This is a genomic window from Rhodospirillales bacterium, assembly GCA_016710335.1.
GTDB lineage: Bacteria > Pseudomonadota > Alphaproteobacteria > Rhodospirillales > Defluviicoccaceae > JADJXQ01.
The window spans coordinates 1-57671 of record JADJXQ010000007.1; the positions used below are offsets into that span (position 1 = coordinate 1).

Annotated in this window: 48 protein-coding genes, 1 pseudogene, 1 CRISPR repeat array and 1 riboswitch (1 of these 51 running past the window's edge); of the genes and pseudogenes, 26 read left to right on the forward strand and 23 right to left on the reverse strand. The window is 66.2% G+C overall.

Annotated features, from left to right (window positions below; genetic code table 11):
- Nucleotides 1–314 precede the first annotated feature (314 nt).
- Both IPM60_11475 and IPM60_11480 read left to right on the forward strand, forming a co-directional pair.
- Complete coding sequence (locus IPM60_11475; protein MBK8908488.1) at nt 315–1799, forward strand: M23 family metallopeptidase; 1485 nt, start codon at nt 315–317, stop codon at nt 1797–1799.
- 105 nt (nt 1800–1904) lie between these two features.
- On the forward strand, nt 1905–2615 hold the full coding sequence (locus IPM60_11480; protein ID MBK8908489.1) for a rhomboid family intramembrane serine protease: 711 nt from the start codon (nt 1905–1907) through the stop codon (nt 2613–2615).
- Between the two features lie 65 nt (nt 2616–2680).
- On the opposite strand, the gene clpB is transcribed toward IPM60_11480, so the two are convergent.
- Entirely contained in the window at nt 2681–5269 is a 2589-nt protein-coding gene (gene clpB / locus IPM60_11485) for an ATP-dependent chaperone ClpB (GenBank protein ID MBK8908490.1), read from the reverse strand.
- A 246-nt stretch (nt 5270–5515) separates the two neighbouring features.
- On the opposite strand from clpB, the gene IPM60_11490 reads away from it, so the two are divergent.
- Both IPM60_11490 and IPM60_11495 read left to right on the forward strand, forming a co-directional pair.
- A complete protein-coding gene (locus tag IPM60_11490; GenBank protein ID MBK8908491.1) occupies nt 5516–7354 on the forward strand; it encodes a copper resistance system multicopper oxidase in 1839 nt (612 codons plus the stop codon).
- Nucleotides 7351–8085 carry a copper resistance protein B gene (locus tag IPM60_11495; GenBank protein ID MBK8908492.1) on the forward strand — a complete coding sequence of 245 codons (735 nt, stop codon included), beginning with the start codon at nt 7351–7353 and terminating at the stop codon, nt 8083–8085. Before IPM60_11490 ends, IPM60_11495 begins: the two co-directional genes overlap by 4 nt.
- 14 nt (nt 8086–8099) lie before the next feature.
- Here IPM60_11495 and IPM60_11500 read toward each other — a convergent pair whose 3' ends face one another.
- Nucleotides 8100–8780 (reverse strand): hypothetical protein, encoded by a 681-nt coding sequence (locus IPM60_11500; protein MBK8908493.1) that lies wholly within the window; start codon nt 8778–8780, stop codon nt 8100–8102.
- 215 nt (nt 8781–8995) lie between these two features.
- On the opposite strand from IPM60_11500, the gene IPM60_11505 reads away from it, so the two are divergent.
- On the forward strand, nt 8996–9976 hold the full coding sequence (locus IPM60_11505) for an SDR family NAD(P)-dependent oxidoreductase (GenBank protein MBK8908494.1): 981 nt from the start codon (nt 8996–8998) through the stop codon (nt 9974–9976).
- Nucleotides 9977–9987: 11 nt separating this feature from the next.
- Here IPM60_11505 and IPM60_11510 read toward each other — a convergent pair whose 3' ends face one another.
- The 4 genes from IPM60_11510 to IPM60_11525 all read right to left on the reverse strand — a co-directional run bounded on the left by IPM60_11510 (nt 9988) and on the right by IPM60_11525 (nt 11668).
- Nucleotides 9988–10239: a hypothetical protein gene (locus IPM60_11510; protein MBK8908495.1), complete on the reverse strand. Its 252-nt coding sequence runs from the start codon at nt 10237–10239 to the stop codon at nt 9988–9990.
- 40 nt (nt 10240–10279) lie between these two features.
- Nucleotides 10280–10477 carry a Flp family type IVb pilin gene (locus tag IPM60_11515; protein MBK8908496.1) on the reverse strand — a complete coding sequence of 66 codons (198 nt, stop codon included), beginning with the start codon at nt 10475–10477 and terminating at the stop codon, nt 10280–10282.
- Between the two features lie 168 nt (nt 10478–10645).
- Nucleotides 10646–11017, reverse strand: coding sequence for a DUF2237 domain-containing protein (locus tag IPM60_11520; protein MBK8908497.1), 372 nt, complete (start codon nt 11015–11017; stop codon nt 10646–10648).
- Between the two features lie 66 nt (nt 11018–11083).
- Nucleotides 11084–11668: a 2-oxoacid:acceptor oxidoreductase family protein gene (locus IPM60_11525; protein MBK8908498.1), complete on the reverse strand. Its 585-nt coding sequence runs from the start codon at nt 11666–11668 to the stop codon at nt 11084–11086.
- 197 nt (nt 11669–11865) lie between these two features.
- Between IPM60_11525 and IPM60_11530 the strand changes: the two genes are divergently transcribed.
- The 7 genes from IPM60_11530 (at nt 11866) to IPM60_11560 (ending at nt 17787) form a co-directional block, all read left to right on the forward strand.
- Nucleotides 11866–12369: a hemerythrin domain-containing protein gene (locus IPM60_11530; protein ID MBK8908499.1), complete on the forward strand. Its 504-nt coding sequence runs from the start codon at nt 11866–11868 to the stop codon at nt 12367–12369.
- 193 nt (nt 12370–12562) lie between these two features.
- Nucleotides 12563–14029, forward strand: coding sequence for a cyclic nucleotide-binding domain-containing protein (locus tag IPM60_11535; protein MBK8908500.1), 1467 nt, complete (start codon nt 12563–12565; stop codon nt 14027–14029).
- 136 nt (nt 14030–14165) lie between these two features.
- Nucleotides 14166–14954, forward strand: a complete 789-nt coding sequence (locus IPM60_11540) for a DUF2249 domain-containing protein (GenBank protein ID MBK8908501.1) — start codon at nt 14166–14168, stop codon at nt 14952–14954.
- 3 nt (nt 14955–14957) lie between these two features.
- Nucleotides 14958–16334 carry a hypothetical protein gene (locus IPM60_11545; protein ID MBK8908502.1) on the forward strand — a complete coding sequence of 459 codons (1377 nt, stop codon included), beginning with the start codon at nt 14958–14960 and terminating at the stop codon, nt 16332–16334.
- A 4-nt stretch (nt 16335–16338) separates the two neighbouring features.
- On the forward strand, nt 16339–16761 hold the full coding sequence (locus IPM60_11550) for a hemerythrin domain-containing protein (protein ID MBK8908503.1): 423 nt from the start codon (nt 16339–16341) through the stop codon (nt 16759–16761).
- Between the two features lie 183 nt (nt 16762–16944).
- Nucleotides 16945–17346 carry a hemerythrin family protein gene (locus tag IPM60_11555; protein MBK8908504.1) on the forward strand — a complete coding sequence of 134 codons (402 nt, stop codon included), beginning with the start codon at nt 16945–16947 and terminating at the stop codon, nt 17344–17346.
- Between the two features lie 30 nt (nt 17347–17376).
- Entirely contained in the window at nt 17377–17787 is a 411-nt protein-coding gene (locus IPM60_11560) for a hemerythrin family protein (GenBank protein ID MBK8908505.1), read from the forward strand.
- Here IPM60_11560 and IPM60_11565 read toward each other — a convergent pair.
- Nucleotides 17751–18935: an NnrS family protein gene (locus IPM60_11565; protein ID MBK8908506.1), complete on the reverse strand. Its 1185-nt coding sequence runs from the start codon at nt 18933–18935 to the stop codon at nt 17751–17753. The two genes, IPM60_11560 and IPM60_11565, sit on opposite strands and share 37 nt — an antisense overlap.
- 152 nt (nt 18936–19087) lie before the next feature.
- On the opposite strand from IPM60_11565, the gene IPM60_11570 reads away from it, so the two are divergent.
- The 9 genes from IPM60_11570 (at nt 19088) to IPM60_11610 (ending at nt 31954) form a co-directional block, all read left to right on the forward strand.
- Entirely contained in the window at nt 19088–21382 is a 2295-nt protein-coding gene (locus IPM60_11570) for a CRISPR-associated endonuclease Cas3'' (GenBank protein ID MBK8908507.1), read from the forward strand.
- 215 nt (nt 21383–21597) lie between these two features.
- Nucleotides 21598–22263 (forward strand): type I-C CRISPR-associated protein Cas5, encoded by a 666-nt coding sequence (gene cas5c / locus IPM60_11575; GenBank protein MBK8908508.1) that lies wholly within the window; start codon nt 21598–21600, stop codon nt 22261–22263.
- The gene (gene cas8c, locus IPM60_11580; protein MBK8908509.1) at nt 22260–24062 is read left to right on the forward strand and encodes a type I-C CRISPR-associated protein Cas8c/Csd1; all 1803 of its coding nucleotides are present in this window, start codon (nt 22260–22262) and stop codon (nt 24060–24062) included. Before cas5c ends, cas8c begins: the two co-directional genes overlap by 4 nt.
- 3 nt (nt 24063–24065) lie before the next feature.
- The gene (gene cas7c, locus IPM60_11585; protein ID MBK8908510.1) at nt 24066–24980 is read left to right on the forward strand and encodes a type I-C CRISPR-associated protein Cas7/Csd2; all 915 of its coding nucleotides are present in this window, start codon (nt 24066–24068) and stop codon (nt 24978–24980) included.
- Nucleotides 24981–24990: 10 nt separating this feature from the next.
- Nucleotides 24991–25677 (forward strand): CRISPR-associated protein Cas4, encoded by a 687-nt coding sequence (cas4, locus tag IPM60_11590; protein ID MBK8908511.1) that lies wholly within the window; start codon nt 24991–24993, stop codon nt 25675–25677.
- A gap of 17 nt (nt 25678–25694) precedes the next feature.
- Complete coding sequence (cas1c, locus tag IPM60_11595) at nt 25695–26735, forward strand: type I-C CRISPR-associated endonuclease Cas1 (protein ID MBK8908512.1); 1041 nt, start codon at nt 25695–25697, stop codon at nt 26733–26735.
- 11 nt (nt 26736–26746) lie between these two features.
- Nucleotides 26747–27037 (forward strand): CRISPR-associated endonuclease Cas2, encoded by a 291-nt coding sequence (cas2, locus tag IPM60_11600; GenBank protein MBK8908513.1) that lies wholly within the window; start codon nt 26747–26749, stop codon nt 27035–27037.
- Nucleotides 27038–27266: 229 nt separating this feature from the next.
- Nucleotides 27267–30209: a CRISPR direct-repeat array (repeat unit 32 nt; unit sequence GTCGCCCCCTTCACGGGGGCGCGGATTGAAAC).
- 263 nt (nt 30210–30472) lie between these two features.
- On the forward strand, nt 30473–31459 hold the full coding sequence (locus IPM60_11605) for a hypothetical protein (protein MBK8908514.1): 987 nt from the start codon (nt 30473–30475) through the stop codon (nt 31457–31459).
- A gap of 72 nt (nt 31460–31531) precedes the next feature.
- Complete coding sequence (locus IPM60_11610; GenBank protein MBK8908515.1) at nt 31532–31954, forward strand: PAS domain-containing protein; 423 nt, start codon at nt 31532–31534, stop codon at nt 31952–31954.
- A gap of 69 nt (nt 31955–32023) precedes the next feature.
- On the opposite strand, the gene IPM60_11615 is transcribed toward IPM60_11610, so the two are convergent.
- Nucleotides 32024–33025, reverse strand: coding sequence for a 2-hydroxyacid dehydrogenase (locus tag IPM60_11615; protein ID MBK8908516.1), 1002 nt, complete (start codon nt 33023–33025; stop codon nt 32024–32026).
- A gap of 244 nt (nt 33026–33269) precedes the next feature.
- On the opposite strand from IPM60_11615, the gene IPM60_11620 reads away from it, so the two are divergent.
- Together IPM60_11620 and IPM60_11625 are read left to right on the forward strand one after the other, a co-directional pair.
- Nucleotides 33270–33554 carry a hypothetical protein gene (locus tag IPM60_11620; GenBank protein ID MBK8908517.1) on the forward strand — a complete coding sequence of 95 codons (285 nt, stop codon included), beginning with the start codon at nt 33270–33272 and terminating at the stop codon, nt 33552–33554.
- A gap of 133 nt (nt 33555–33687) precedes the next feature.
- On the forward strand, nt 33688–35268 hold the full coding sequence (locus tag IPM60_11625) for a cryptochrome/photolyase family protein (protein ID MBK8908518.1): 1581 nt from the start codon (nt 33688–33690) through the stop codon (nt 35266–35268).
- Here IPM60_11625 and IPM60_11630 read toward each other — a convergent pair.
- The 8 genes from IPM60_11630 to IPM60_11665 form a co-directional block, all read right to left on the reverse strand.
- Complete coding sequence (locus IPM60_11630; GenBank protein ID MBK8908519.1) at nt 35262–35642, reverse strand: hypothetical protein; 381 nt, start codon at nt 35640–35642, stop codon at nt 35262–35264. The two genes, IPM60_11625 and IPM60_11630, sit on opposite strands and share 7 nt — an antisense overlap.
- Before the next feature lie 34 nt (nt 35643–35676).
- A complete protein-coding gene (locus IPM60_11635; protein MBK8908520.1) occupies nt 35677–36627 on the reverse strand; it encodes a TonB family protein in 951 nt (316 codons plus the stop codon).
- A gap of 58 nt (nt 36628–36685) precedes the next feature.
- The gene (locus tag IPM60_11640) at nt 36686–37489 is read right to left on the reverse strand and encodes an ABC transporter ATP-binding protein (GenBank protein ID MBK8908521.1); all 804 of its coding nucleotides are present in this window, start codon (nt 37487–37489) and stop codon (nt 36686–36688) included.
- Entirely contained in the window at nt 37486–38511 is a 1026-nt protein-coding gene (locus IPM60_11645; protein MBK8908522.1) for an iron ABC transporter permease, read from the reverse strand. Before IPM60_11645 ends, IPM60_11640 begins: the two co-directional genes overlap by 4 nt.
- Complete coding sequence (locus IPM60_11650) at nt 38508–39461, reverse strand: ABC transporter substrate-binding protein (GenBank protein MBK8908523.1); 954 nt, start codon at nt 39459–39461, stop codon at nt 38508–38510. The genes IPM60_11645 and IPM60_11650 overlap by 4 nt, the downstream gene beginning before the upstream one ends.
- A 65-nt stretch (nt 39462–39526) precedes the next feature.
- Entirely contained in the window at nt 39527–41593 is a 2067-nt protein-coding gene (locus IPM60_11655) for a TonB-dependent receptor (GenBank protein MBK8908524.1), read from the reverse strand.
- 288 nt (nt 41594–41881) lie between these two features.
- Nucleotides 41882–42087: riboswitch (cobalamin riboswitch) on the reverse strand.
- A 461-nt stretch (nt 42088–42548) separates the two neighbouring features.
- Nucleotides 42549–43013 (reverse strand): hypothetical protein, encoded by a 465-nt coding sequence (locus tag IPM60_11660; GenBank protein ID MBK8908525.1) that lies wholly within the window; start codon nt 43011–43013, stop codon nt 42549–42551.
- A 454-nt stretch (nt 43014–43467) separates the two neighbouring features.
- Nucleotides 43468–44007: a transposase gene (locus IPM60_11665; protein ID MBK8908526.1), complete on the reverse strand. Its 540-nt coding sequence runs from the start codon at nt 44005–44007 to the stop codon at nt 43468–43470.
- 344 nt (nt 44008–44351) lie between these two features.
- Here IPM60_11665 and IPM60_11670 point away from each other — a divergent pair, with 344 nt between their 5' ends.
- On the forward strand, nt 44352–44975 hold the full coding sequence (locus tag IPM60_11670; GenBank protein MBK8908527.1) for a hypothetical protein: 624 nt from the start codon (nt 44352–44354) through the stop codon (nt 44973–44975).
- A 632-nt stretch (nt 44976–45607) separates the two neighbouring features.
- Here the strand turns inward: IPM60_11670 and IPM60_11675 are convergent.
- From IPM60_11675 to coxB, 6 genes and pseudogenes are all read right to left on the reverse strand, one after another.
- Nucleotides 45608–47257: pseudogene (locus IPM60_11675) on the reverse strand (IS1634 family transposase).
- Between the two features lie 256 nt (nt 47258–47513).
- Nucleotides 47514–48725: a c-type cytochrome gene (locus tag IPM60_11680; protein ID MBK8908528.1), complete on the reverse strand. Its 1212-nt coding sequence runs from the start codon at nt 48723–48725 to the stop codon at nt 47514–47516.
- Complete coding sequence (locus IPM60_11685) at nt 48722–49381, reverse strand: cytochrome c oxidase assembly protein (protein ID MBK8908529.1); 660 nt, start codon at nt 49379–49381, stop codon at nt 48722–48724. Before IPM60_11685 ends, IPM60_11680 begins: the two co-directional genes overlap by 4 nt.
- 26 nt (nt 49382–49407) lie before the next feature.
- Nucleotides 49408–49794: a hypothetical protein gene (locus IPM60_11690; GenBank protein ID MBK8908530.1), complete on the reverse strand. Its 387-nt coding sequence runs from the start codon at nt 49792–49794 to the stop codon at nt 49408–49410.
- Between the two features lie 26 nt (nt 49795–49820).
- Nucleotides 49821–52358, reverse strand: a complete 2538-nt coding sequence (gene ctaD / locus IPM60_11695; protein ID MBK8908531.1) for a cytochrome c oxidase subunit I — start codon at nt 52356–52358, stop codon at nt 49821–49823.
- 2 nt (nt 52359–52360) lie between these two features.
- On the reverse strand, nt 52361–53428 hold the full coding sequence (coxB, locus tag IPM60_11700) for a cytochrome c oxidase subunit II (protein ID MBK8908532.1): 1068 nt from the start codon (nt 53426–53428) through the stop codon (nt 52361–52363).
- A 135-nt stretch (nt 53429–53563) separates the two neighbouring features.
- On the opposite strand from coxB, the gene IPM60_11705 reads away from it, so the two are divergent.
- Both IPM60_11705 and IPM60_11710 read left to right on the forward strand, forming a co-directional pair.
- Entirely contained in the window at nt 53564–56821 is a 3258-nt protein-coding gene (locus IPM60_11705) for a PAS domain S-box protein (protein MBK8908533.1), read from the forward strand.
- A gap of 224 nt (nt 56822–57045) precedes the next feature.
- Nucleotides 57046–57249, forward strand: coding sequence for a hypothetical protein (locus tag IPM60_11710; protein ID MBK8908534.1), 204 nt, complete (start codon nt 57046–57048; stop codon nt 57247–57249).
- Between the two features lie 4 nt (nt 57250–57253).
- On the opposite strand, the gene hcrB is transcribed toward IPM60_11710, so the two are convergent.
- A protein-coding gene (gene hcrB / locus IPM60_11715; protein MBK8908535.1) for a 4-hydroxybenzoyl-CoA reductase subunit beta crosses the window boundary here: on the reverse strand, nt 57254–57671 show its 3' portion. The gene runs 575 nt beyond the window's last position; the window shows 418 of its 993 coding nt (coding positions 576–993); the start codon falls outside the window, past its right edge — the gene reads right to left on this strand; it ends in the stop codon at nt 57254–57256.

Genomic DNA, 57671 nt, shown 5'->3' on the forward strand with positions numbered 1-57671 from the left:
TTCAAAACGCGTATCAGCCGAGTCGCGCGCCGTCAAACACTCGGTCTTAATAAAATCTTGGTGAAGTATCCCTATGGTCGACGAAAGCATTGATCGTAGTAGGCATAGTAGCCCGTACGGGGTACTTAAAGTTCTTGGAAGCACAGGTTGCGATGGAAGGAGGAGATTCCCGCCTGAGACGGTTGACATCGGAGAGCGGCCCCGGCATCACCCTCAGGTCTTTCTGCACCATGATCGCCGTGAGGAGTGGGATCCTGACTGACGTCTCAAAGCTCCGCCCGGGGCGCTGTTTCCCCTTCTGGAAGCGCGCAGCCGTGGGCGCCTTCGCGACCGGTACCGTTCTCTGCGCATCGGCGTCGACTGCCGTCAATTCCGTCCATTCGACGCCCGCATGGCCGTCCGTATCTCAACCGCCTATCGCCGCCGCGCTCTCCCTCCCGGGCGCTGACGGTGACGCCAACCCGGCGGACGTCCCGGAGGGTGCGTCGCCCGCCGATCTCGATGCCGAGCAACGTTCCGAGCCGTTCGGCGAAGATGGCGTGGATGAGAATGAAATGTACGACGCACCGGCCGCCGGGGAGCCGGAAGCGCAACGCGTTCACCGGCTCAGCCGCGGCGATACGTTGACGGGCGTCCTGGAGGACCTGGGCGTCGGTCGCGATGATGCGCAGGCCGCGATCGCCGCGCTCCGCGGCCTCTTCGATCCGCGCCGCATTCGGGTCGGCCAGAACATTACCATCGATCTCGAACCCATGGCCGCGGGCGAGCCGGCGCGCCTGTCCGGATTGCGGTTGGCGAGCCGCTTTCCCGCCGAGGTCGGGGTGCGGCGCGTGCACGATGGCGGCTTCGTCGCCTTTACGGACATGGTCCCGGTGTCTCGATCCGGCTATGGGGCGGCGGCGACAATTCGCTCCAGCCTCTTCGCGGCGGGCCAGCAAGTCGGGATCCCGACGTCGGTGCTTGCCGAGGTCCTCAAGATGTACGCCTGGGATGTAGATTTTCAGCGGGACGTCCAGCGCGGCGACCGGATCGAGGTGCTGTTCGAGCAACTGACATCCGAGGACGGTACGCGCGTCGGCGCCGGCCGCGTCGTGGCCGCGGCACTGACGGTGAAGGGTGAGCGCAAGGTCCTGTATCGCTTCACCACTGACGATGGCGTCGTCGACGTTTATGATGCCGATGGACGTAGCGCCCGCAAGGCCCTGATGCGGACCCCGGTCGACGGAGCGCGTTTGTCGTCCGGCTATGGCATGCGCCGGCACCCGATCCTCGGATACAACCGCATGCACCGCGGCATCGATTTTGCCGCGCCGACCGGCACGCCGATCTTCGCCGCCGGCGATGGCCGCATCACCGAAATCGGCCGCAAGGGCAGCTACGGCAAGTACATCCGCATCAAACACAACGCCGGCTACGCCACCGCCTACGCCCACATGAATGGTTTCGCGCGCGGTCTCAGCCGTGGCTCCCGGGTCAAGCAGGGCGACGTTATCGGTTATGTCGGCAGCACCGGGCGCAGCACCGGTCCGCACCTGCATTACGAGGTGTCGCTGAACGGCCGGCAGATCGACCCGGCCACTCTGAAGCGACTGCCCGGCCGCGCGTTGACGGGCCGCGCCCGCGAGCGGTTCCAAGCGCTGGTCGCCGACAGCGAACGCCACCTCGCCTCCCTCGTGCCGGGCGCCGGCGCGGTAGCGCTCGAAAGCACCGACAGCGATTTGCGCGCGGCGGCCCGACCTCCTGCGTCGATGCCGCCCGCTCCGACCCCGCGTCCGAAGTCGCTGCTGGCAGGGCTGTAGGCCGCAGCGCGCCGTCTGCTTCGAACGCCGAGCGCCGACCCGAGCCGGGTCGGCCTGAGCGGCGCGTGTTGCGGCTGCGGACTCCGCCGCGTAGGCTGGGGCGTCATGTTCCCGTTCCGCACAACGGTTTCCGCCAACGCTTCGCCGGTCGTGACGATGAGTCTGATCGTCGTCAACATCGGCGTCTATTTTCTGCAACTCGGACTGGCGCCGCGCGCGGCGCGCGAGTTCATCATGAGCTACGCGTTGATCCCCGCGGTGTACGGTCATCCCGCCGTGGCGCGCGCCTACGGCCTCGACCCGACCAACTTTCTCCCGGTCATCTCCAACACCTTCATGCACGGCGATGCCCTGCACCTCATCGTCAACATGTGGACCTTGTGGCTGTTCGGTCTGCCGGTGGAGGATCGCCTCGGCCCCTGGCGCTTCCTCTTGTTCTACCTCGTCTGCGGTGTCGCCGGCAGCGTCGCCCACCTCGCCTTCAACCTCGATTCAGCCGTGCCGGTGCTGGGCGCCTCCGGCGCGATCGCCGGACTGCTCGGCGGCTTCGCGCTGATGCACCCGCGCGCCAAGGTCGCCGTCATCCAGCCGATCTTCTTCGTCTTTCCGCTCGTGTTCCACCTGCCGGCGCTGGTCTTTACCGGCATCTGGTTCGCGTTTCAGATCCTCGGCGGCTGGACGACGTTCGGCGGCGGCGCGGCCGGCGGCGGCATCGCCTGGTGGGCGCACATCGGCGGCTTCGTCGCCGGCCTGGCGATCGCCTTGTGGCTCACCCGCCCACCCCGCCACCGCGGCCCCTGGTCGCGGACACGGTAACCATCCCGCCTTTCGCCATGCTCAGCATGGGCAAGCGCGCCGAACCATCAGCGCGAATATCCTCCCTATGCCGCCTCCGCCCGGACACCGTTGATGACCAGGCCGCCGTCGCCGGCCGACACGTGGGCGGTCTCCCCCTCCGCCAGGCGCCCTTCCAGGATCAGGCTGGCCAGCGGGTTCTGAAGGTGGCGCTGGATCACCCGCTTCAGGGGCCGGGCGCCGTAAACCGGATCGTAGCCCTGCCGCGCCAGCCACGCGACCGCCGCCGGATCGAGGTCGAGCGTGATCTTGCGGTCGGCGAGCAGCGACTTCAGGCGCTGCAACTGGATCTCGACGATGGTATCCAAATGCTCCGGGAACAGCCGGTGGAACAGGATGATTTCGTCGAGCCGGTTCAGGAACTCCGGGCGGAAAGCGCCACGAACCAAGGCCATTACCTGATCGCGCACCTCCTCCGAGTCGTGCCCCTCGGCCTGGTGGGCGAGAATGTCGCCACCGAGGTTCGAGGTGAGCACGATCATGGTGTTGCGGAAATCGACCGTGCGTCCCTGCCCGTCCGTCAGCCGCCCGTCGTCGAGCACCTGCAGCAAGACGTTGAAGACATCCGAGTGCGCCTTTTCCACTTCGTCGAACAGAATGACCTGGTACGGCCGGCGGCGCACCGCCTCGGTCAGGGCACCACCCTCGTCGTAGCCGACGTAACCGGGCGGCGCGCCGATCAGGCGGGCGACCGAGTGCTTCTCCATGTACTCCGACATGTCGACACGGACCATCGCCGTCTCGTCGTCGAACAGGAACTCCGCCAGCGCCTTGCACAACTCCGTCTTGCCGACGCCGGTGGGACCGAGAAACAGGAACGAGCCGATCGGCCGGTTGATGTCCTGCAGGCCTGCCCGCGACCGGCGCACGGCCTGGGCGACCGCAGTCAGCGCCTCGTCCTGGCCGACCACGCGCTTGCGGAGATTGTTCTCCATCTGCAGCAGCTTCTCCCTCTCGCCCTCCAGCATCTTGTCGATCGGGATACCGGTCCAGCGGGACACCACCGACGCGACGTGCTCGGCGGTCACCGCTTCTTCGAGCATGCGGTGCTGCTCGACCTCTTCGGCGGCCTTGATCTTCGCTTCCAGTCCGGGAATGACGGAGTACTGGAGCTGCCCCGCCTTCTCGTACTGGCCGTCCCGCAGGCACTTCTGCACCTCGAAGCGCGCCTGCTCCAACTCCTCCTTGAGCTTGGTGGCGCCGGCCATGGCTTCCTTTTCGGCGCGCCATTGGGCGGTCAGCTCGTTGGATCGCGACTCCAGCTCGGCCAGTTCCTTCTCCAGCTTCTCGAGGCGGTCGTGGGACGCCCGGTCGGTCTCCTTCTTCAAGGCTTCGCGCTCGATCTTGAGCTGGATGATTCGGCGGTCGAGTTCGTCAATCTCTTCGGGCTTGGAATCCACTTCCATGCGCAGGCGAGACGCCGCTTCGTCCATCAAGTCGATGGCCTTGTCGGGAAGGAATCGATCCGCAATGTAGCGGTTGCTCAAGGTCGCAGCGGCAACGGTGGCGGCATCGGTGATGCGCACCCCGTGGTGCAACTCGTACTTTTCCTTGAGACCGCGGAGGATCGAGATAGTGTCCTCGACCGTCGGTTGCGACACGAACACCGGCTGGAAGCGCCGCGCCAGCGCCGCGTCCTTCTCGACATGCTTGCGGTATTCGTTCAAGGTGGTCGCGCCGATGCAGTGCAACTGGCCACGGGCGAGCGCCGGTTTCAGCAGGTTCGATGCGTCCATCGCCCCCTCGGCGGCGCCGGCGCCGACGATGGTGTGCATCTCGTCGATAAACAGGACGATATCGCCCTCCTGGGCCGACACCTCCGACAGCACCGCCTTGAGCCGTTCCTCGAACTCGCCGCGGAACTTGGCGCCGGCGACCAGGGCGCCGAGGTCGAGGACCATCAGACGCTTGTCCTTCAGCGTTTCCGGCACGTCGCCCTTGACGATGCGCTGTGCGAGCCCCTCGACGATGGCGGTCTTGCCGACGCCGGCTTCGCCGATCAGGACGGGATTGTTCTTGGTGCGCCGCGACAGGACCTGAATGGTCCTGCGGATCTCCTCGTCCCGGCCGATGACCGGGTCGAGCTTGCCGTCGGCGGCTGCGGCAGTCAGATCGCGAGCGTATTTCTTGAGGGCGTCGTAGGTGTCTTCGGCAGTGGCGCTGGTCGCCGAGCGCCCCTTGCGCAGCTCTTCGATGGCGCGATTCAGGTTCTGCGGGGTCAGACCGGCTTCGGCCAGCACCTTGGCCGCCGGCGTCCCTGCCGCCAACGCCAGCGCCAGCAGCAGCCGCTCGGCGGTGACGAAGCTGTCGCCGGCCTTTTCGGCGATCTGCTCCGCCTGATCGAACAGACGCGCGCCTTCCGGCGCCAGATAGACCTGACCGGAGCCGCCGGAAACCTGCGGCAGCTTGCCGAGTTCCAACTCCGTCCCCTTCAGCGCCCGCGCCGGGTCGCCGCCGGCGGCGCGGATCAGGTTCGCGGCCAAGCCTTCCTTGTCATCCAGCAGCACCTTGAGAAGGTGCAGCGGCGTCAACTGCTGATGATTGCTGCGCAGCGCCAGGGTCTGCGCCGACTGCAGAAACCCCTTGCAGCGCTCGGTATATTTCTCGAGATTCATGGTGACACCTCTCCGATCCGACAGGATCCGGCGTCCCTTGGCGCGGCAACGCAAGACCCCTAAGTTTCTGCGGTTACTCGAGTTTTAGATATGTTCCGGCGTGGCCGGTCTGCAAGCGATGCCGGTGGGGCGGCCAAGGGCCAAACGGTTGCGTCAGCCGGAACCAATTCTGTCCGCCTCGAGATCATTGGCGCCAAGCGCTCGAGAATAAAGCGGACATGACGATACGAAAGGGCGGCGACTGACATGATTACGAGAAGACGCATGCTGAAGACGGCGTCGACCGCCGGCCTGCTGCTGGCGGCTCAAGGGTTGCTTCCGGCCTGGGCGCGCAATGTGGCCGGCGCCGTGCCGGCCTCCGGTCCCCGCACCGGTCCGCATGAATTCGACCTCACCATCGCCGAGACGCCGATCACGATCGACGGTCGTACCGGCTCCGCCATCACTCTCAACGGCGGCGTTCCCGGGCCCCTCATGCGCTTCAAGGAGGGCGAGACGGTGACCATCCGCGTGCACAACCGCCTTCCGGAGGATACCTCGATCCACTGGCACGGGATTCTGCTGCCATTCCAAATGGACGGCGTGCCGGGAGTGTCCTTTCCCGGAATCCGCGCCAACAGCACGTTCACCTATGAGTATCCCGTCAAGCAGTACGGCACCTACTGGTACCACAGCCACACCAGGCTTCAGGAACAGCTCGGCCACTACGGACCGATGATTATCGATCCGGCAAATCCCGACCCGTTCGCGTACGACCGCGAGCACGTCATCGTGCTTTCCGACTGGATGTTCGAGGACCCCTACCGGGTGTTCGCCCAGCTCAAGAAGATGAGTCACTACTACAACTTCCAGAAACGCACTGTTGGCGACTTTTTCGAGGACATCGCCACTGCGGGTCTTGGCGCGACGCTCAAGGACCGCGATGCGTGGGGCCGGATGCGGATGGACCCCACCGACATCGCCGACATCACCGGCGCCGTCTACACCTATCTGATCAACGGCCACGGCCCCGAGACGAACTGGACCGGCCTGTTCACGCCCGGCGAAAGCGTGCGGCTCCGAGTCATCAACGCCTCCACCATGAGCTATTTCAACGTGCGCCTTCCAGGGCTGCCGATGACGGTGGTGCAGGCGGACGGCCAGAACGTCGAGCCGGTCGAGATCGACGAGTTCCAGATCGCCGTGGCCGAGACCTATGACGTGATCGTCCGCCCTGAGTCCGATCGCGCCTACACGCTGTTCGCCGAGTCCCTCAACCGCAGCGGCTACGCGCGCGGCACCCTCGCCCCGCGCGAGGGCATGGCGGCGCCGATCCCGCCGCTGCGCCCGCGGCCGCTGCGCACCATGGTCGACATGGGGATGGACATGAAGGACATGGACATGGGCGGCATGCAGATGAAGGACACCGCCCCGCCAGGGATGGCGGGCGGCGGTCATGCAATGCCCGAAGGCGGCCGGATGGACCACGCCGGACACTCGTCCATGGGCGGCCACGGGGCTGAGCATGGCGGGCGGGTCGGCAGCATGATGGAGGAGGCGGGGCCCATCGTCGCCCGCCACGGCCCCGACACCCACGGCCCCGGCAACACCACAATCGCTCACGTCGAGCGCAATCGGCTCGCTGAGCCCGGCACCGGCCTCGAAGACGTCGGTCACCGGGTCCTCGTCTACACCGATCTCAGGTCCGTCACGCCGTTCAACCAGCGGCCGGCGGAGCGGGAAATCGAGATCCACCTCACCGGCAACATGGACCGTTTCATGTGGTCGTTCGACGGCAAGAAGTTCAGCGAGGTCAAGGCGCCGATCCCGTTCCGCCACGGCGAGCGGCTGCGCCTCATCATGGTGAACGACACCATGATGGAGCACCCGATCCACCTGCACGGCATGTTCATGGAACTGGAGAACGACCACGGGCAATACATCCCGCGCAAGCACACCGTCAACGTCAAGGCCGGCGAGCGCATGTCGCTCTTGATCACCGCCGATGCGCCCGGCCGCTGGGCGTTCCACTGCCACCTGCTCTACCATATGGAAATGGGGATGTTCCGGGTGGTCGAGGTGTCGCCGCACGAGGGCCGGGCATGATGATCTTGCGACGATGCGGCATGCTCGTCTCGGGTGCCTTGCTCATAACGGCGGCGGCGGGACAGGCGAGCGCTCAGCAGACGCCGGACGGCGCGCCTGCCGGTTGGCCGGAGCCCGTCATGGACTCGCAGATCTTCACATTCTTCATGGCGGAGCGAAACGAGTACCAGATCGACGACGACAACCAGTTCTACGTCTGGGACGCGCAGGGCTGGATCGGCGGCGACTACAACAAGCTGTGGCTGAGGACCGAGGGCGAATACGTCCTCGACCAGGGCAAGCTCGAGGCCGCCGATCTGGAGGTGCTCTACAGCCGCACCATCACGCCGTTCTGGGACGCCCAGATCGGCGTCCGCTCCACCTTCGAACCAGCCCAGGCGTGGGACGGGGTGGTCGGCGTTCAGGGCTTGGCGCCCTATTTCTTCGAGGTCGAGGCCACCGCCTACGTCAACGATGAGGCCCTGCAGTTCACCCTCGAAGGCGCCTACGACCTGCTCGTTACGCAAAGGCTCATCGCCGAGCCGCGTGTCGAGGTCAACCTCTCCACCCACGACATCGAGCGCCGGGATGTGGTTAGCGGCTTCTCCGAACTCGAGGCCGGGGTGCGGCTCCGCTACGAGATCATCCGCGAGGTCGCGCCCTACGTCGGGTTCGAATACGTGCGGGACGAGGCAGCCGAGGACGACAAGGACAGCCTCCGCTTCGTCACCGGCCTCCGCCTCTGGTTCTAGTGCTCAGGCGGACGCTAAGGCTTGCTCTTCGCGGCGCGTCTGCGGTCGGCGCGCACGGCGGCGAGCGACACGATGTTGTTCGCCGGGGTGATGGCCAACGAGCGCGACGGTGCCTCGACGGAGCATGTGCCGACCGGCCCGCGCGTCGTGGAAGATCCCGACTCGCCGAGGCGGCGGTCCGACAACCGCCGACGCTCGTCGCTCCTGCGGCGATCCAGTGACGTTCCTTCGATCCAGCGCAACAGGCCGCTGACTTCGGCGGCCGGGCGGCGGCGGTCGGCGACACAGCGCCGATCGCTTCCGCAGCGGTTGTCCGGGATCGGCGGTTGCGGAGCGGCGGCGCTGGGCCGGCGCATGCTCGGCGTCCGGATTGGGCGCTTGGGGGGGCCGAACACCTGACGTAACCTCTCCGTGCTCGATCGCATGCGGTCGGCGTTGGCGAGCGAGGTCGCCATGGCGCCGTCGATGTCGGCGAGGGCCTTTTGCAAACGGCCAATATCGCGGCGCAACGACTCCGAGTGCGCCTGAAGCCGGGCGGTCACGTCCGCGAGCGCTGCCGCCGTATTGTCGCGCCTGCCGTCGGTGCCGTTGTCCACGTTGGTTTTACCGAGGTTGCCATTGCCGCCGGTGATGGTCCCGGCGTTGTTGCTGCCCTGCGGGGGGCCTTCGCTGACGCCCCCATTGTCCATTGCCACTGCCTGCGCCCCTTGTTATGACCTCGGCTTCTTATTGAATTGATCATATCGTGAAGCCACGGCGCTGGCGAGAAGAAAGTTACTGCAGGTTGTAGTTTTCGCGGAGGTTCCCCCACAGGTCCGATTCCCGGGCAGGAGCGGTTTGGCGCGTCATGGTCCGACCGAGCCGCCGACGACCGGGACTGAGACGAACTGAATCAAGGAGATGGAGCGCCATGACGGTGTTGATCACGGGAGTGGCCGGGTTCATCGGCTCCCAGACGGCGGCGGCGCTTCTCGACAGGGGGGAGACGGTGGTCGGCATCGACAACATGAACGACTACTACGAGGTGACCCTCAAGGAAGCGCGCCTTGCCCGGCTCGAAGACCGCGTCGGCTTCACGTTCGCCAAGATCGACATCGCCGACCGCGACGCCGTCCATGCGGTGGTGGCGCGGCATCCCGACATTACCCGGGTCGTGCATCTGGCGGCGCAGGCCGGGGTACGCTACTCGCTGGTCAATCCCTACGCCTATCTCCGCTCCAACATCGACGGCCACGTGGTGCTTCTGGAAGCCTGCCGCACGCTCCCCCGGCTGGAGCACTTCGTCTACGCGTCGTCCTCGTCGGTCTACGGCGCCAACACCGATCTGCCATTCTCCATCGACGACCAGGTCGACAGGCCGGTGTCGCTCTACGGAGCGACGAAGAAGGCGATGGAGGGTATCAGCCATGCCTATGCCCATGTCTACGGGTTGCCGCTGACCGGCTTGCGCTTTTTTACGGTGTACGGGCCGTGGGGCCGGCCCGACATGTCGGCGTTCATCTTCACCCGCGCGATTCTGGCGGGCGAGCCCATTCCGGTGTTCAATCACGGCGACATGCACCGGGACTTCACCTACGTCGACGACATCGTCGCCGGCATCGTGGCCTGCCTCGACCGGCCGCCGCCGGCCGCCGACGGCGCGGCGCCGAACCGGATCTACAATCTCGGCAACCATCGCTCCGAGTCGCTTATGGATTTCATTCGCACCATCGAGGCGGCGTTGGGGATCAAGGCGACCCTGGATCTCCTGCCGATGCAAGTGGGCGACGTCAAGGAGACGTTCGCCGACATCGAGGCGTCGCGCCGCGACCTCGGTTTCGAGCCCCGGACCAGCATCGCCGACGGCATTCCCCGCTTCATCGCCTGGTACAAAGACTACTACCGGGTATAGCGCATCGCTGTTCAGGTTCGCTGGTTGCCCGGCCGCAGCGGCGGCGGAGCACCGGCGCCGATTCCGGCAGCGCCCGAGGCAGCGGCCAAGGGCTCCGACGGCCGGTTCTTGTCGGGCCGGTCCTTGTCGGGCCGGTTCTTGTCGGCATTGGAGAACACGAAGCGGCCGAACAGGACGCAGCCTTTCATTCCCGGGTCGCACGGCCGCCCTTCGACGCGCCGGCAGCGGCCATCGACCTCGTGCGGACATCCCCAACCGCTCATCGCGAACTCCAGGACTTGCGCAGCAACGGCGCGTTTTCTGTCAGAGCACCCTGACGACGCCGGATACCGCCCGGTCGATCGCCACGATTACACTGCCGAACAGCGCCTCCAGCGATGATCCGTACGCCTGGAGACCGCCGAAAGCCGCGACGCCGACGAGGGACGCGATGAGCCCGTATTCGATGGCAGGTCCGCCCCCTTCGTCCGCCAACAGCTTGCCCAGCACCGCAACAACCATGTCCCGTCTCCTTATTGTCCGTCGGACCCTGTCCCGATCCGGGCCCCGCGCCGGATCGAAAACTGCATCTTATAGATGCATTTTAGGAGACTTTGCACCTTCTTGTCCACCCCCAATACGGTCCCACGACGGTGTGCCGGAGGCGAGGACACCGCTCGGGAGGGGCCGCTACTGCAGGTCGAGGGCGTAGGCCTTGAGATCGGCGAACCGGACGATCTCCAGCGACGCCTCATGGGTGGCGGCGAGCACCACTCGCGGCGCCATACCGGCGTCGAACGCCTCCTGCCAGCGCGCCGCGCACAGGCACCAGCGGTCCCCCGGCTTCAGGCCCGGAAAGGCGGACCCCGGCGCCGGCGTCGACAGGTCGTTGCCGCGGGACTTGCTGAACGCGAGGAAGTCCGCTGTCACCTCTACGCACACGACGTGCAGTCCCAGGTCCTGCGGTCCGGTGTCGCAGCAACCATTGCGGAAAAAACCGGTCATCGGCGTCGTGCTGCACGGCTGCAACGGCTCTCCGAGCACGTTGCGGCTGTCGATCATCGGGATGCGTGTCGTCTGGTCCATGGCGGCCTTACCTGCTCGAGTGTCAGTGGCAAAAGGGTAGCATTATGAGGCTTCTGCGGCGGAACGTTCGAAGCCTGTGGCAAGTTGGAATCCCGCTGCCAGTGCCTCCGTGTTGAGATCAAGAAACTTCGGCGGAGTTTCATCCCGCAGCACCGCCTCCAGGGACGTCTGCCCGCAGAGCCCGCTGACCGCCGCGAGGCAGCCGAGCGCTACCATGTTGGCGACCCGATCCGAACCCAGGGCCCGCGCCGTCTCCGCGAACGGCAGCATACGGACGACGCCGGCGCCCGAGGGGCCCGCCCTGACCCGCGTCTTGTCGCACAGCACCAGGGAGCAGGGCGCGAGCGCGAAGTCGGAGGCGCCGGCGGCGACGTCGTCGAGGATGACCAGGTAGTCGATGCGGGTGACCAGCGGATAGCCGACATCGCCGACGCCAACCACGAGATCGGAGCGGCTGATGCCGCCGCGGGAGGTGGGCTCGTAGCTCTGCGACTGCGCGATGCACCTGCCCGCGCGCACCAGCGCCTCGGCGAGGACGCTCGCCGAGAGCTGCAACCCCTGGCCGCCGGATCCGCTCAACCGGATCTCCACGGTCCCGTGGACGTCGTTCCCGCTGATTCCGCTCATCACACTTGTTCCGCTCGCTGCTCCCGCAGGACTAAGGCATAATCCGGTCATTCGCCACGTCAAATATGATGGCTCGAGGATGCGCCGCCGCCATGTCCGATTGACGATCGTCATGGACCCGACGGCGGCGCGGCCGACACATGGGCCTCGAGGCGCAGTGACAACCTTCGGCAGCGGGATGCGACGATATGCAGCAGATGAGCGGGTCCGAGGTCGGCCGGATGCTCCATGAAGAGCATGAAGCGACCCTGTCGGTTCTGAACGAGTTGGAGGGCATCATCCTCGACCGCGCCCCCGACCAGCCGATGGACGTCGAGGACCCTGACGATCGCGGCCATCTCGAGCGTCTCATCCATGTGATCGATCGCGACGTCAATCGTCACTTCTCGTTCGAGGAGGAAGTGCTGTTCCCCATCCTGCGGCAACGGGGCGCAGGGGACATGGTGGACCTCCTCACCCACGAGCATCAGGCGATCCGGCCGCTGGCCGGAGGGCTCGACATCATCGTCCGCGACGCCCTCGACGCCGGGTTCGATGCCGCCTCGTGGGGCGAGTTCCGCGATCAGGTCATGGAATTGATGGAACGGGAATCGTTCCACATTCAGAAGGAAGAGATGGGACTGATCCGCGCCCTCAACGTCCTCGTCGACGCCGAGACGGATCAGGAGCTCGCCGCCCGCTACAAGGACTATACGCCTTAAAGGCCCACCGGTTCATCTCCGAAAGCTCAGCAGCACGGCTTTTCACCGCCAAGCGCGCTGCCGCCGGCGCCGACGGTCTATGGTTCGGCGCCGATCCCGCGTAATATGCCGGCAGCCGGACTGCCTCGCATTTGCAGCAAGAGGCAGGCCATCGCCGTGCACGGCAGGAACGCGCTGAGACAAGAGGACGCCGGTGAACAAAGAGGTCATGGCCGAGGTGTGGCGCTGCCCGCTGTGCACGGGTCTGCCCCCCGAGTGCCTTGCGAAGCTTGATGGTCATGTCACCACCAGCCGCCACGTCTCCGGCGATCTTCTGTTCAGCAAGGAGATGCCGGCGGACCGCCTGATCATCGTGCTGGAAGGCCACGTCATCCTCTACCTGGACGATGCCGGCTCCCGCAATCGCATCGCCCGCATCGTCGCCGCAGGAGAAACCTGCGGCGAGGCGGCCATCTGCGGCCTCGGCACCTATGGGGTCACAGCCGAAGTGCTGGGGCCGACGCGGATCGCGGCAGTTTCGGGGGCGGCTCTCTGCGACGTCCTGGCCGAGCGCTTCGATCTGATGCTTCGGCTCTTGACCGTGCTCTCCGTGCAGCTTCGCGCTCTCATCCGCGAGATCGCCGATCTGAAGATGAAAAGCGCGGCGCAGCGGCTGGGGCTCTACCTGCTCGGGCTGACGGATGTGCAGCGCGGCCCCGCCCGCGTCCAGTTGCCGTACATGAAGCGGCTGATGGCCGAGGCGTTGGGCATGCAGCCGGAGACCCTGTCGCGCGCGTTCACCAAGCTGCAGGCGGTGGGCGTGCGAACGGACAGCGACGACAACGCCTGTGCCATCGATGATGTCGCGGCGCTCCGCCATTTCTGCAAGGACGCAAGCGTGGAGGCGGAGGATGCCCGCGCCGGCGGTCCGCCGAATCTGCCCCATGGCGCAGGCCGCGCGGGGGTGCGGGCGTCGGGACATGGCGATCCCCCTTCCCGCACCCACCTCAACGACGCCGACTTCGACGTCGTTCGTCATGCGCCGCTGTTTGCCGGCCTCGCCGCCGACGAGTTGGCCGACCTCGTCGACGGCGCCGGTATTCATGTGTCGGCTAAGCGCCAGCACATTTTCTCGGCCGGCGATCCGGCCGACGCGTTTTTTGTTGTCCTGGAAGGCGCGGTGAAGCTGTTCGTGCTGAGCCCGGAGGGCTGCGAGACCATCATCGAGGTCGTCCGCGCCGGGGCCACGTTCGCGGAGGCGGCGATCTTCGCCTCCGCCGGCTACCCGGTTCACGCCGAGGCTTTCGAGGATACCCGTCTGCTTCGGATCCATCGCCACGACTTCCTCGCCAAGCTCCGGCGGAACCCGTCGCTGGCGCTGCAGATGTTCGTCTCGCTCGGGCAATGGCAACTCCTCTTGATGGGCGAGATGTGGCAATTGAAGGCGCAGACGCCGGCGCAGCGCCTCGCGTGGACCTTGCTCAAGCTGACCACGGCCTGCTCAGGCCCGGCGACCATCACGCTTCGCGATCCCAAGAGCGTGGTCGCGGCGAGGATCGGCATCACCCCGGAAAGCCTGTCCCGCGCCCTCACCCGCCTCGCCAACCTCGGCGTCGAGACGCGTGGCAACGAGATCACCATCGCCAGTATCGAGGACCTGCGGCGGTTTGCGGGACTGTGAACGCAGCGCTTGACGACGATCAAAGACCCTTGACGGCGTGCGTGTTAGCGATTTCCCTGCAGTCATGTGCTCGGACGCGGCTGCGGGCATCGGCGGCGTGAACGTTGAAAGAGTCGCGGAGTCTGAAGGACGGACCATGGACGTCACTGCCGACACCCGCGTCGCCGACGCCGTCGCCGCCGATCCTGACCTGATCGCCCGCCTGATCGCCCTCAGTCCCCTGTTCGCGCGCCTCAACGACCCGGAGGCGCTCCGGACCCTCGCGTCGCAGGTGACGCTGCGGGAGGCCGCGAGCATGGCGGGAGTGCCGTTGTCCGACTTGTTGACGGCGGCCAACGCGCAGTCGCCGGCAGCCTGCCAGGCGGCGTATCGGGATGCCCCGGATGAGGAGCGGCCGAATTGGATGACGGCGTTCGCGGCCCGTCCCTCGCGGACGCTCGATGTGCGTCCGCTGATCCGTGACGGCCGCGAGCCGTTCACCACCCTGATGACCGCCGCCACAGCGATGGCGGACGACGAGGGGCTCGTCGTCGAGGCGCCGTTCAATCCGCTGCCGCTCCGCGGCATGCTGGGGCGCAAGGGCTTCTCGTCGTATGCCGAGCGCCTCGCCCCGGACCACTGGCGGGTCTACTGCATCCGCGGCGCCGCGGCGCCACCCGTCCCGTCGCCGATCCGCTCGGACTTCGGGGCGCCGATCTGGCGGGAGGACGACGGCGTGCACATCGACGTCCGCGCGCTCGAAGCGCCGGCACCGATGGTGGCCATCCTCGCGCTCGCTGACGGCAGCGACCATGGCGGCCGCATCACCGTGCACCACCGCCGTGACCCCCTTTATCTCTATCCCGAACTGGCGGAGCGCGGATGGTCGTGGCAGCGCGTCGATGGCGAGCCGAGGGAGTTCCGCCTGGTGCTGTTGAAGGACTGATCGATGTTCGGCGGTGTCGACCTCAGCGGCGCCGGACAGCGCCTGCTCCCGGAGCACATCCCGCTCCGCTTCTTCGGATCGGCCGTCGTGTTTCACATCCTCGCCTGGCTCGCACTGCTGGTGGTCGCGCCCGAAGTTCCCGGTTATGTCGGCGGTCCCGGCCCGGTGCTCGCCGCCGTCCACACCCTCACCCTCGGCGTGCTGCTCATGACCGCGTTCGGCGCATCGTTTCAGATGCTGCCGGTGGCGCTCGGCTGCGACGCCCCGCCGGCGCTGGCCTGCAACGCGGCTTACTGGCTGCTCCTCGCCGGCGCTGCGATGTTGATCGGCGGCTTTGCCCTCTATGACACGCTGCTGATCAGGATCGGCGCCGCCACCGCCGCTCTCGCCGTCGCCGTCCACGTCGGGGCGATGATGCGCCTCGTGCGCGGCGGCGGCGAACTGCGCGCCGTGGTGCCCTACGTCCGGGTCGCGCTTGCAGCGATGGCGGCGGCCGCAGCCCTCGCGCTCGCCCTCCAGTTCGAACAGGTGTCCGAACTGTTGCCCCCCGGAGGCCCCACTCACGGGGATATCGCCGCCGCCCACATGATCCTCGCGGCTTACGGCTTCATGGGGATGTTGGCGCTCGGCCTCAGCCAGGTGGTGGTGCCGCTGTTCGCGGTGGCGCTGGTGCCCTACGAGCGGTGGGCGGTGCTGTCATTGCGGCTGGGTTCGGCGGCGCTCGTGCTGGGGGCCTCCGGCTGCCTGCTCGCCAGCGACCTGATGATCGCCGCCGGGGCGGTCTTCGGCTTGGGCGCCGCCGGCGTGCACGTGCGCATGATGACCGACCTGCTCGCCAAGCGCTTGCGCAAACGGTTGAGCCCGGAGTTCGTCCTGATCCGCGCGTCGTGGCTGATCATGCCGGTGCCGCTGGCCATCGGCGTCGGACTCGTGGCGGGCGTGCTCCCCGACACCGCCCCCGCCTTGTTCGGGTTCGCGCTGCTTTATGGCTGGCTGCTGACGCTGCTCGTCGGCGTGCTCCAGCGCATCATGCCTTTGCTGGCGTCGATGCACACCGGGCGCCCCGGCCGCGCCCCCGCCGTCCCTACGCGCCTCACCGCCGAAAAGCCACTGCTAGTGCACCGCTGGTGCCACCTGGCGGCGCTTGCCATCGTCTTCGTCGGCATCGGCATTGACCAGGCGCCCCTCGTACGCGTCGGCGCCGGCGTCGGCGCGATCGGGGCGATCGCCTTCGCGGTGTTCGTGGTCATCGTGTTCCGCCGCATGAAGGCCCACATGCAGGACGCCGCCGAAGCGTCCGCTACGCCGAAGCAGGGCAAGGCAAGCGCGGGCCAGGGCAAGACCATGACGGCCGCGCCTCCCGCGGCTCGGAGGGAGTGACACCATGGCGCAAGAGAGCCCGACCGGCGAGATCCTGCACCGGGACCATCTCCGCGCCCTGGAGACCATGAACACGTTGGAACAACGGATCATGGGGCCGGGCAAGGCACGACCGCTTTCCGTTGACGACGCCGACGATCAGGCATTGCTGGCAACGATACTCGCCATGCTCGATGAGGACGTCGAGCGCCATTTCGCCTTCGAGGAGCAGGTGCTGTTCCCGGAACTGGACAAAAGACATGTCGGCGAGGTCACCCGGGCGCTCATCCAGGAGCACGACGCGGTGCGCTCCTGGCCGCCGCGCTTCGCGACATTGCCGAGCAGGCGCGGCGCGAAACCCTCGATGCGAAGGCATGGGGCGCGTTCCGCTACGCCGCCATGGATCTCATTCCCAGCGTCCTGTTCCACATCCAGAAAGAAGAGATGACGGTGATCCGGCAACTCCGCGTACTGCTGCCCGTCGAGATCGACCAGGATCTGGCACAGCGGCACGCCGGGTTCCACACTTGACGATGGTCAAGGCGAGACTCGCGACGGACCCCTATTCTTCTCTCGTCTTGCACCGTGTCCTGCCTGCCGCCGGTGTCCGAGCCCGGAAGGGGACCCGCCGATGACGACTCCACTGCTGCTCTGGACGGATAAGCATCGTATCGGCATCGACCCCCTGGACTACGAGCACCAGACCCTGTTCCGCGTGATCAGCGAACTCGTGGATGAACTCGACCGCCATGAGGATCACGACAGGATCGATGCGGCGCTGGGCGAGATCCACGCCCGCATGTCGGCCCACTTCGCTTTGGAAGAAAAGTTCATGCGGGACAACAAGTATGCCGACTATGCGGCGCACAAGGCCGAGCACGATGAATTCCTCGACCGCTTCACCGACGAAATGGTGCGCATCCAGAACGACCCGGACGTGCTCGACAGCGCCGCGCTCCGCGGCGATCTCGGCCGGTGGATCGAGGGCCACGTCCTGACTTTGGACACTAGGATGAGCGCCGCGACCCGCTGAACCGGTTCGGGCGACGAGACGACATCCATCATGGCATTGATCATCTGGGACCAGGCTTACAGCGTCGGCATCAAGGCCCTCGACGCCGATCACATCGTCATCGCCAGCCTGATCAACCACGTGGACGACGCCAAGCAAGCGGCCACCGACGAAGCCACCGTCGGCAGCATCCTCTCCGCTCTGATTGCGTACGCGGGCACTCACTTCCGCCGCGAGGAGCGGATGATGATCGACGCCGGCTACGCGGATGTGGAGCGTCACCGGGAGGAGCACCGTCTCCTGGAGGAGCAACTCGTCGAACTTCACGAAGCGTACGCGCGCACGCCGGACCCGAACCTCAGCCAGGAGATCATGGAGCTCCTCCGGTTCTGGCTGGTCGAGCACATCCTCAAGGTCGACAGACGCTACGTCCCGTCGCTCCGCGCCGCCGGCTTGCGCTGACGCCCAACGCCGTCCGCTGCGGCGGCGGGCGTCATGGTCACGATAAGCAGGGCGACGATTGCCATGCCCGCACCCCAGGCCGCCGCCGACGTCAGGATCGCACCCTCCCGCACCTCCGGCACGGCGGCCAGCAGCCGCAAAGGGACGGCGAGGCTGATCAGACCGAGCGCGAGGCACGCGGCGGGGGACAGCCGCACCGGCCGGCGGTGGCGCTGCAGGGTCGTGCGCACCATCATCGTCGCCGTCAGCGTGCCGAGGGCGCCGATCGTCAACACGTGGAGGGCGTCGGCCATGGCGAGCCACAAGCCGGCGGCGGCCGCGGCCTTGGCCACCAAGCCCACCGCAAGCCAGGCGTATCCGGCCTGAAGCGCCAGAACATCCGCCGCAGCGGTCATTCGCCACGGCCGCCAGCGCCGGAGGCGCACTCCAACGACGATCGCCGCGAGGAGGCCGGACAGCGCCGACGCCGGCCACAACACCGGCCACAGATCGCTAACGATGACGACGACCAGGGCGATGACCCCGAGGCGTTCCTGGCGGGCGGTGGCGAGGCCGTGCAGGTGGAGGCCCTGGCGCTGCAGGACGCCGGAGGTCGCCGCGGCGATGATCCGCCCGCCCATCGCGAACATGAGCAGATCGAGCAGATTGATCCCGAACAGCAGTCCCCGCCAGTCGGCGTCGGCGACGATGCCGAGAGCGCCGAGTTGAAACGTTGCTTCGGCGAGCGTGAATGCCGCGATCAGCGGCGCGAACACGAGGTTGTCGCCGCTCCGCGCCGCCTTGGCGAAGCGGCGCCCCGCCATCAGGAACAGCGCCGCAGGAAACGCCAGCGCCACGACGGCGCCGAGGACGGTGCCGTCGCCACCCAGCAGCGGCGCAATCCGCCCGGCGATCCAGACGGCATATACGCAAGCGCCTGCCGCGACGGAGCATCGGGTGATGAGAAACCCGGCAACCACCGCCAGCCCATAGCCGAACACCATCTCGTGGCCGTGCCACCAAGGGGGCAGCGGCGCCGACGCCAAGCCGGCATAGGCGAGCGCCCACACTGGCACCGCGAGCGCGGCGAACCCCGCCGCCGAAGCGAACAGCGGCCGGTGCGGCGACGACCATGGTGCCGTCGGAACCATGACAGTGACAGACCGCACTTCCGCCCGGTCCCGCCATGACGATCGTCAACCCCCCGCCGCGCCGGCAGGAATCGAGTGACCGAAAGCAAGTTCACGTGACCAGCGCCCTTAACGGCGCGTCACTGCTCGGCGCAATGGGTATACCGTGCCCGTGAAAGGAGAACTTCCGCATGATCGCTGTGCGTGCAACACAGAACTTTTACGCGCATTCGCATCCCGACCTGCAAATGGCCGAATGGCATCGACTGAAAGATCACCTCGAAGGCGTCGGATCCCTCTCGGGCACCTTTGCGACCAAGCTGTCAGCCGAAGCCTTCGGGCGCACCGCGGGGTTGCTGCACGATGTCGGCAAATATTCGGACGCATTTCAAGCTCGCCTTCGTGGCGACGTTCGTCGTGTCGATCATTCCACTGCCGGCGCTCAGATCGCGACACGGTCCTACGGGACCCTCGGCCGCATCATTGCGTCCGCCATCGCCGGCCATCATGCCGGGCTCGCCAACGGGACGGGCACCGGTGAGCGTACGCCGCTTGAAGAGAGACTGAGCACAGCGGTAGCCGACCTAGCTCCGGCGTGGCGAACGGAGATTACACTTGTCGAACAGTTGCAGCCGCCAAAGTTGAAGGGTCATCCAGGTGATCGAGACAGGACCGCGTTCGGCTTGTCGTTTTTCACCCGCATGGTGTTCTCTTGTCTGGTCGATGCCGATTATCTGGACACGGAAGCGTTCTTCAGCCGCGCAGAGGGCGGCCGCAAGGCCCGCGGCGTGTGGCCGGACCTCGGCGAACTCCGCCAGTCGCTGAACCGCACGCTTCGTGAAATCACAGCCGCTGCCGCTCCATCGGACGTCAACACGCTGCGAGCGGCAATCCTGACCGCTGCGCGCGATGCCGCCGCCTGCTCACCGGGGCTGTTTTCGCTGGCGGTGCCCACAGGTGGCGGCAAGACGCTCGCGTCGCTCGCCTTCGCCTTGGATCATGCCAACCTGCACGGGCTCGACCGTGTGATCTATGTGGCGCCGTTCACCAGCGTCATCGAGCAAAACGCCGAGGTATTTCGCCGAGCGCTAAATCCCCATGGCGACGCGGTCATCGAGCACCACAGCGCCTTCCGCGACGATGCGGTGTTGGCGGCGCTGCGGGAGCGAGGCGGCGAGAAGGGTCCGGAGGCCCGTGACAAGCTCAGGCTTGCGATGGAGAACTGGGATGCGCCGATCGTCACGACCACTGCCGTCCAGTTCTTCGAGAGCCTGTTCGCTGCGACTCCGGCCAAGTGCCGGAAGCTGCACAACATCGCGCGGAGCGTGGTCATCCTTGACGAAGCTCAGACGCTGCCCCTGCGGCTGCTCCGCCCTTGCGTCGCCGCGCTCGATGAACTTGCGCGCAACTACCGCGCCACCATCGTGCTTTGCACCGCCACGCAACCCGCATTGGAAGAAACCGACGATCCGGAGAGAAGCTTCCGCGGCGGGTTTCGCGGCGTAAGAGAAATCGCGCCCGAACCCCCGCGCCTCTATCGGATGCTCAAGCGGGTCACCGTCTCGCACATCGGAGACGCCGACGATGAACGACTGACGACGGAGTTGGCGCAGCGGGACCGCGTCCTTTGCATCGTCAACAGCCGGGCGCATGCGCGATCCCTCTACCAGGCGATCAGTGACCACCCCGGCTCCTTGCATCTCTCGACATCTATGTGCGCAGCGCACCGGGCGGAGGCATTGAAGACGATCAGGACCGCCCTGAAGCAGGGTGAACCCTGCCGCGTCGTCGCCACATCCCTGATTGAAGCCGGCGTCGACGTAGATTTCCCATGCGTCTTCCGCGCCGAAGCCGGGCTCGATGCCATCGCGCAGGCGGCCGGGCGCTGCAACCGCGAAGGTTTCCAGCGGCCCGAGCAAGCTCCGGTCTTCGTCTTTAAGGCTGTGGGTTGGGCCACACCGCACGAACTCGACCAGTTCGCTACCGCCACGCGTAGCGTACTGCGCGTCCACGGCGCTGATCCGATTTCGCTTGACGCAATCGAAGCCTACTTTCGTGAGCTTTACTGGTTCAAGGAGAGCGGCCGGCACGACGGGCTGGACAAGAATAACATCATCGGCCGTCTCGCTGCGGGCGCCCGCGACGCGTTGTTCCCGTTCGAGGACATCGCCCGCGACTTCCGCATGATCGAGAGCAACATGCAACCGATCATCGTGCCGCACGACCAAAATGCGCGAAATTTGATCTCTCGTCTGCCGTTCGCCACGCGTGTCGGCAGCATCATGCGCAAGCTTCAGCCTTACGTGGTACCAGTGCCGCAGCGTGCATTCGAGGCGTTGCGCGCGGCCGCTGCGGTACGACCGGTTGGCGACGACCCTCTCGGCGAGCAGTTCTGTGTATTGCACAATCAGAGCCTTTACCGCGATGACATCGGCCTGATGTGGGACGACCCCGACTTTCACGATGCCGAGGGTCTGATTATCTAGCGACGCCTCATCATTCCAGCTTGCCGGAATCTACCTGGTATGGGTAACATTGCAGCCATGCACAAAGCCAAGTTGTACGGACGGCGCTCCATTATCCCGATCGCAAATGCGAGTTCGGACGTCGGGTCGGAGCTTGGTTGCGTCACGGATGTTCTTGCAGCCGATGTGATGGACGCGCCTGCCTCCCCGTCGAGTTACCGTAGGATCAGCGACCGATGACATACGGAGTGCGGCTCAAAGTCTGGGGTGACTACGCCTGCTTTACCCGCCCGGAGATGAAGGTCGAGCGCGTTTCTTACGACGTGATGACGCCTTCGGCGGCCAGAGGCATCCTCGAGGCCATTCATTGGAAGCCCGCGATCCGCTGGGTCATCGACCGGATCCACGTCCTGAAGCCGATCCGCTTTCAATCGATCCGGCGCAACGAGGTCGGCAACAAGATCCCCTCCGGCAACGTCTCCAAGGCCATGAAGGCCGCTTCGCTCGACGGCCTGCGTTTGCTCGTCGATGAAAACCGCCAGCAGCGCGCGGCGACGGTTCTTCGCGACGTCGCCTACATCGTCGACGCCCATTTTGAACTGACCGGCACCACCGGGTCCGACGACTCCGAAGGCAAGCACCTCGACATCTTCAACCGGCGCGCCGCGAGGGGACAGTGCTTCCATCGGCCTTGCCTTGGTGTCCGCGAGTTCCCGGCAGACTTTGCGCCGGCGAACGGCTCAGCGCCAGTTCCGCCGGCGCTGGCCGGTGAACGGGATCTCGGCTGGATGCTGCACGACATCGATTTCGCCAACGGCATGACCCCTCGTTTCTTCAGGGCGGTGATGCGCGACGGCGTCATCGACGTGCCGGAGTTCGACGCCACGGAGGTCAAGTCGTGATCCTTCAGGCGCTCGCCGGCTACTACGACCGCCTGGCCGCCCGCACCGAACCGCCGGTTCCGCGCTACGGCTACAGCGACGAAAAGATTTCGTTCGCCTTAGTGATCGCCCCCGACGGAACCCTTGTCGACGTCATGGACCTTCGCGACCCGTGCGGGCGCAAGTTGCAACCGCGCGTTCTCTCCGTACCCCGGGCGATCAAGCGTACGTCGGGAATCGCCTCGAATTTCCTCTGGGACAAGACGGCGTATGTCCTCGGGTCGGCGCGTGACAAGAAAGAGAAGTCGACGCTTTGCGAAGCACCGAAGGAGCATCTGGCGTTCAAGAGCTTGCATGAGACGATGCTTGCAGGTACAGGCGACGAAGGGCTTCTAGCGTTGCTGGCCTTCCTCGCCGGATGGTCGCCGTCGAACTTCCAAACGCTACGTGACGGCGATGACATGCTCGACGCCAACATCGCCTTTCGTCTGGATGGAGAGCGCAGATTCCTTCACGACCGGCTGGCAGCGCAGTCGCTATGGGCCGCGCGTCTAGCCGCCGAGGTCGGCGAAAGCGGCCTCTGTCTAGTAACCGGACGGCCGGCATCGGTCGAGCGTCTTCACCCGGCGATCAAAGGCGTGAATGGCGCACAATCATCGGGCGCTTCCTTGGTGTCCTTCAACCTCGACGCGTTCACGTCGTTCGACAAGCAGCAGGGAGCTAACGCTCCTGTCTCAAAGCGAGCTGCTTTCGCATATGCGACCGTGCTCAACCACCTCCTTCGTCGCGATGCCCACCATTCGCAGCGATTGCAGATCGGAGATGCGAGCACCGTGTTCTGGGCCGAGGCCAGCGGCACGGATGGGGACGAAGTGGCGATGGCATCGGAGGATCTTTTCGCGATGCTGACCGAACCGCCGACCGACGCCGAAGAGGCGGCCAAGATCCGGCCGATCCTCGAAAAGATCGAAAAGGGACGGCCGCTCGAGGAGATCGACCCGAACCTGCACCGCGACACCCGCTTCTTCGTGCTCGGCCTTGCCCCCAACGCGGCGCGCCTCTCCATCCGTTTTTGGCACGTGAACACGCTCGGCAGCCTCGCCGACCGCTTCCGCGAGCACTGGTTGGATCTGCTCATCGAACCGCGGCCGCAGCAGATGGCGCCGTCGGTGTGGCGGCTGCTCGTCGAGACCGCCGCTCAGCGCAAGTCAGACAACATTCCGCCGCTTCTGGGCGGCGAGGTGATGCGCGCAATCCTGACCGGCGGCCGGTATCCCCGCACGCTGTTGACGTACGTCGTCATGCGCTGCCGCGCCGACCGGGACCTCAATGGCATGCGTGCAGCGATGCTCAAAGCCTGCCTGGCACGCGATCATCGAATGGGCATTGAAAAGGAGGGCGTCTCCGTGAGCCTCGATCGTTCCGAAATCAACCCCGGCTATCGCATGGGCCGGCTGTTCGCCGTATTGGAGAGTGTCCAGCGTGCCGCACTCGGGCACGTCAACGCGACGATCCGGGACCGCTATTACGGCGCCGCCTCGGCGACACCCGCTTCCGTCTTTCCCATGTTACTCCGCACCGCCGGACATCACCTGTCGAACCTGCGCAAGACGGAAAAAGCGGGGCTCGCCGGTTGGTTCGAGAAGGAGATCGGCGAGATCCTGGAGGACGTGGAAACGACGCTCCCCCGCAACCTGCGGCTTTCCGATCAAGGCCGCTTCGCCATCGGCTATTACCATCAGCGCTATGCGAAGAGGGACGATGCACCGGCGGAGATGGCCGCTGCCCTCGACACCGACATCCCCGCCGACGAGGACTGAACGATGCCAGCCATCCAGAACCGCTACGATTTTGTCTACCTGTTCGACGTCAGCAACGGCAATCCCAACGGCGATCCGGACGCCGGCAACCTTCCGCGCCTCGACCCGGAGACCAACGAGGGCCTCGTCACCGACGTTTGTCTGAAACGGAAGATCCGCAACTTCGTCGAAATTGCGAAGACGGGAGAAAGCGGTTTCGGCATCTACGTGCAGGAAGGCGCCATCCTCAACGAAATGCATCGCAAGGCCTACCTCAGGGTGCGCGACGGCGACGCGGAGACCGAAAAGGCGAAGAAGCTCTCGCCCAGGACCGACGAAGAAGCGAGACGTGTTCGCCAGTTCATGTGCGACAATTTCTTCGACGTGCGAACGTTCGGCGCCGTCATGTCGACGGGCATCAACTGCGGTCAGGTCAGAGGGCCCGTACAATTCGCCTTCGCGCGTTCGGTCGAACCGATACTTCCGCTGGAGATCTCGATCACGCGGATGGCGGCGACCAACGAGAAAGAAAAGAAGCAGCGTGAAGACTCCTCCGACGATGAACGCCGGGACAACCGCACCATGGGCCGCAAGCACATCGTACCTTACGGCCTCTACCGCGCGCACGGCTTCATCTCGGCGAAGCTGGCGGAAAAGACCGGGTTCTCCGACGACGACCTGGAATTGCTCTGGGACGCCCTCAGGATGATGTTCGAGCACGACCACTCGGCGGCCCGCGGCGAGATGGCCGCCCGCCGGCTGGTGGTGTTCAAGCATGATGGCTCCCTCGGCAACGCCCCCGCTCACGCGCTATTCGATCGCGTCACGGTCGCGCGTATCAATGGCAGCGACCAACCTGCACGGCGTTTCGGCGATTACCGGATCAGCGTCGAGTCCGCTGCCGTTCCCGCCGGCGTCGAGGTCATGGAGATGCTGTAAGGCGACTGCCATGACGTCGGCTGCCGCCACATCGGGCGCCTTCACGTCGAGCACCACGACGTCGACCGTCGCTGAGGATGACCTGATCCCCCTGTCGGCTTTGCAGCACTATCTGTTCTGCCCGCGCCAATGCGCGCTCATTCACGTGGAGCAGCAGTGGGAGGAGAACCTCTATACGGCAGAGGGGCGGATCCTGCACCGGAAGACCGAGGTCCAGGACGCCTTATCGCGCGGCGATGACCGGATCGTTCACGGCATGGCCATCCGGTCGTTCGCGCTCGGCGTCGCCGGGATCGCCGACGTGGTCGAGTTGCGGCGCGCCGGCGGCGCACTGCAGCCGTTTCCCGTCGAGTACAAGCGCGGCCGACCCAAGGTTCACCGCGCCGACGAGGTCCAACTCTGTGCCCAGGCGCTCTGCCTAGAAGAAATGTTCGAGGTCCGCATCGCGGAAGGCGCCCTGTTCTACGGCAAGACCCGGCGTCGCAAGACGGTCCCGCTTGACGAAGATCTGCGCACCCTCACCCGGCAGGTCGCGGCCGCGACGCGCGCCATGATCGCATCCGGCAGGACGCCGCCGCCAATCTACGACAAGAAGCGCTGCGACACGTGCTCGATGCTCGGGATCTGCAGGCCGCAGCGGCTGTCGCGGCATTCGTCAGTCGGCGCTTGGCTCGCGCGCCACGTCGACAAGGCCTGATACGGGTATAGCCGCCGATGCGCCGGCTGCTGAACACGCTCTATGTCACCACTCAGGGGGCGTGGGTCAGCAAGGACGGCGCCAATGTGGTCGTCTCGGTCGACGGCAGCGAGCGCGGCCGGGTTCCGGTTCACACCCTCGGCAGCATCGTCTGCTTTGGCCGCGTCTCAATGAGCGCGCCGCTCATGGGCGCCTGCGCGGAGACCGGCGTCTGCATCGCCTATCTGTCGGAGAGCGGGCGCTTCCTCGCAAGAGTTGAAGGACCGGTTTCCGGCAACGTTCTGCTGCGACGCGAGCAATACCGCCGCACCGACGACTCCGACGCGACCGCGGCCATCGTCCGCTCGATCGTCGTCGGCAAGACCCTCAACCACCGGACGGTGTTGCGGCGGGTGCTCCGCGATCACGGCGAGTCGCTGGACCCTTCGAATTGCGAGGCAGTCGTCGCCGCTGCCGAGCGCTTGAAGGATATCGCTCGAAGGGCTCTCAGGCCCCAACCCGCCGATAGTCTCCGCGGCCTGGAAGGCGAGGCGGGTCTGGTCTATTTCGGCGTTTTCAATCACCTGATCCGCCAGGACAAGGACAGCTTCCGCTTTGTTCGGCGCTCGCGACGGCCGCCGCTCGATCCCGTCAACGCCGTGTTGTCGTTCCTTTACACCCTGGTGGTTCACGACTGCCGCGGCGCTTTGGAAGGAGTCGGCCTCGATCCCGCTGTGGGTTTCCTGCACCGCGATCGGCCGGGCCGGCCGAGCCTGGCTCTGGACCTGATGGAGGAGTTTCGCGCCCCTCTCGCCGACCGGCTGGCGCTGTCGTTGATCAATCGCCGGCAACTGACGGCGCGCGAGTTTCGCAGCGAGCAGAACGGCGCGACGCTGCTGACGGACGACGGACGCAAGGCCGTGCTCGTCGCCTACCAGGAGCGCAAGCGGGACGAGATCACCCACCCGTTCCTGGAAGAGAAGATGGCCATGGGCCTGTTGTTCCACGTGCAGGCGCTGCTCTTGGCGCGCCACTTGCGGCGGGATCTGGATGAGTATCCGCCCTTCCTCTGGCGGTAGAGGGTGCTCCGATGATGGTCCTGGTGAGCTATGACGTCAGCACCGAAAGCGCCGGCGGCAAGCGCCGCCTGCGCCGCGTTGCCCGAGCCTGCCTCGACAGCGGCCAGCGGGTCCAGTACTCGGTCTTCGAATGCGAGGTTGATCCCGCGCAGTGGGCGGCGCTCAAGGACCGCCTTGTCAGGGAGATCGACGCAGACCACGACAGCCTGCGATTCTACTACCTGGGCGCCAACTGGCGGCGGCGGGTTGAGCACGTCGGCGCCAAACCCGTCCTCGATCTGGACGGCCCGCTGGTATTCTGACGGACGTTCGGACAGGCGTGGGAGGCGAGGCTGCATTGGGAATGCTGCCTTGCGCGAACCACAAGCGTCTCGGGTCCACCCGGCAGGTTCGCGCGGGCGGGAAAGCGGTTGGAATCCTTGGTCCCGTGTCGCTACGACGGCGGGGATGGAGACGGCCGCGGCGCGTGGCTCGACGGTTCGCGCAGACACCGCTATTTCTCGTTCTTGAACATCGTGTAACGTTGGCGGCGTCGCCCCCTTCACGGGGGCGCGGATTGAAATAAGGACCAGCACATAGCGCCTCGATCCTGTCGCCCCCTTCACGGGGGCGCGGATTGAAACTGCGCACTGCCCGTTGTCGGGCTGTCCAAGCGAAAGTCGCCCCCTTCACGGGGGCGCGGATTGAAACGCTGCGTCGACGGCAAGTGGAGACCTGCCGCGCAGGTCGCCCCCTTCACGGGGGCGCGGATTGAAACGGTTGCTTTGCGCAACAGCGACTTCGCGACGGCTGTCGCCCCCTTCACGGGGGCGCGGATTGAAACGCCGGCCGCGAAGGCTACACATACGCCACCCGGAGTCGCCCCCTTCACGGGGGCGCGGATTGAAACATTGAGACGACGGCCATGGGTGACGCCGGATCAGTCGTCGCCCCCTTCACGGGGGCGCGGATTGAAACAGGTCGTGGTTGAGCGGCGGACCATCCCCATCCTCGTCGCCCCCTTCACGGGGGCGCGGATTGAAACACCGCCTGGACCAGCACCGCGGCCCACAGGGCACGTCGCCCCCTTCACGGGGGCGCGGATTGAAACAAGGGTTTCCGGGCAACGGCTCTGACGAACCTGATGTCGCCCCCTTCACGGGGGCGCGGATTGAAACACTATGTCAATCCGTTGTCCATCGTTGGCAGCAGCGTCGCCCCCTTCACGGGGGCGCGGATTGAAACTTGCTGGCAGCGGACATGCGGGCGCGCACCTCCGGTCGCCCCCTTCACGGGGGCGCGGATTGAAACGCCATGCCGGGGGCGGCGAGGCGGTGCCGGGCCACGTCGCCCCCTTCACGGGGGCGCGGATTGAAACGTGCACCTAGCACCAGTTCGGGGCCAACGACTTCCAGTCGCCCCCTTCACGGGGGCGCGGATTGAAACACCGTGGAAGGGGGCTATTCGTTGTCGTCGAGGGTCGCCCCCTTCACGGGGGCGCGGATTGAAACGCGCGGCCGTCCCGCATCACCTGGTCGCGGAGGTCGCCCCCTTCACGGGGGCGCGGATTGAAACTTGCGAGTCGTTAGCGGCGGCCGGCAGCGCCGGTGGTCGCCCCCTTCACGGGGGCGCGGATTGAAACCGCGACGCTATCGACGCGCTGATCGCCAAGGCCCAGTCGCCCCCTTCACGGGGGCGCGGATTGAAACCAGACGTGCGAGCGGGTCGCCATCTAGTAGTCCGCGTCGCCCCCTTCACGGGGGCGCGGATTGAAACGCGACGGCGAGAACGGGCTGGACGCGGTGCGCACGTCGCCCCCTTCACGGGGGCGCGGATTGAAACCGTCGTCGGGGGCATCCGCCGCTCAGGGTCCGTGGGGTCGCCCCCTTCACGGGGGCGCGGATTGAAACCAATCGTGCAACGCCATGAGGGCCCGCCTCGACGGGGTCGCCCCCTTCACGGGGGCGCGGATTGACACCCTTCAGGCGGACGAAGTCGCCGCCGCCGGCCGTGTCGCCCCCTTCACGGGGGCGCGGATTGAAACAGCGCGTCGCGCAGCTTGCGGTCGACCAGGCCCTCGTCGCCCCCTTCACGGGGGCGCGGATTGAAACTGCGGCTGCTGCTGCTGCGCGAGCATGCGCGCGAGTCGCCCCCTTCACGGGGGCGCGGATTGAAACCTGTCACGTGTCGCTCCGATGTCGTGGAGCGGCGGGTCGCCCCCTTCACGGGGGCGCGGATTGAAACTACATCTCCGCGAGATGGCTGCCGTCTCAGGCACAGTCAAGTCGCCCCCTTCACGGGGGCGCGGATTGAAACAGCGCCATGGGCGCACATCGATAGGCGGGCCGTCGCCCCCTTCACGGGGGCGCGGATTGAAACCTGGACGACCGCCGGGTGATGGACATGGTCGGCGGGTCGCCCCCTTCACGGGGGCGCGGATTGAAACCGGAACCGGCCCGACCACGGCTGATCCGGTGCGGGTCGCCCCCTTCACGGGGGCGCGGATTGAAACGTAACGTCAGAACTCCCATGGTCTCGCCACGTCAAGTCGCCCCCTTCACGGGGGCGCGGATTGAAACCATCCCCTCCGCGCGCCCCACCCAGTACGCTACGTCGCCCCCTTCACGGGGGCGCGGATTGAAAACCGTCACGGCGGAAACAACCGGGGAACGCTGGTCGCCCCCTTCACGGGGGCGCGGATTGAAACCATGCGCAAAGGCTCCGTCGCCGTCGGGCGCAAGGTCGCCCCCTTCACGGGGGCGCGGATTGAAACGCTGATGACAGGCTCGTGTGCTGCCAACAGACTGGTCGCCCCCTTCACGGGGGCGCGGATTGAAACGTCCGCAACAAGGACGGCAGCTGGGCATGCTGAAGTCGCCCCCTTCACGGGGGCGCGGATTGAAACCTGGCGCCGATGCCGATCGCCTCGGATCTGGTCGCCCCCCTTCACGGGGGCGCGGATTGAAACTTGGTCCAGGATACCGTGATTGAGCCCCTATCTGAAGGTCGCCCCTTCACGGGGGCGCGGATTGAAACACCTTCCGGCCAGTGGATCAGGGACGGGTGTCGCCCCCTTCACGGGGGCGCGGATTGAAACTTGGGAACAGGCCCGTCCGGGCCGTGGATGGCGAGTCGCCCCCTTCACGGGGGCGCGGATTGAAACGTCTGCAAGCTGATCGAACCGGCTCATGACACGACGTCGCCCCCTTCACGGGGGCGCGGATTGAAACGCCTTGTCGGCCATGGGGCTACGACGACCCGTCGTGTCGCCCCCTTCACGGGGGCGCGGATTGAAACACCTCAGACGGCACAAACGGCCGATGGGAGCGGGGTCGGCCCCTTCACGGGGGCGCGGATTGAAACTGGATCCTGATCGTCCGCGCCTCGTTGCCGGCGAGTCGCCCCCTTCACGGGGGCGCGGATTGAAACCCCGTGGAGCGCATAGATCTGCGCGCACCGGATGGTCGCCCCCTTCACGGGGGCGCGAATTAAACGAGGCTCTACAGCGGTCCTTCAACGGCCCCCAAACGTCTCCTCCTTCATGAAGGCGCGATGCTCGCTCGGCGACTTCATATTCTCGCACACGACCCGAGGCTTGCGACGCAACACCCGACAGACTGCTCTCAGGCGCGGGGCTTTCAGATGCCGCGTCGGGAACAGGGGCGTGGTGAAAGCGTTGCTAAACCGTCGCAGCGGCTTTGTCGTCGCGCCTCGGCCCCCGCCGCGATCAAGGCATACAGGCTCTGGAGAAGATCAGCGTGTTGTGGACGTCAAGCGCGAAACTTGCCTTCGAGCGGCCGCTTTTCCGGCGAGGCGTCCTCGCCGCCGTGGCGGTCATCCTGTTGATCATGGCGCTTCCAGCGCAGGCCCGCGAGCCGGACGACGTGCAGGCCCTTCGCGCTTTGGCGCTGGACCTGGTCAACGAGGAGCGGCGCCAGCGCAACCTGCCGCCATTCGAAGCGGAGCAGGACCTTGACGAGGCGGCGCAGCATCACGCCGCGGACATGCTGAAGCGCAACTATTATGCGCACGAGTCGCCCGAGGGCGAGACGGTGATGGATCGCTACATTGCCGCCGGGGGCGGGCGCTGGCAGTTGGTGGAGGAGAACATCGCCTACTGCGAACGCTGCACGCCGCCGGTGACGACCGACGACGTTGAGCGGTTGCACCAGGGCTGGATGAAGAGCCGGCCCCATCGCATGAACATCCTCGATCCGGGCGTCGATAGCTTCGGCTTCGGCATCGCCATCGGGGATGGCGGGCTTTACGCAGTGCAGACCTTCGCCGGCCCCGGCGCCCCGCGCGGCAGCGGCGGCGATTCGGAATTGCAGCCGTTGACGGCCGAGCAGGCACAGGCGAACCTGCTGCGCCTGATCAATCAGGCTCGCCAGGATCAAGGTGCGCCGCCGCTGGAGGCAAGCCCGGCCCTCGCCGAGACGGCACGGAAGGTTGCGGCGGCAGCGGGAGCCGACGGCCTTGATCAGGACGCCGGCGCCGAAGCGCTGCGCACGCTCACCTCGGACCGCGCATCGGACTGGGGCAAGGTGTCGATGATCGCCGGCGGCTGCGGCGGTTGCGGGACGGAGCCGATGCAGGCCGACGTGACATTCTTTGGCAATCAGTGGCTCGACACGTCCCGGTACCGGAGTACGCTGCTGGACCCGAACATGACACACCTCGGCTTTGTCCTGGACGCGGACGGCGACGGGAGAAAGACCGCCGTGGCGCTGCTCGGTGAAAAGTAGTGACAAGGTACCGGCGAGAGTGCACGCTGATGGAAAAAAGGGGTTTGCTGACCGGACAGGAGTAAGGGACGAATGACCAGCATCGGCCACGGGGACACGGCGATGGCCCGGTACCTTACGCCCGAGGAACTGGAACGAAGCGTTGTCATTACGGATCCGTCACGAATCGACAATCCGATCATCTTCGTGAGTGACGAGTTCGAGCGGCAGACGGGCTTCCCTCCGGAAGAGGCGCTGGGACGCAACTGCCGCTTTCTGCAAGGCCCCGGGACCGATCCGGCCGCAATCAAAGCCATACGCGAGGCGCTGGATTCCCGTGCCGAGATTACCATCGATATCCTGAACTATCGGCGGAATGGCGCCGAGTTCTGGAACCGATTGCGCATCCGGCCGCTCTTCGACGATGCCGGCAGGCTCTTGTACTTCGTCGGCGCCCAGAACCCCATCCCGACGTCGGAGGTCCGCCTGCTTCCCATCAACGCGGTCTTCGACTGAACGGCCGCGCACCCGCCCCCGTGCGGCGGATCAGCGCCTTCGCGGCAGGTTACGCTTCGTTAACCCCCTCTACGGAGTCGTCGCCTTCGTCAACGTGTTGGCATTGCTGGCGCCGGCCTCGAAGTCGCTGATGTTGGCGATGGTGGCGGTGGCGATATCGCGGAGCGCCTCCACGGTGAAGAATCCCTGGTGGCCCGTGACGATCACGTTGGGAAACGTCAGCAGACGCGCGAACACGTCGTCGGTCACCCCTATTGCCGACAGATCGTGGAAGAAAATGCCCTCCTCCTCCTCGTAGACGTCGAGCCCGGCGCTGCCGAGATGGCGAGACTTCAACGCCTCGATCAGCGCACGCGTGTCGATCAGCGCCCCGCGACCGGTGTTGATCAGCATCGCGCCCGGCTTCATCAGGCCGAGGCTGCGGCGGTTGATGAGATGCATGGTGTCCGGGGTCAGCGGGACATGCAGGCTGACGATGTCGGAGGCGGCCAGGACCTCGTCGAGCGGGTGATACGCGAGGCCGAGGGCTCGGCACGCTGCGTTTTCGTGGAGATCGTACCCCAGCAGCCGGCAACCGAAGCCGTGCATGATCGTCGCCAGCACCTCGCCGATCTTGCCGGTGCCGACGATGCCGACCGTCTTGCCGTGCAGGTCGAAGCCAAGCAGGCCGTCGAGCAGGAAGTAATCCTCCCGCGCGCGGAGGTAGGCTTTGTGCACCTTGCGGTTCAGGGTCTGAATGAGGGCAACGACGAATTCCGCCACCGAGTACGGCGAGTAGCGGCCGACGCGCGTGACGGTCACGCCGCACCGCTCGGCGGCGGCGAGATCGACGTTGTTGAACCCGGTGCTGCGCACCGTCACCAGCCGGGCGCCGCCGTCGGCCAGCGCCTCCACCACCGGCGCATCGAACCGGTCGTTGACGAACCCGCATACCGCCGGGAACCCGGCCGCCATCGCCGCGGTCTGCTCCGTCAAGGCGACGCTCGTGAAATGCAGGTCGTGCCGCCCGTCGTTGACCTCCTCGAGCACGCTCTGGTCATAAGGCCGCGCACTGAACACCATGACTTTCATGACCGTCTCCCTGCTGAACTCGACCGTCCGATTTCTCGACAATAGCCCGCCTCAGTCGAGATTGTGCGCGGTTGCACAGCAACCGCGCGGCGGGATTTTCCAACAGGAGCCGCGTGCTTCACGCCGGGTATCTCCTCGATCCATTGAATCCACCGTTCGCCGTCTTGTTTCACCGCCGCGGTGTACGTGTTCGGCTGCTGAGACGCCATTCTGACCCTCGTCGCTCGGGGTCCGGACCGACATCATGGGGATCACGCCCCTGCCGCACAAGCCGGCTCGCATCGCTGCCGGAGGCACGGCCCGCGCGTTCGGGGTGTTCTCGCCGGTCAAGCTCAGGCGAGGCGCGGACTCCGTCATTCTCAGCACCGCCGCCCGCGTCGTCGTCGGCCTGATGCTCGTGTCGCCGGTGACCCGTACCGGCGTTTCGGGGTCGTTGATCGGCCAGGCGGCCAAAGACGTACTGCGCCAGCTTGGCTGCTCCGTTCTGACGGTCAAGCCCGATGAATTTGTCTCGCCGGTGGCGACCTGAACGGTGCGGGTGCTCTAGTATTAGACAGGAGCCGAATCAACGGGGGCACAGGGCGCTTGAACGCCTGATCCGCCGTCGTCTTGCGGCCGTAATGCGCAGGAACAACTGCGACGGCGACGACCCTGACGGTGCCATGACGTCTGTCCCGACGGTAGCGACGCAAGCAAACGGTAACGGCGCCGCCTGCCTGCGGGTCGTTCTCGGCGACCAGTTGAGCCGAAGCGTCTCGGCGCTCCGCGATATCGATCCCGAACGCGACATCGTCCTGATGGCCGAGGTCATGGACGAGTGCACCTACGTCAGCCATCACCCGAAGAAGATCGCGCTTATCCTCTCCGCCATGCGGCACTTCGCCGACGACCTTCGCCGCGACGGCGTTCGCGTCGATTACCGGCGCCTGGATGCGCCCGGCAACACCGGCAGTTTCCGCGGCGAAGTGCAGGCCGCCGTCGGCCGTCACCGGCCCGAGCGCGTCGTCGCCACCGAGCCGGGCGAGTGGCGGGTGCGCGACGACATGGCGGGTTGGCAGGCGGCTTGCGGAGCGCCGGTGGACATCCGCGACGACGACCGCTTCGTCTGCTCGCTGGCGGATTTCCGGGCCTGGGCCGAGGGCCGTCGCACATTGCGCATGGAGTACTTCTACCGCGACATGCGCCGCCGCACCGGCCTGTTGATGGACGACGTCGGCGAGCCCGCCGGCGGCAGATGGAACTTCGATGCCGAAAACCGGCGCGCGCTGCCGACCGGGGTCGAGCCGCCGGAGCCTCTGCGTTTCGCCCCCGACGCAGTGACCCGCGAGGTGCTGGCGCTGGTCGCGACCCGCTTCGGTAACCATTTCGGCGAGCTGAAGGAGTTTTGGTTCGCGACCACGAGCGAGCAGGCTAACGCGGCGTTCGAGGCGTTTCTGGAGACCGCGCTGCCGTCGTTCGGCGACTACCAGGACGCCATGAAAGAGGGGGCGAAGACGCTCTACCACGCCGTCGTCAGCCCCTACCTGAATGCCGGTTTGCTCGATCCGCTCGATCTCTGTCGCCGGGTCGAGCAGGCATACCGCGACGGTCGCGCCCCGCTGAACGCGGCCGAAGGCTTCATCCGTCAGATCCTCGGCTGGCGTGAGTACGTGCGCGGCATCTACTGGCTGAAGATGCCCGCCTACGCCGAAACCAACGCGCTCTCTGCCACCCGGGCGCTGCCGGGTTTCTACTGGACCGGGGAGACGGATATGAACTGCCTCCGTCAGTGCATCGGCCAGACCCGCGAGGAGGCCTACGCCCACCACATCCAGCGGCTGATGGTCACCGGCAACTTCGCGCTCGTTGCCGGCATCGCCCCGGCCGAGGTGTGCGAATGGTACCTCTGCGTCTACGCCGACGCTTACGAATGGGTCGAGTTGCCCAACACCCATGGCATGGCGCTGTTCGCCGACGGCGGCGTTATTGGCTCCAAGCCCTATGCGTCCAGCGGCAAGTACATCGACCGCATGTCGGATTACTGCAAGCGTTGCCGCTACGATGTCCGCAAGTCGACCGGCCCGGACGCCTGTCCTTTCAACTTTCTCTATTGGGACTTCATCGCGCGCAACCGGGATGCGCTGTCGCGGAACCAGCGCATGACGATGATCTACCGCTCCATGGCGCGAATGCAGCACGACAAGATCCAGGCGATGCGGGCACAGGCCAGAACCTTTCTCGAAAGCCTCAGCTCGGATTACTGATCGCGCTTCTCGACATCGGCAAGGGCAAGATTCCGGCCGCCGCCAGCATCCGTTTCATGGAGCGACTTGAGCAGCAGCTCGAGAAGTGTTTTGCGATTGCAACGGGTTGCACCGGTTTCGCCGGTTGTTGGCACTACATTTTGCGGTGGTCGGGGGTCAGGGCTGAAGGGCGCGGGTATGGGCAGGGAGTGCGACGCCGGCGGCTGGAACACGCGGCCGACCTGACCGGCAACGGGGGTGCGGGTGGTTATCCGCTTGCCGTCCTTGTCGATCGTCGCCTCCTGGAGGCGGTCGAGATGGCGCAGCAGGTCCGCCCATTCGACCGTCACGCCGGTGGCCCGACAGTGGTCTGCCAACTCCTTCTGCCGCACCACGCCGTCGCGGCAAGACCAATAGTCCTGACAACCCTCAGTCTTCAAGCTTGAAAGTGATGGGTACCGCGACTACGTCGACGGGGCGCCCGCCGCCGGCCGGGCGGAAACGCCAGCGGCGGATAGCCCGAACGGCCGCCTGGTCGAGGACGCGATACCCGCTGCTCTCGGCAAGATCGACCGCCAGCGGTTCTCCCGCCGCAGAGACCCGCACCGCGACCACAACCCGCCCCTCGTATCCCCAGCGCCGCGCCGCCTCCGGATAGGCCGGCACCGGATTGCCGGGAGCGCCGGCCTGGAACCTCGGCCCCGGAACGGCGCCGGCCGCACCGCCGCCCTCGCCGCCGGCATGAACGACCATGTCCGTCGTAGCACTGTCGTCGGAGCCGGCATCGCCCCCCGCCCCCACGTCCGATCGGGGATCAAGCTGCTGCGTCGGTTCTGCCGCGGCTTGTTGTTCGGCAGGCCTGACCGGCGGCGACGCCACCACTGCCCGCTCTTCCACCTGGCGTTGGCGCGGCCCCGGTTCAAGCACAGGCCGCCGGGTTGGAGCCTCGAACCGTTCCGGCGTGACGCTCTCCGCGACGCTGTGGCTCGCTTCCGGCGGAGGAGCCAACGCCGCGGCTTCCGTCTCCGTCACCTCCGTGTCCGCCTCTGCGTCCGGCGCTGCCTCGGTCTGCGCGTCTGCGTCTGCGTCCGCATCTGCATCGGCAGCCTCGGCCTCCGCGCGCGCGTCCGCGGTGTCGGCGGAGGCGGAGCCGTCCGTCGCCGCGCGATCCTCACCTCCCGGTTCGGGAGACACGGCGACGATCTCCACCGCCACGGACACTTGCGGGCTGTCGACGGACACCGGCGCCGTTTCGCCCAGATGAACCGCCGCGGCGAGAACGGCGACGTGCGTGAACAGGGACATGACCGCCGCGGCGGCGACGCCGGCGCGCCGATGATCGGGGCTGGAGACCACCGCGACGGCGCCCGGCTCACGCATAGCGGTTCATTCCGCGACTCGGACCATGCGGTTCATTCCGCGACTCGGACCATGCGGTTCATTCCGCGGCTGCCCGTCGGTCGCGACGCCGAACGATGTCGAACGGAACCACGAACCGGCGTCCGTCCCGCTCGCCCACCTCGGCATGAACGTTGAAGACGCTCGCCAGGGTCGCCGATGTCAGCACCGCCTCGGGCGGACCGTCGACCGCAACGCGCCCGTCGCTCAGCAACACCAGCCGGTCGCAGAAACGCGCCGCCAGACCGAGTTCGTGCAGGGTGACCACCACGCCGGCGCCGGCCGCCACCCGGCTGCGGAACGCCTCCATGATGCGAAGCTGGTGCTCGGGATCAAGTCCGGCCACAGGCTCGTCGGCCAGCAGCAGGGTCGGCTCCGCCGCCAGCGCACGCGCCAGCAACACCCGCGCCCGTTCGCCCCCGGACAACTCGGTGACGATGCGGCCGATCAGGTGCCGAACGTCGGCCGCCTCCAGCGCCGCATCGACGGCCGCAGCATCCCGCCCCGACGGACGCTGCCACGGCCACAGATGGGGCAGGCGTCCGAGGGCCACCAGTCTCCCCACCTCCAGCGGCCAATGACAGGCGCCGTGTTGCGGTAGGTAGGCGAGCATGCGCGCCAGGCGCCGCCGCTCGATGGCATCGATCGCCACGCCGTCGAGCGTGATGGAGCCCGCCGCGCCCCGGAGCAGTCCGAGGCAGGCCTTGAGCAGCGTCGTCTTGCCGGCGCCGTTGGGCCCGATCAGGCCGACGATCTCGCCGGTGGATGCGACGAGGGAGACGCCGTCCAGGACACGGCGGTCCCCGAACGCGACCGTCAGCCGCTCGATCGCCAGCGTCGTCACAACGACGTGCTCCTCATCCGCAGCAGCAGCACCAGGAAGAACGGGGCGCCGAACAGCGCCGTCACCACGCCGATCCGGAGTTCCGGGCCGATCGGGAACAGCCGCACCGCGATGTCGGTCGCGACCAGCAGCACGGCGCCGCCGAGCGCGCTCACCGGCAGGACCCGGCTCGGCTGGTAGCCGACCAGCGGCCGCAGAACGTGCGGGACGACGAGCCCGACGAAGCCGATGATGCCGCTGACCGACACCGCGGCGCCCACCGCAAGCGCCGTTCCCAGCACCGCCAGCCAGCGCAAGCGACTGAGGTTGACGCCCATGCTCGACGCCGCCTCCTCGCCGAGGCTCAGGGCGTCGAGGCCCTTGCCGACGCTCGCCATCAGCGCCCAACCGGGTATCATCAGCGCCGCGGCGACGCCCACGTGCTGGAAGGTGCGGTCAGTGAGCGAGCCCATCATCCAGAACACGATTTCGGTCGCTGCGTAGGGGTTGGTCGTCAGGTTGAGCACCAGCCAGGTCACCGCGCCCGCCAGGCTGTTGACGGCGACGCCGGCCAGAATGAGGGTGAGCGTGCTGGTGTTGCGCCCGGCCAAAGCCATCAGCAGGCCGGCCGAAGCCGCGGCGCCGAGCATGCCACAGAGCGGCAGCGCCAGCGGAAACGCCGCCGCCAAGCCCGAGTAGAACGCGACGACCGCCCCGAGGGCCGCGGTCGCCGAGACACCGACGATGTCGGGCGACGCCAGCGGATTGCGGAGCAGCCCCTGCAGCACGGCGCCGGAAAGGCCGAGGCTGGCGCCGACCATGGCGGCCAGGAGGGAGCGCGGCACCCGCAACTCCCAGACGATCACGTCGAACACCGTCTGGTTCCGCCCCAGCAGCGCTTCGGCGATGGTCTGCGGCGGAATGGCCACCGCCCCCGCGAACAGCGACGCCGCCAGCAGCGCCGCCAGCGCGGCGATCAAACCCGAAGGAACGATCCAGCCGGGCATCGGCCGGTACCGGGCGCCGACAACCACAGCGGTCATTGCCCTGCCTCCGCCACGACGCCTTGTTCCGCGTCCGCCACGACGCGGCGCCGCGCCTCGGCCAGGATCTCGACGGCGCGCAGCGTCTCCGGCACGCCGCAGATCCAGTAGCGCATCGGCACCGTCACCCGATGCGCCCGCGCCGTCAGCGCCGCGATCGCCGGATGGTTCAACACATCGTACGCAAGCGCCGGCACCCGCGGCTTCTCCTCCTGGGTGATGAGAATGTCGGGATCCGCGGCAAGCATGCTCTCCAACGGCGCCCGGCCGGGACCTTCAAACCCGAACTGCGCGCCGAGGTTGATCAGTCCCGCTTGCACGATGATGTCATCGATGAGGGAGTTGCGCCCCGACGTGTAACCGCCGGGTTGCAGGTAGAGCGCCGTTGGCCGCGGGCCATCCGCATCCGGCCGCGCCGCGTCCAGCCGCGCGTCGAACGTCCGAATCAGCGCCTCGGCGCGCTGGGTCTCGCCGAGCGCCTCCCCCTTCTGGCGGATCCGATCCCGGACGTCGGCAAGCGAGTTGGACAGGCCGAACTCGACCACATCGTACCCCAACCGCCGCAGCAACAGGCGGGTCGGGCGCGGCGAATAGAGCCCCGCGACGATCAGGTCCGGCTCGAGCGGCAGGATCTGCTCGGATCGGCCGTGGTTGAGCAGCAGACCCCGCGCCTGCTCGACCGCCGGCGACTCGTCCGGTTCCGCCACGAGGTAGCTGAGGGAGCGGATCCGCTCCCGGTCGGCGAGGGCCAGGACGAACTGATCGGTGCAGAGGTTGATCGAAACGATGCGCGCCGGCTTGGCCTCGGCGGGCGCGCCGAAGACGACCGCGGCAACGGAGGCGAAAGCCGCCGCCAAAACAATACGAAGAAGGATACGACGAAGGACACGACTGCCGCGAAGGACCCTCTCCCGGATGCGGGAGAGGGTCGCGCCGACGGGGAGCGTCACTCCGCTACTCCTCTCGGTGATCGATGGCATCATGTGTTGTCTTGCCATCATCAGGACCGACCCGTTCAGAATTGCAGGGTTCCGCGTACGCCGCCGTAGACGCCGATGCCTGGCGTCTGGAAGCCGAACACGTCCTCGTAGTCCTCGTCCAACAGGTTCTCGACCCGGGCGATCACCGCCAGGCCGGGAACAAGCTCGTAGCTGCCCGCGAGGTTGACGAGCGCGTAGGAGTCGAGCGTCACCCGCTCGCTCTCGAATGTCGGCGACAGAAAGACGAGATCCTCTCGATCCCCGGTATAGCGAACGTCGAGGTTCACATTGGCCCGGTTGCGCCCGTCTTCGTCGGCGATGAACCCGTAGTTGAGGTTGGCGCTGGCCATGTGCTGCGGCCGGCGGGTCAGTTCCGCACCGTCGGGATCCTCGCTGTCGGTGTAGGTGTAGGCGGCCGACAGCGTCAGGTTCTCGACGATTTCGGCCGAGAGCGACACCTCAACCCCCTGCACCCTGGTGGTCCCCTCGAGGTTGATCGGCCGGCTCACCCCCAGCGCCGGCACGAACTCCGACGAGATGAAGTCTTGGATGCGGTTGTTGAAATATGTCAAGTCGGCGGTGACGCGGTCGCCGAACAGCGACTGCTCGATCCCGGCGTCCCATCCCACCGAATTTTCCGGCTTGAGATCCGGGTTGCCGATGAAAGTGCCGAAGAACCCGAAAAGCTCGGCCACGGTCGGGTTTTGGACACCCTCGCCCCAACTCCCGTGGAGGCGCGTCGCCGTGTCGCGGTGCAGGTAGGCCGCGGTCACCCGCGGCGATGTGGCGTCCTCGAACTGGTCATTGAAATCGTGGCGGAGGCCGCCGGTGACGAACAGTCTGTCCCACAAGGTCAGCCGGTATTCGCCGGCGATGCCGGTGGTGTCGATCGAGGGACTGCCGGCGGCAGCGCTCTCGGCGCTTTCGCTCTCGCGCTCCACGAGAAACGTCAGGCCGTGCGCGGCGTCGGCAATCGACGGCGTGTCGAAAAAGAAGTTGGACTGGTAGTCGAGGATGGTCTTTTCCGCGTCGAAGAACGCCGTCTTGGCGCCGTCCGTGAAGGTGTCGTTGGTGGTGCGGAGTCCGGAGAAGCCGACGATATGGTCCCAGGCGCCGTCGAGCAGGGTGAGCTTGCCCTGAAGCCGCCCGGAGAGGCTCGAGGTGTCCTGTTCCAGATCGGCGTCGTTGGGGATGATGATATTGGTCCCCGGTTCGGTTGCTGCGCCGAAGTCGTCGAACTGCAAGGTCGTGTCGACGTAGCGGAGCGAGCCGGTGATCTCGATGTTGTCGGTCAGGTTGACGCCGGCGCGGCTGTTGACGGTGATGTTGTCGTAGCCGTCCTCCTCGTCCCCGAAGCGCGACGCGTTGACGCCGTCGGTGTGCAACCCGCTGATGCCGACGTAGGCGTTGGCGCGTTCGTCGCCGCCGCCGATGCTGGCGCGCCCGGCGACGGTGCCGAACGACCCGCCCTCGATCTCGCTGCGCACCGTCGCCGGTCCTTCGCCGCGGCGGGTGATGATGTTGATGACGCCGCCGATGGTGTTGCTGCCATAGAGCGTCGCCTGCGGCCCGCGCAGCACTTCGATGCGCTCGATGTCGCTCGCCAGGATGTCGCCGATGTCGGCGTTGTTGGCTGCGGCGGGATTGTTGATCTTGACCCCGTCGATGATCACCAGGGTGTGGTTGCCCTCGCCGCCGCGGATGCGCACCTGTGTCTGCGCCCCCACCGGCCCGTTGCGGCTCACCGACAATCCCGGCACATCCCGGAGCGCGTCGAGCGCCAGCGGCGTCTGTTTCTTCCGAAGCTCCTCGCCGGTGATGACGGTGACCGTGCTGCCGACGGTCTTGGCCTCGACCGGATAGCGGGTGGCGGTGACAACCACCGGCGCCAACGTCGTGGCCCTGGGCGTCGCGCCATCCGGATCGGCAGTTCCTCCGCCGGCCACCTGCGCCACCATGGCGTCGCCATCTTCGGCGCCGGCTGCCCCGGCTGATCCCGCCATCGTCACGACCGCGAGTATCGCCGCGGCGACGCTCCGCGCGCCACGCTCTCCTTGCGTCTTACCATTGTTCTTTGCTCTTCGTCCCGCGACAGTACCCATTGCAGACTCCGTCTCCAGACTGGTTCAGCCTATTGCGAACGCGCCCACGCCTGATGCAGGCGCGGACCGGCCGCGTCACGTCTGCGATGTGCTGAACCTGAAGACTGGACTGAAGACCGGCTCAGTCACGGAGTGGCTTGGCGCCCCATGGGCGCTGCCCTAATCCTTCGTGCCGAGTCGAGGGACGATGTCCCCATAAGCGCCCACAGCAGAACCCCCACAGCAAACCGCAGTGTCAGTGCGTCACCGCTCCGGAGATCCGCGCTCGTGATACACCCCGATCACAAGCAGGGCGACGCCGGCGATGGCAGGTCTCCTGGCTCGCGGGTCGTTACCGCCTGCCCTGCCTTCCCGGTTTCCCAGTGGCGTGTCGTGGGCAGCGGTTCACCGCTGACAGTTGCGGGGGCAGCCACGGCTTTGGCCCCTCATCAGGCGCCGCACCGTGTTCCCTGTTGACTCCCCGTCCTCGGGGAACCATCGCCGATATGGAGTTTCGCGGGTGCGAAAACCCACGTCAAGAAAATTGCCGGCATGGCTGCCGGTCACGCCGCGCAGGCTCCGCACGCCGCCGCTTGATCACCCATCACCCAAAATCGGGCACGGCTCTCGAGCAGGTCGCAATAGCCGTAGGCGTATTCCGACGCACGGGTTCATCGGCCGCGTTCGCCTGCTTGGACATCACGGACGCCGCTGCTGATCCAATCGAGTGGATACCCGCCGCGGCGGACGTAGGACTTGAACGTGGAGTACGGCCAATCCGCGGGCGCGGCGGCAAGGCCATGCTTGCCCCATCCAAACGCGACGCCGAAATGCTCCGGATCAGCCACGAGCCGACGTGGCAAATCGCTGTGCAGTACGCTTGCCGGAAGGCGACTTTCGGTGACGATAGCGGTAACACGCGCAGGCGAAGAAAATTGCGGCTGATGACCCGATTGCGACATTGGTAGCGCTCAGATCATACTGGTTGCGTTCGGTGCCGATCGAACCATCGCCGTTTGTAAAACTCAATTACCTCTTCCACGGCCTCAAGCACATCCTTACCGTCAATCTCGTAGCTCGTTGGGGGGCCAGCAGCGAAGCTCTCGACGGAACCGATATCCGGCCAATCGCTGATATTCAGGCCGTATCCCGTGCGCTCCAATCCGATCGGCCTGAGGTGCTTGGTGTGGTTGCATAACTCCTTGATCAACTGAAATGATGTACACGACCAAATTGATTCGAAAAATCGTTCGTTATCATTGGTCGGTGAACGGGGTAGTGGCCGATTGCTATAGCCTGGCGCGATCCACTCTCGCAAGTGGTTCAGGCCGAAGATCACAAACAGAAGGCGGTCGGACTCCTTGGCAGTTTGACCGCGAAGAGTGTTCGCGTTCCGGCGGATGACGCGAAAAAGCGCTTCGGGAGAACTGATATCGAACACCGGACCACTCCGTTAGCCAAGCGGCTATTGTAAGCACGGGAAGTCAAAACGTGAAGGTTTGCTTTCTGATGGGCTTCGTCAGCTCGACCTTTGGCTACTGACCTACCTCCGTACTCGCCCTAACCAGCGCTGTTGACCCTATGCGGTCCCGATTGACGATGAAACTGCCTTTCATGAGCGGACATCCGTCAGGCGGACAAAAACGGAGCTTTGTGGCCAGGGCAGAAATCTAAGGGTTTCGGTTTTCCAGGCACTACGGCGATTAAGGCTCGCCTTCTGCGAGCGCTGCCGCGATGTCAACGGCCGCGTCGACGATCCCATCCATGATGGCTTCGAGCTTACTGGTGTCGTATCCTGGCTCCGATGCATGGGCGTGAAACGCTTTTGCATAGGCCTCCTTGGCCTCCAGCCCGCGTAGGTCGGAATAGCCGTAGGCGTATTCCGACGCATGGGTTCACCCGCCGGGTTCGCCGGCTTGGAGATCCTCGACGTCGCTGCCGATCCAATCGTCCGGATACCAGCCGCGGTGGACGCAGGACTTGAGGGTTGAGAAGGGCCAATCCGCGGGAGCGGCGGCGAGGCCATGCTTGACCGGATTGAAATGCACGTAGTCCACGTGCGCCCCGAAATCCTCGTCGTCGCGGATGGCGTGCTCCCAGAAGCGGCGCTGCCAGATGCCGCGTTCGCCGTTTGCGCGACGGACGCACGACAACCGCTCCGTCTTTGGCAAGCCGCGTACGAAGGCGGTCTTGATCAGACGCCAGCGGGTCGAAAAGTCGTCGTCGCCCGGCGGCAGTGTCCAAACGGCGTGCAAATGATCGGGAAGCACGACCCACGCTTCGATCCTGAAGGGACGGCTTTGCCGAACTCGCCGAACCGCGTCGCGCAACAGGTCGATCCGGTCGGTGAGCAACGTGTTGCCGCGCCGCTCCAGGAGATTAACGGTGAAGAAATAGCAGCCGCCCGGCACGCGATGACGACGAAAATCGGGCATCAGTCAACTCCGTGCTTCTCGTCAGCATACTCGATCGGCTTCATGCGTCATGCGTCGGAATACGCCTGCGGCTATTCCGACCTACGCTACGAGCTACGAGCTACGAGCTACGAGCTACGAGCTTCGGTCGAGAGTCGGGTTTCACGAGTTCGGCCCGCTCGTCCCCTGCCTACGGACTACCACAGGATATGGCGCAAACCAGCGAGCTTGTTAAGGGTTCTCGGACACCCGCCGGCAGCTACGTTGTTTGCCCATGAATAACCTCGGCTAAATCCCCAGCGCTATGGTATTTTGCCACTGTGAATGACAGGCTCAACATCGGACGGTTGTTTGCGCGTCTAACCTTGACCGTCGCCTTCGGCGCGGCTCTGGTTGTACCGGCCGTTGCATTGATCGTGCACGGTCCAGACAAGCCAGAAACATGGGCCACTGCCGCAGCGGGGTTAGCCGTTATTACGTCGGTCATATCGGCTTGGTCGAGCCGGCGGGTGGTCGAGCTTCAGGAAGATGCGCAGAAACCGAACCCTTATCCCGCGTTCGACTTCACGAGCCGATACTGTTTGGTCCTCTTGAGAGTTAAGAACACGGGTGGCACGCCCGCGCACAACGTCAGTCTTGAGTGGAATACAGAGCTAAAGGACCACAAGGGCAAAACAATTGGATTCACCAAGACCGGAGAGAGACCGGCAATTTCCGTTCTCCTGCCGGGAGAGAGTATTTCGCAGATCATCGGCCCGACTTCTCAGTTTTTCAAAGCCCACCCGGACGAGGAATACACAGGCATCATCGCTTTTCAGGATTCGTCGAGGCATCGATGCAGGCGGACCTTCAGGCTAGACGGTCGGTCACACTCGGGTAGCTACGACGAAGAAGCAACACGAACCCTCTATGAGTTGCAGAAAATTCCGAAGCAGCTTGACGCAATAACGAAGGTAGTCGAGAAGCTGGCGCCGAACCACAGTTGGTAAGGCTGCCCCTGGCTATATCGCGTCGAAGCGGCTCCGTTGCAGGTTCGTCCGCATTCTACGACAGCGGACACGGGCTCACCACGCGCCACATGGGCCGGTCGGGGTCGGCAATGGTCAAAGTTTGCCGCCCCGGCAGAAACCTTGACGGTCTGCTTTTGGGTCTGGATCCGGCTTCGCATCCAGGCAACCGCGCCGGCTGTGGCTTACCACAGGTTGCCGGTTGCCGACATTGCCTGCGGCTGTTCCGGCATACGAGTTGTTGCACGTCGGGCGCTTGTTCGTATATTGTTCAGGAACTGCGACGCGGCCGATCCTCCTGAGCCCAGCATTGACTGCAATTAGAGGTTGAGTCTTGCGGAATCAAGCACTTGACCGCGGTTTTGCATACATCGGAGCACTTCTGCATACATTTCGAACGTGCAAACGGACACAAATGCAATTGATTCAAGGGCTTGACCCCGAGCCGCACGTACAAGACGGCCCCGAACCGCCACACAAACGGCTATAACCCGGTCACACCTTGACCCAAGTTGAACAGTGGCTTTGGAAAGATTGTTTCACGTCAGCGAGTTACGTCGGCGGCGTCGGGTGTTTGCACTACATTTCGGGGTTGTGTGAGGGGACGGAAGGGGTCAGGCGGGGGTGTATTCGCGCAGGTTGGGCGGCAGGGCGACGCCGGCGGCCTGGAAGACACGTCCGACTTGTCCGGTGACGGCGGTGCGAGTGGTGATGCGCTTTCCGTCCTTGTCGATGGTGGCTTCCTGCAGCCGATCGAGGTCGCGCAGGAGCCTCTCCCATTCGACAGCCAACCCGGCGGCGCGGCGGCGGTCGGCCAGCTCCTTCTGGATTACGAGGGCGAGGAACGAGCAGAACACGTGGCCGCGGATGGCGGCATCGGAGGAATGATAGATGGGCCGGGTGCGAAGGATCGCCTTGGCCCGGCGAAACAGGTCCTCGACCTGGATGAGGTCTCGGTAGCGCAGCACCGCCTGCAGCGGGGTGATGCGGGCATTGGTGCGCAGGACGGAAATGCCGTCGTAGCGGGCCTCGTCGGCGAGCTTGCCGGGGTCGATCTCGAAGGCGGGCTCGCTCCGGCCGCCCTCGCTTTGCACCCGGCGCAGATAGCGCCGATAGGCGGAGTTGCCGATCAGCGCCTTGTCACCCCTTCTTCAGTTGCTTCTCCAGCCCGGCGACGATGGCCTGGCGGTCGCTCCTTTTCCTTCTCCGCCTCGGCCTCGTTGCGGCAGACGATATAGCGGACGCCCTCGGCCCTGACCTCCTTGACGAAGAGTTGGGTTTCGCCACGGACCCGCTCGATCACCAGTGGGGTGAAGGGAGCCTCGTCCTTGAGCACGACCTCGCGGATCAGCCGGCTCGAGCGCTCGCGCGCTCCGAGGACGTACTCCAGCTTGCGCTCCTCCAGAGCTTCGATCGTCGCCGCCGAGATCATGCCGCGATCGGCGACGACGCACACCCGCCCCACCATGAAGCGCTCGCGCAGCCGGTCCATGATCGGCAGCAGCACGGTGACGTCGGCGGTGTTGCCGGGCAGCATCTCGGTGCACAGCGGCCGTCCCTCGCCGTCCATCACCACCGCCAGCACCATCTGCTTGAGGTCCGGGCGGTGGTCCTTGGAATGGGCGCCGAGGTCTCGCCGCCGGCGCCGTGGAACGACAGGGTGGTGGTGTCCATGAACACCAGCGACAGCTCGCTGAACAGATTCCGCCGGCGCTCGAACAACTGCTCCTCGATCCGGTCCTTGACGCACCGGGGTGCAAGCGCGCCCTCGGCCCGCCGGTTCGCTCTCCTCGCCCAGCCACGCCATCGCGCGGTAGAAATGGTGCAGCTGCAACTCGGCTGCGCCGGGGATGGCGTAGTCCGCCATCCATGTCTCGCAAGACCGATCCGAGCCGGAGACGAACAGGCGGTGCAGAACGGCGACGAACACCGCGCGCTCGACGTCGAAGCCGAAGCCGCGGCCATCCAGGAGATCGGCCAGAACCTCAGGAATGGCCAGTCGATCCCCAGCCGGCCAAACAACAACGGCCCGCCGATCCGGGTGCAGGCGATCCGCCCGGCTTCCATGTCCGGAGAGGATCATCGCCCGCTCGGAATGCCTGGCCAGCGAGGCGATCAGCCGGTCCAGCTCACCGCTCGCCGCCAACGCATCCTTGCGCCCCAACGCGCGGACGATCTGCTGCCGAACCCGGTCGCCCTCGCGGATGCTCTCCACCAGATACAGGGTAGCGATGACCCCGGGCTGTCTTCTCACGCACGAACATGCCGGATGTTGTTCTCGAAAATCCTGAAAACATCAACTGAAAACGCCATATCGTCGAAAATGTTCCACTACAGGCTTGGGCGTTTCGAAGTCCAAAGACGGGAAATCAATGGCTTGCAATACAATGTTCCCGCCCCGTTCCCACACCACTGTTCAAGTTCAGCTTGAAGGGAGGGAGCCGTCCCTGCAACCGTTGGTGCGCTCAGCGTCTCGGTGGCCACCAACGTCAGGACGTACGCGGCCCGGAACCGGCGCCGTTACCCTCCGCTTCCCGGCGCCGCCGCCGACGGTTGAGGCGCCAGGGACTGGTAGTAGAGCGTCACGGCCCGGATCTGATCGTCGCTCATGCGGGCGGCGATCGTCCGCATGATGTGGGCGAACGGCGTGCCGCCGCGGGTGTCCTGTTGCCAGGCCCGGAGCTGCTGCTCCAGATAGCCGGCGCGCTGGCCGGCGAGCCGCGGATAGAGCGGATGCGGCTGGACGGATCGTCCGTCTGGTAGAGGGCCGTGACAGACGGCGCAGGCAGGCACGCCGTCGGCGGGCGCACCCTGGGTGGCGATGTCGCGGCCGCGCGCAACCAGCGCCGGCTCGCCCGGGTCGGGAACCGCCGGCGCCTCGGCATCGGCGAAGTGCGCCGCCAGCGCCAGCATCTCCTCCTCCGACAGCCCGGCCGCGGCCGGCTGCATGAAGCCGCTGTAGCGGCGGCCCGCCGCGTACGCCTCGAGCGAGGCGAGAAGGTAGGCCTCGCTCTGGCCGGTCAGCCGCGGAAACGCCCCTTCGCCCCTGCCGGCGCCGTCGCGGCCATGACAGCGGGCGCAGTTGGCCAAAGCCTCGCCGCCGCCGATCTCGTCCAAGGTTCCCGGCGTCAACGCCGCCGGGCTGACGCTGCCGGTCTCCGTGCGCGCCTCCGCCGCCGCCCCATCGCCGCCGGCTGCATCGCCGCCGGCTTCATCCCTCCCAAAGGCCAGCCGGCGGTATTCGGCGGGTTCCATGTCCGGAAGGCGCAGCAGAAACGCCACCATCGCCCACACCTCGTCCTCGCGCCCGAACGCCACCCAGGCCGGCATCGCCGTCATCTTGACGCCGTTGCGGACGATCCAGAACAGCTCCTCCGGCTCCCACTTGTGGAGTGTCTCGGCCAGCACCGGCGGCGGCGGCGTCATGGCCAGCGCCACCGGCGACTGCGGCTGGCCGGGCGCGCCGTGGCAGGCGGCGCAGCCGGTGGCGTAGTGCCCCGCGCCGCGCAGGACCATCCCCGGATCGTCGAGGGCCGGCGCCTCGATCCCGAGCGCGTGGGTTTCCACCGACTGGCGCATGGAGAAGTGCAGGAACCAGCTCGTGATCGCCCAGTGGCCGGTGCTGGCGCCAACGTTGATGATGCCGGACCACGCGACCAGGAACCCGGCAGCGCCGATCGCCGCCGCCGCACCCGTCAGCCACAGGAGCCGCCGCTTCGTCGCGCCCTTCATGGCGCACCCGCCTTCGCCGCTGCATGAACGCGCTCCGGCTCCGCGCGCAGCAGCCGCGCCGCCAAAGCCAGCCCTCCCGCCAGATAGGTGGCGCCGCCCACGATCAGCATCAGGGTCCCGCCGAGCTGTTGATCGGCCAAGCCCACGCCCGCCGCCAGCCCATGGGATTCGCCGTAGAGGGGCCGCGGCGCCAGGGCCAAAAGGGTTCCCAGCAACGTCATGTGCATGGAGGTCAGCAGCAAGGCGATGACGCCGGCAGCGGTCCTGTTCCGGGCCGCGACACCGTCACCGCCGGGTCCGCTCAGGACCGAGAGCCACAACACGAGCCCCGCCAGCAGAAACGACGCCTGCTCCAACACCAGCATCGCCGACGCCTGCCGCGCCGCGTCGTGCAGGGCCGGCGCATGCCAGCCCCAGACCACCGCCAACTCGAACAACGACGCCGGTATGGCCGCAAACAGCACCGGCGCGACGCGCACCGGATCGAGCCGCGCCCCCGCCAGCGCCAGCGCGATCAGCGGCGCTGCAACACACACCACCGTCAGATGGGCCGTCATATGCGCAGAGAAGCCGTGTCCAAACATCATCGCCGGCAGTCCCGACCAGGCTGCGGCCAGGGCCGCGACTCCCGCGACAAGCGGCAGCGAGCGCGTCATCGGCCGGGCGAGCGGCGCCGGGCGCATCATCGACACGTCTCGAAAATCAATGCCGGCAGGGCGTCGAACACCGTGCCGATGGCGCTGAGGATGCACAGCAAGAGCGTCGCCAAGCCGATGAACCGTCGACGTTCGCCGACCGTGTGCCGCGACAACGGCGGCCGCTTTGCAACGGTTCCACCCCATGTAAGCCAAGCGCGCCATGCGGCCCAGCCGATCACTGCCAGCGCCACCGCGGTGTAGGCCGCGACTGCGAGGCGTACCGGCGCCAGATCTCCTCCCACCTTGGCACAGAACACCGCAGCCGTGACATAGCTCAGGAGGAAGTGCGCCGCCCAGACGGTGGGGCCGATGATCAGGTCCCACTGGCTCTGCTCATCGTGGGTGTCGGCATCGAAGGCGTCTCGCAGCATCTCGCGCATGGCACCTGTCCTTTCGGTCATGTCGCCAGCGGGAACAGGCCGACCACCGCATACGCGATGACCGCCGTCACCATGAGAAAGTGCCAGTAGAGCGCAACGTTCCAGATGTCGATGTCGTACTCGGGGGTGAGCCGCCCGGCAACGCTGCCGGCCAAGCAGTAGAGGTTCATCAGCGCCCCGACCGCGGCGTGGATCGCCACCCACATCACCACCACCCACACGGTTGCCGGGTACGAGTGCAGGGTGGGGTCGAGCCCCGCCGCCCACGGCCCCGCCAGCAGTCCCGCACCTCCCGCCAGCGCAAGCGCCGCTCCGGCGCCGGTCGCAAGGCGCATCGCGCGGATTGCGCCACGGGCGTTCAGCAACCGGCCGCCGAGCGTCGCCGCCCACCCTGCGGCGAGCGACGCGAGGCCGAGCGTCAGCCAGCCGAGCCCCGGCGCCCCCTGCCCTTCCGGCGGAAAGTCAGGGTGAATCGTCCAGAAAAAGAAGTAGCCGAACACCAGTCCGCCGAACGCCGTGAGGTCGCCGATCATGGTGATGAACATGGCCCACCACCCGACCGAAGCCGGACCCGACCCGTACGTCGGCAGGACCAGGCCGAGACCGACATCCTTCCGCGGCCTTTCCGGAATGACCGCCGTGCCGGTCCAGAGCCAGTTGAGAATCATCGCAACCGCGAGGGCGCCGCTGACCACGGCGGCGATGTACCAATGGAAGGTCGCAAAGATGAAGGACCCGCCGGTGAACGCGGCGGCGATCATGGTCTTGAAGGTCGGACCCGGCACCCTGAGGCACTGGACAGGATCGCCATCGAGCACCGAGGTCACCATGGTCTCGCGCTTCCCCTCCTGGGCGTCTGGAAGGTAGTACCGGCCCTCGTCGACGTTACGCATCAAGTCCGGCTGGTCCCACAGCGGATAGCGGCTCCGGATCAGCGGCACCGAGCGCACGCCCCACGGCTTGCCGGGCATTTCGGCTAGCCACTCGAGGGTCCCGGCGTTCCACGGGTTGCGCGCCGACCACCCCTGGCGCTTCTTGGGGCGGATTACGTCCCAGACGACGATCAGGATGCCAAAAGCGAAGACGAAGGCGCCGACGGTCGCGATCGCGTTCGGCCACTCCCAGCCGAGCCCGCTCGGGTAGGTGAACACCCGGCGCGGCATCCCGTCGAGGCCGGCGATGTGCATCGGGAAGTAGGTCAGGTTGAATCCGACGAACAGGATCCAGAACGCGTTGCGGCCGAGGGTGTCCGAGAGCTTGCGGCCGGAGATGGACGGATAGTAGTAGTAGATTCCGCCGATCACCGGGAACAGCATGCCGCCGATGAGCGTGTAGTGGAAGTGGGCGACCACGAAGTAGGTGTCGTGGGCCTGCCAGTCGAACGGCGCCAGCGCCACCATCACCCCGGTGAGCCCGCCCATGACGAAGATGGCGAGCGCCCCGCCGACGTAGAGCATCGGCACCGCGAGGATGACGCGGCCGGCGAGCATGGTCGCGATGAACGCGAAGATCTGAACGCCCGTCGGTATCGCGACCGCCGTCGAAGCCGCCGAAAAAAAGCCGAGCGATATCCCCGGGAGGCCCGTCGTGTACATGTGGTGGACCCAGAGCCCGAAGCTGAGGAAGCCGGTGCCGACCGCGGCGAGCACGATCCACGAGTAGCCGACAATCGGTCGCTGCGCGAAGGTGGGGACGATCATCGCCACCAGGGCGACTGCGGGCAGGAATATGATGTAGACCTCCGGGTGCCCGAAGATCCAGAAGAGGTGCTGCCAGAGCAACGGATCGCCGCCCCGCGTCGCATCGAAGAATGGCCAATCGAAGGCGCGCTCCATCTCGAGGAGAAGGTCGCCCGCGATCAAAGGCGGGAACGCGAACAGGATCATCCCGGCAACCACGAGGACGTACCAGGAGTAGAGCGGCATCAGGTTGAGGCGCATCCCCGGCGGCCTGCACTTGAGGACCCCGACGATCAGTTCCACCGCCGCGGCGATCGACGCGATCTCGATGAAGCTTAGGCCGAGAAGCCAGATGTCCGGGCCGTACTCGGACGCCGCGTATTGGGTCGTCAGCGGCGGATACATGAACCATCCCCCCGCCGGCGCCGCGCCGAAGAAGATCGAGCCGGACACGAAGACGCCGCCGATCACGAACGACCAGAAACCGTATGCCGACAGGCGCGGGAACGGCAGGTCGCGGGAGCATAGGATCTGCGGCAGGATGGCGATGGAGAACGCCTCGAACAGCGGCACGGCGAAAAGGAACATCATCATCGTGCCGTGCAGGGTGAAGACCTGATTGTAGAGTTCCGCCGAGAGAAAGTCGGCGCCCGGCGTCGCCAACTGGACGCGCATCATGAGCCCGAGCACGCCCGCGAACAGCATGAACAGGAAGGAGGCCGCCATGTACCAGAGGCCGATCTCAGAGTTGTTTACCGCCGACCAGTAGCGCCAGCCGGTCGGCGTCTTCCAGGCGCGCAGCAGGCGTTCAGCCTGCGCCTCGCGGAGCGCCACGTCGTCTTGCGCAGCGCCGGCAGGTGCGTCCTCTGCGCCCATCGTCACTGCAGGCTCTCCAGGTAGACGGCGATGGCGTTCAAGTCCTTTTCTCCAAGCGCGCCGAAGGCCGGCATGCGGGCGCGCGGCTTGACCTCGTCCGTCGCGCTTATCCAGCGCACGAAGGCGTCGACGTCGTTGGGAAGGATGCCGGCGGCGAGGGTCAAGCGGCTGCCGACATGGGTCAGGTCCGGTCCGATGACCCCCGTTGCCGGCGTCCCGCGAATGGTGTGGCAGGACCCGCAACCGGCGGACAAGAAGGCGTCCTGACCGGCACGGGCGGCTTGTTGTTCGGGCGCCGCCGCAGTCCCGGCTTCCCGTTGCAGCCAGGCATCGAAGGCGGCGGGCTCCATCACCTGGACGCCGAACGCCATCAGGGCGTGGGAGGCGCCGCAGTACTCGGCGCAGACGCCGCGGAACGTCCCGGTCTCCGTCGGCTCCAGCACCATGCGATTGATCCGGCCGGGGATCATGTCGACCTTGCCGCCCAGCGGCGCGATCCAGAACGAATGAATGACGTCGGCGCTCGCCATCTCCAACTCGATGCGGCGGCCGACCGGCAGACGCACCTCGTTGGCGCTCTCGATGGGACGCTCGGATCCCGCCGGCCAATAGCGCACCCGCCACCACCACTGCTCGCCGGTGACGGAGATGCGGAGTTCACCGCTCGCCGGGGATCGGAGATCAGCCATCATCCATAGAGCGTAAGCGAGAAGGCCGCCCAGCAGCACGGTGGGCACGGCGATCCCGCCGCCCATGATCAGCCACCGGGATACGCCGGCGACCTCCTGTACCGCCCGGGCACGGGCGGCGTAGACCGCCAAGCCGACCACCAGCACCCAGATCACGGCTGCGGCAATCGTCATGCCCCAGAACAGCTGCGCGGTTCGGGCCGCGCCGTCTCCCGCCGGATCCAGCGCTCCGCCGCTGCAACCTGCGAGCGTCGCCGCCGTCGCAGCGACCGCTGCGCCAAGCCCAGGCCTCGCAGCGACCGCTGCGCCAAGCCCAAGCCTCGCAGCGCCCGCTGCGCGACCGCCGAACCTTGCAGCGCCCGTTTCCACCCGCGACCGCATCCTCCCCTCCCGCGCTCTTTGGAAGAACACGAACCGGATCGGTTGGTTCCGCCCGCGGCCACAGCGCCGGCTTTGTTGTTGGCCGCGTTCAAGAAGCATATCAGGATAGGCGACGGTCGTGCGGAGATGGCAGTGATGGGCGAATACAAGCGGTTCATTCTCTTAATCGTGATCATGGCCGGCGTGGCGTTGATCATCGGCGCCACGTCGATCGGCATTCTCTACCAGACCTCCGTCGATCAACAGCGCGACCGCCTCGCCGAGATGGCGCAGAGTCAGGCGCGTCTGTTGGAGGCCATGGCGCGAAGTGCCGAGCGCACTGAAACATCACCGGGCAGCGTCGCGGCGGCGACGCTGGCGCAGGTGACCGATGCCTATGAGCGGCTCCAGATCCAGGGGCTCGGCAACACCGGGGAGTTCACGCTTGCCAAACGGGAAGGCGATTCCATCGTGTTTGTGCTGCGCCAACGGCACTCCGAGGACAACCAGCCCGACCCCGTGGCCATTCGGTCCGGCCTCGCCGAGCCGATGCGCCGCGCACTGTCGGGGGCGTCGGGAACCATCATCGGCCAGGACTATCGCGGCGAGACCGTGCTGGCGGCGCACGAACCGGTCGGGATTCTGAACCTCGGTATCGTCGCCAAGATCGACCTCGCAGAGATCCACGAACCCTTCTTCAAGGCGGGCGGCGCCGTCCTTGCCATTGCCATGATCACCATTGCCGGAGGCGCAGCGCTGTTCTTCCGCGTAGGCGAGCCCATCATCCGCCAGGTCCGCTTGAGCGAATCCCGCTTTCGCGAGTTGTTTGAAAACATGAGCAGCGGCGCCGCCGTCTACGAACCCGTCGGCGGTGGGGCGGACTTCGTACTCACGGACCTCAATCGAGGCGCAGAAGCGATCGATCATGTCCGCAGACAGGATCTGCTGGGTCGCCGCGTCGGCGAAGGCAGCGCACGCGATACCGGTTACTTCGACCTCTTGAAGCGGGTTTGGCGGACGGGTCAGTCGGAGCACTATCCCATCAATTTCTTCCAGAGCGATCATGTGTCCGGCTGGCGCAAGAGCTTCGTATGCAAGCTGCCGAGCGGCGAGGTGGTGTCGCTGTTCGAGGACGTGACCGAGCAGAAGCGGACCGAAGAGACGCTGCGGGAAAGCGAGGAGCGGTTTCGGAGCATCACCGAGACGGCCGGCGACGCAATCATCTCGATCGACGCGTTGGGCACCGTCGTGCTGTGGAACAAGGCGGCCGAACGCATCTTCGGCTACACGGAGGAGGAGATCGTCGGCCAGCCGTTGCTGTCGCTGGTGCCCGAGCGTTACCGCGAGCGCCACCGGATCGGACTTGAACTCGCGGTCGAGGGGGGCCAGACCCACCTGACGGGGAAGACCCTCGAGATGGAGGCGGTCTGCAAAGACGGCACGGAACTGCCGGTGTCGCTCTCGGTGTCGACGTGGACCGCCGCCGGCAGCCGGTACTTCACGGGGATCATCCGCGACATCAGCGCGCGCCGGCGCAACGAGCAGCGGCTGAAGGAAAGCGACGCGCGCTGGCGATCACTGATCGAATCCGGCTCCTTCGGGATCGTCATCGTCGACTCCGACTACCGCATCCGCTTCGCCAATCAGGCTGCCGAACGGCTGTTCGGGCAGACTGCCGAATCGATGAATGGACGTCCATTCCAACATTCCTTGAACGACACCGAGCAGGTCGAGATCAAGATCGAACGGAGCAACGGCTCCATCGCGTTTGCGGAAATGCAGGCGCTGCCCACCTACTGGGACGGCAAGCTGCAACACCTTGTCATCATAAAGGACGCTTCCGCCCGCAAGCGCGCCCAGCGCGACGTCAGCAAGATGTTTCAGGCGATCGAGCAAAGCCCGTCATCGGTGGTGATCACCGATGTCGAGGGCAGAATCGAGTACGTCAATCCGAAATTCTCGGAGGTCACGGGCTACGGGTTGGCGGAGGTCGTCGGCAAGAACCCGCGCATCCTCAAATCCGGACACACCCCCCCGGAGGAATACGAACGTCTGTGGTCGACGATCACCGCCGGCCAGGTGTGGCGCGGCGAATTTCACAACAAGAAGAAAAACGGAAACCTGTTCTGGGAGTTCGCATCCATCGCACCGGTCAAGGACTCGCGCGGCCAGATCGTCAGTTTCGTGTGCGTCAAGGAGGACATCACCCAGCGCAAGGTCACCGAGGATCATCTGCGCCAGGCGCAGAAGATGGAGGCGATCGGGCAGTTGGCCGGCGGCCTTGCCCACGACTTCAACAACCTGCTCGGCATCATTCTCGGCAACCTGCAGCTCCTTCAGGAGAGCGAAGGGCTCGATGCGGAGTGCCGGGAACTGGTCGCCGATGCCCTGTGGTCGGCACAGCGCGGCGCCGAGCTAACCCATCGTTTGCTGGCGTTCGGCCGTCGGCAGGCGCTCAACCCGCAAGTCATCGACGTCAACCGGATCGCCTCCGGGATGGTGGACCTGCTGCGGCGAACGTTCGGCTCGAACGTCAAGATCCGCGAGACGTTGAGCGCAGACCTGTGGCCGGCGCTCGCCGATCGCGGTGAGTTCGAGCGGGCGTTGGTCAACTTGGCTGTCAACGCCCGCGACGCCATGCCGGACGGCGGGACGCTCACCCTGGAGACTCGGAACGTCGTGCTCGACCGCGCCTATACGGAAGAATTCGAGGACGTCAGGCAGGGCGCCTATGTCCTGTTCGCCATGACGGACACCGGCACGGGCATGTCTCCCGAGACGATCGAGCGGATCTTCGAGCCCTTCTTCACCACCAAGGGCATCGGCCAGGGGAGCGGGCTCGGCCTCAGCATGGTCTATGGATTCGTGCACCAGTCCGGAGGCCATGTCTGCGTATACAGCGCCCAAGAACTGGGAACGTCCGTTCAGCTCTTCCTGCCGCAGGCGAAGGCGGCAGTAGCGGCAAACGAACACGCAGCGGCGGCTCGAGACCTGGCGGAAGAAGGTGGGGTCGCGCCGGGCGCCATCGTGGACCTGTTGGACCGCAAGACCGTTCTGGTTGTGGAGCATGACGGCAAGCTGCGCAGAATCGCCGTGAAGATGCTGAACGCCATGGGGATGCTGGTGGTCGCCGTGGACGGCTCCGTGGAGGCGCTGCAACGCCTCAAAGATCTCCCTCGGATCGACCTGTTGTTCACCGACCTGACCCTCGACGGGTCCATGACCGGCGAGCACTTGGCGGCTGAGGCGACGGCGCTTCGCCCCGGTCTCAGAGTGGCGTATGCCAGCGGCTTTCCGCGGGGAAGCTTGCACGGCTACCCGACGCCGACAGCAACACCCTTGATCCTGAAGCCATATTCGCAACGGGATCTGGCGCGCGCGTTTGCCGGACTGTTCGCGACAGCCGACGCCTGAAGGGGCGATCTTGTTGCGCGTTTGCCACGCTATCGCCAGAATTCCATTGCACCGCTTCCTGACCCTTGACCGCACCGACATCGGGATGATCTACATGTGGCCCCCAAGAGATAATGGGGATCGACACGCGGACGCCAGAACGGCACGGGTCCTGGTGTCGTCTATGGATATGGCGGGCGAATGACTCGCCATACGGAGGCTCAACGTGAGGGGCGTGGACGACGATGACGATCGAGTTCAGCATTGACCGCTATGTCCGGGCGCATAACCACAAGCCGCGGGGCTACCGCCTGTGGTATTTCTGGCTGCCGGACGACGTGACCTACAGTCACGCCGGCACCTATTCAGAGGCCAAGCGCGCCGCCATACGGGTTGTCGAGAAGCGGTGCAAGCACTCTGCCGCGGCGCTGATTCGGGTGTGCGCGTAGAGGCTCATCCGTCTTCGATGCGCACACGCGCCGACAGCCTCCGCAGCAGCGAGCGGGTCATGTTGGCGACCACCCGCCGGCGGTACCCGGGCGGCGTGAAGGTGCTGGTCATCGGCTGAATCTGTTTCGGGATCAGGTCAACGAGCCGGGCGATTGCGGCGTCCTCAAGGCGTTGACCCACCACTGCCTCCGTTCCCTCGACCAGCAGCGGCCTGGGGTTGGTGCCGGTGAGGGCGACGCGGACGCCGGCCACAACGTCGTCGTCGAGGCGCACGGCGGCAGCGACGCCAGCGAGCGGGAAATCGATGGCGCTGCGGACCCGCGCCTTGGCGTAGCCGCTTCGCCACCCATCCCGGTTCGGAACCCGCACGGCGACCACCAACTCGTCCGGATCGAGCCGCACGTGGTCCCGGCCGTCCTCC

Excerpts from the sequence above, each read along its gene's own strand:
- IPM60_11480 (MBK8908489.1), top strand. The coding sequence starts at position 1,905 with ATGTTCCCGTTCCGCACAACGGTTTCCGCCAACGCTTCGCCGGTCGTG.
- clpB (MBK8908490.1), bottom strand. The coding sequence starts at position 5,269 with ATGAATCTCGAGAAATATACCGAGCGCTGCAAGGGGTTTCTGCAGTCG.
- IPM60_11490 (MBK8908491.1), top strand. The coding sequence starts at position 5,516 with ATGATTACGAGAAGACGCATGCTGAAGACGGCGTCGACCGCCGGCCTG.
- IPM60_11495 (MBK8908492.1), top strand. The coding sequence starts at position 7,351 with ATGATGATCTTGCGACGATGCGGCATGCTCGTCTCGGGTGCCTTGCTC.
- IPM60_11505 (MBK8908494.1), top strand. The coding sequence starts at position 8,996 with ATGACGGTGTTGATCACGGGAGTGGCCGGGTTCATCGGCTCCCAGACG.
- IPM60_11510 (MBK8908495.1), bottom strand. The coding sequence starts at position 10,239 with ATGAGCGGTTGGGGATGTCCGCACGAGGTCGATGGCCGCTGCCGGCGC.
- IPM60_11515 (MBK8908496.1), bottom strand. The coding sequence starts at position 10,477 with ATGGTTGTTGCGGTGCTGGGCAAGCTGTTGGCGGACGAAGGGGGCGGA.
- IPM60_11520 (MBK8908497.1), bottom strand. The coding sequence starts at position 11,017 with ATGATCGACAGCCGCAACGTGCTCGGAGAGCCGTTGCAGCCGTGCAGC.
- IPM60_11525 (MBK8908498.1), bottom strand. The coding sequence starts at position 11,668 with ATGAGCGGAATCAGCGGGAACGACGTCCACGGGACCGTGGAGATCCGG.
- IPM60_11530 (MBK8908499.1), top strand. The coding sequence starts at position 11,866 with ATGAGCGGGTCCGAGGTCGGCCGGATGCTCCATGAAGAGCATGAAGCG.
- IPM60_11540 (MBK8908501.1), top strand. The coding sequence starts at position 14,166 with ATGGACGTCACTGCCGACACCCGCGTCGCCGACGCCGTCGCCGCCGAT.
- IPM60_11545 (MBK8908502.1), top strand. The coding sequence starts at position 14,958 with ATGTTCGGCGGTGTCGACCTCAGCGGCGCCGGACAGCGCCTGCTCCCG.
- IPM60_11550 (MBK8908503.1), top strand. The coding sequence starts at position 16,339 with ATGGCGCAAGAGAGCCCGACCGGCGAGATCCTGCACCGGGACCATCTC.
- IPM60_11555 (MBK8908504.1), top strand. The coding sequence starts at position 16,945 with ATGACGACTCCACTGCTGCTCTGGACGGATAAGCATCGTATCGGCATC.
- IPM60_11560 (MBK8908505.1), top strand. The coding sequence starts at position 17,377 with ATGGCATTGATCATCTGGGACCAGGCTTACAGCGTCGGCATCAAGGCC.
- IPM60_11570 (MBK8908507.1), top strand. The coding sequence starts at position 19,088 with ATGATCGCTGTGCGTGCAACACAGAACTTTTACGCGCATTCGCATCCC.
- cas5c (MBK8908508.1), top strand. The coding sequence starts at position 21,598 with ATGACATACGGAGTGCGGCTCAAAGTCTGGGGTGACTACGCCTGCTTT.
- cas7c (MBK8908510.1), top strand. The coding sequence starts at position 24,066 with ATGCCAGCCATCCAGAACCGCTACGATTTTGTCTACCTGTTCGACGTC.
- cas4 (MBK8908511.1), top strand. The coding sequence starts at position 24,991 with ATGACGTCGGCTGCCGCCACATCGGGCGCCTTCACGTCGAGCACCACG.
- cas1c (MBK8908512.1), top strand. The coding sequence starts at position 25,695 with ATGCGCCGGCTGCTGAACACGCTCTATGTCACCACTCAGGGGGCGTGG.
- cas2 (MBK8908513.1), top strand. The coding sequence starts at position 26,747 with ATGATGGTCCTGGTGAGCTATGACGTCAGCACCGAAAGCGCCGGCGGC.
- IPM60_11610 (MBK8908515.1), top strand. The coding sequence starts at position 31,532 with ATGACCAGCATCGGCCACGGGGACACGGCGATGGCCCGGTACCTTACG.
- IPM60_11615 (MBK8908516.1), bottom strand. The coding sequence starts at position 33,025 with ATGAAAGTCATGGTGTTCAGTGCGCGGCCTTATGACCAGAGCGTGCTC.
- IPM60_11620 (MBK8908517.1), top strand. The coding sequence starts at position 33,270 with ATGGGGATCACGCCCCTGCCGCACAAGCCGGCTCGCATCGCTGCCGGA.
- IPM60_11625 (MBK8908518.1), top strand. The coding sequence starts at position 33,688 with ATGACGTCTGTCCCGACGGTAGCGACGCAAGCAAACGGTAACGGCGCC.
- IPM60_11635 (MBK8908520.1), bottom strand. The coding sequence starts at position 36,627 with ATGCGTGAGCCGGGCGCCGTCGCGGTGGTCTCCAGCCCCGATCATCGG.
- IPM60_11645 (MBK8908522.1), bottom strand. The coding sequence starts at position 38,511 with ATGACCGCTGTGGTTGTCGGCGCCCGGTACCGGCCGATGCCCGGCTGG.
- IPM60_11655 (MBK8908524.1), bottom strand. The coding sequence starts at position 41,593 with ATGGGTACTGTCGCGGGACGAAGAGCAAAGAACAATGGTAAGACGCAA.
- IPM60_11665 (MBK8908526.1), bottom strand. The coding sequence starts at position 44,007 with ATGCCCGATTTTCGTCGTCATCGCGTGCCGGGCGGCTGCTATTTCTTC.
- IPM60_11680 (MBK8908528.1), bottom strand. The coding sequence starts at position 48,725 with ATGAAGGGCGCGACGAAGCGGCGGCTCCTGTGGCTGACGGGTGCGGCG.
- IPM60_11685 (MBK8908529.1), bottom strand. The coding sequence starts at position 49,381 with ATGACGCGCTCGCTGCCGCTTGTCGCGGGAGTCGCGGCCCTGGCCGCA.
- IPM60_11690 (MBK8908530.1), bottom strand. The coding sequence starts at position 49,794 with ATGCTGCGAGACGCCTTCGATGCCGACACCCACGATGAGCAGAGCCAG.
- ctaD (MBK8908531.1), bottom strand. The coding sequence starts at position 52,358 with ATGGGCGCAGAGGACGCACCTGCCGGCGCTGCGCAAGACGACGTGGCG.
- coxB (MBK8908532.1), bottom strand. The coding sequence starts at position 53,428 with ATGCGGTCGCGGGTGGAAACGGGCGCTGCAAGGTTCGGCGGTCGCGCA.
- IPM60_11705 (MBK8908533.1), top strand. The coding sequence starts at position 53,564 with ATGGGCGAATACAAGCGGTTCATTCTCTTAATCGTGATCATGGCCGGC.
- IPM60_11710 (MBK8908534.1), top strand. The coding sequence starts at position 57,046 with ATGACGATCGAGTTCAGCATTGACCGCTATGTCCGGGCGCATAACCAC.